Origin of the sequence: Actinocrispum wychmicini, assembly GCF_004345645.1 — a bacterium.
Classification (GTDB): Bacteria; Actinomycetota; Actinomycetes; order Mycobacteriales; family Pseudonocardiaceae; genus Kibdelosporangium; species Kibdelosporangium wychmicini.
Map to the genome: position 1 here is coordinate 57,672 of NZ_SLWS01000013.1, position 57,671 is coordinate 115,342.

Sequence of the window (57,671 nt, forward strand, 5' to 3'; positions counted from 1 at the left end):
GCCCTCCTGTGGATCCTGGTCGCCGGGAGCAGCCTTGGTCTCCAGTCCCTCACCGGCACAATGTGACGTGTGGAAGCACGGGTATCGGTCAGCGGCGGCGCCGACGAACTGACCTCATTGCGGCAATGGCTCACGGCCGAGGACGAGTTCCGCGGCCGGGTACGGGTCCAGCGGGCACCGATCGAGCCCGACCAGATGGGCGTGGTCGCCGACGCCCTGCAGGTCGCGCTGTCCGACAAGGGAGCGTTGACGGTCCTCGCCGGCTCGGTCGCGGTGTGGCTGCGCCAGCGCCGGTCGAAGCTGAAGGTGAAGATCGTCAACCCGGACGGCAGCACCCAGGAGATCACCGCCAGCGGCCCGGCCGCCGACGCGATCGCCCCCAAGATCGGCCCGGACAACGTGGTGGCGCCGAAGCCCGGCGCCGAGCCACCACAGCTCGACCCGGGCCCACCCAGTGCTTCCTGACCCGGCGAAGTCCCGGGTGGTGCTGGTCGGGGCCAGCCGGTTCGCCGATCCCGAACTGCCGGACCTGCCCGCGGTGGCCAACAACCTCCGCGGCCTCGCCGAGTGCTTGCGCGACGTCGGCCGATGCACGATCGTGGCGGATCCACAGTCGCCCGTCGCGCTGGTCGACCCCATTCACGACGCCGCCCAGGAAGCCGAGGACACCCTCGTCGTCTACTACGCCGGTCACGGCCTGGTGCATCCCCGCACGCTCGGCCTGTTGCTGGCCGTGGTCGAGTCCACATCAACGCGCACCCACACAACGGTTCCCTACGATCTAGTGCGGGAGAACGTGCTCGACTCGCCAGCGGCCCGCAAGGTCGTGATTCTCGACTGCTGTTTCAGCGGCCGGGCGCTGGGCGGTCAGGCCGACCCGACGACGACCGTCGCCAACGAGGCCATCATCGAAGGCACCTACCTGCTGGCCGCCACCCCCGCCAACAAACAGGCACTGTCCCCACCTGGCGAGACGTACACGGCGTTCACCGGCGCCCTGCTCAGGCTGCTCACCGAAGGCGTGCCTGACGGCCCGCAACACCTCCGACTCGATCTGATCTACCGGCACGTCCGCGACGCGTTACGCCGCAACGCCCGCCCCGAACCCCAACTCCGTGTCGACAACACCGCGAGCGAACTCGCCCTCATCCGCAACGCCTCATACAGCCAGTCGACACCGGAAGTACGCCCATCCATCGAGACGGCACCGCCCAGCACCGGACCGGTCCTGCTTGCCAAGCGCTACCTGCTGGGTACGCGGCTCACCGAGAAGGTACACCTGGCCACCGACACACAGACCCAGGAAACCGTTGTGGTCAAGCGGCTTCCGGCGAACTACACGCTTGGTGTCCATCATCGCGCCATCTTGCTCATGCGGGCCCTCCTCGGCTCGCACGTGGTCCTGCCCTATTTCAGCGGCCGGACCTTGGCCGAGGTACTCCAGGCGGACGGCCCGATGCCTGAGGACCGAGCCGTCGAGATCGTGATCGAGATCTGTGACGCGTTGGGATTGGCACACGCGCAAGGTGTCAGACACGGCGATCTCACATCCGACCATGTGATGCTCATGCGGAATGACGCCGTTGTGATCCTCAATCTCGGCCGAAGAGACGGCCAGGACACTCGGTCCGATGTGTACGCCGCCGGCCTGCTCCTGGTCGAACTGGTCACCGGGCGCCGACCTGCCGCCGACCGTCCGATACCGCCGGGATTCCCCGCCGGTCTGGCTACCGTCGTGTCCAAGGCGCTGTACCCGAACATCAACGGGGGCTACCGGACCGCGGGTGAGCTCTGGCAGGCGCTCCGGCAGCGTTGAGTCTCAGCCTTTGCCGAGGACTGTGGTGAGCGCGGCCATGAACTCGGCGGGTTTCTCCAGGTGTGGGCTGTGGCCGCAGTCGGCGATCGCGACCTCCTCGTACGTACCGCCGGCTGAGGCGTACTGATCGAGCACGGCCCGGGTTTGGGTGACCATGGGCTGTGGGGGATGGGTTTCCGCGCCTGGCCAGTCCGGGACGGCGCCGAGTTGGCCGAGGTGGGCCAGGTCGAACATGGAGGTGTCGGAGACGATCTGGTCGTCCGTGCCGCGGATCCACAGGATCGGCGGCTTGGGGTCGACGGTGTGCAGGTCGTCGATGCGGAAGTGGTTGGGGGACATGGCGTTCAGCACACCGCGCGGGCCGGGGGCGACGCCGGGCCACGCGTCGGTAGGCACCGTGTCGCCCGGGTAGTTGTCCTCGCCGACGCGGGTGCTGAGGATGGAGTCCACGAACAAGTCGGCGTCCGTGGGCTGGAAAGGAGGTTTGACGTAGAACGTGAGCATGATCTGACGCGGCGACAAAGGTGAATCGGCCGACCGGTCGCCCGAACGCAACAGCCGCACGAAGTCGGGATTCGCCGCGCCAGCGCCAGTACCCGCTCCTTCGGCGTCGGTCAGTTCGCCTGACGCGCCACGGGTTCCGCCGTAGCCGTACGGCGACACGGGGTTGATCAGGGTGAGAGTGCGGACCAGCGCGGGGTTGTCCCGCAGGACCTGCATCACCACGCCGCCACCCAGGCTCCAGCCAACCAGGTGCGCGGATTCCAGGCCCAGCGCCCCGATCGTGGCGGCGACGTCGTCGGCGAAGTCCCGCAGGCCACGGGTCGCGTCCACCGGTTTCGGCTCTGTGTCACCGAAACCACGCAGGTCGACGGCGAACGGACGGTAGGTGTCCGGCAGGTCGACCATGGTGTGCCGGAAGAACACGCTGGAGGACAGGTTCCCGTGCACGAAGATCACGGGTGCGCCGGTCCGTTCCGGGATCTCCAGGACGTGCACGGCGAGCCGCTCGGTGGACACGACACGTTCGGTGATCATGCTCGACTTCCCTTCTACGACAACCAGCCGGTGACGGTCGACATCGCCGCCGACGCCCACCCGAGCTGCAGATGGTTCACCGAACCCACCAGGGTGGTGGCGCCGACCGTGGTCACCCCGGTGGTGTCCAGCGCGCTGGTGACGAACACCACGCCGTCGCTCGGGCCGCGGGTCTCGTTCCAGATCCCGACGATCGTCGGCGAACCGCCGGCGAGCAGGTACACCGGGACGGACGACGGGGTGGGGGCGCCCTGGATGGTGGCGATCAGCGAGCCGGCGTTGACGGCCGCCTGGATGCCGGGTCCGTTGGTGTAGAAGCCCTGGCCGCCGTAGTACGTGGTGTACCAGTCCTGAGTGGACGTGTTTACACCGTACACACCGTCCCATCGGGCGAGCATCTGGCGCTGGCCGGGATACGCGTCCCAGCCGCCGGTCGGCGTGATGGACAGTTCCGGATGCGAGGTGTACTGGCCGTAGCAGGTCATGTTGGTGTGCGGGCTCGGGGCGTTGACCTTGCCGCCGCACTCCGGCCAGATCGAGAAGTCGTGCGCCCAGCCGTGCGCGAACGGGTAGTCGTAGCCGCCGTTGGGGCCGCCGAGGAGCGCCAGCCGACGGACGTCGCCGGCATACGCCCGCCCCCAGGCCGGCCGCACCGACGCCACGTACATCCGGGCGGACATCATGCCCTTGCTCCACCCGACGACGTCGACCGAACCGACCCCGAGCCGGGCCTTGATCACCGCGATCGCGTCACCGACCTGTTGCGCCTGCTGGTAGTTGTCGCCCTGCTTGTGCGCGAACCCGATGGCGAACACCCGGAACCCGCGCGAGCTCAGGTACTGCATCAGCCCGGTGGACGGGCAGCTCGCCGACCCACAGCCGAAGCCGCCGGACTCGTTCGGGTTCGCCCAGGCGCGGTCGGGATTGTCGTTGGCGCCGTGCACCAACAGGACCGGTGTCGCCTGGCTGCCTGTGTTCCACCCCGGCGCCGAGTAGAGCAGGAAACGGGACGACGACGGCCGTGCGACGCCACCGAAGAACGTGCGCCGCTGGCCGTCCTGGTCGCCGCGGCCGTCCGGCGGGTACTGCTCGTCGTGGAACCCGGCCGTGGTGTCGCGGTACCGGTCGACCTTCGCCCAGCCGTTGCTCACTGTCGGGTACGTGGCCTCCAGGCTCAGATACGACGGATCGGCCGACGCCGGGACCACAGCGGTGGTGAAGAAAGCGACGACCGTGAGGATCACGGCGATGAGCGTGCGCGGCATTGAGCACCTCCGAGGGGAAACTCGACGTCCGCCATCCTCACGTCCACCCGGTCGGTCCTCAACGGCTCCAGGCACCACCCGAGCTTGGTCCCAGGTGTGGGCGACCCACATATCCGCGCGCTACTCGGCCGAATGGACGACTCGACCATCCACAATGGTCATCCGCACCGGCACGTCAGGTAGCTCGACCGCCGCGATCCGTAGTGGATTCGCGGCCAGCACAGTCAGATCGGCACGACCACCCACGGTGATCCCGCCCTGTTCCCCCGCGGCGATCGCGGCGTGCGTGGTGTAGCCCTCGATCGCCTGCAGCGCGGTCAACGCCTGCTCGGGGTGGTGCGGAGGCACCGAGCCGTCCCGGGCCGGCCGGCGCAGCTGCGCCGCGGTCAGCACCTCGCGGGGATCGAAGGGGGCGATCGGCCAGTCCGACCCGAGCACCAGGGTGGCGCCGGTGGCCCGGAGGTCCGCGCACGGCCAGCCCCGGGACGCCCGCTCGTCGGACAGCCGGACGGACCAGTTGTCGGTGTGATCGGCCCTGGTGAAGTCGGTGCAGTGGGTGGGCTGCATGGACGCGATCACGCCGAGCCGCGCGAACCGCGGAATCTCGCGCGCCGGAAGGGTTTCGATGTGTTCCACCCGGTGCCGCACACCCGATGTCAGCCCCTGCATCGTGTCCAGGACGTGCCGTACTGCGGCGTCGCCGATCGCGTGCGTCGCGGTGGTCACGCCGTTGTCGGCGAAGAATCGGATCGCCTCGCTGTACGCCCCCGGGTCAGGCCAGAACGGCCCGGTGGACTCGCCGTAGCAGTCCGGCGAGTCCAGCCACGCGGTGCCGCCGTCGATCGTGCCGTCCAGGAAGAACTTCACCCCGCCCATCGACCACCGCCGGCCATGCCTGGCCTGGCGGTCCAGGATGTCGCGCAGCCCGTCCGGATCGGTCTCCGGTTGGCACCACGGCGCGAGCCGCAGCCGCAGCGGCAGGTCCCCGGCCTGCTCCACGGCGTCCATCAGCGCGAGCGTGTCCGGCTCGCCGTCCATGACGTGCCCGCCGGTCAGCCCGGTGGCCGCCATCCTGGCCAGCAGGTCACGCAACCGCGCCGCACGTTCCCGCTCGGGCTCGGCCGGCAACACGGCCTCAACCAGTCCGATCGCCGCGAACTCCAGCAGGTGCCCGGTAGGCCGACCGTCCTCGTCGCAGACAATCTGAGCCCGCTGGATGAACTCACGCGGCCCGTCGATCCCAGCCGCCCGCAGCGCCGCCGGGCTCGCGAGGGCGGCGTGCCCGTCGAACAACCGCAGCAGCATGGGCCGGTCGCCCAGCACGTCCACCAGCAGGTCGGATCGCGGCCTGCCGTGCTCGAAAACGTTGGGATTCAAGCTGTGCCCGAGAATCCAACCGCGCACCGGCGCCGCGGACGCCAAAGCGGCACGTAACGATTCCAACGTGGTGCAGCCACTGAGGTCGACTCCAGCGGTGAGCTCCAGGCCGAACACCGGGTGCGTGTGCCCGTCGGTGAAACCAGGCAGGACACACGCCCCGCGCAGGTCCACCACCTCGGTGTGGCTGTCGCAGACCGGCCGGACGTCGTCGCCGACCGCGATGACCCGTCCGTCAGCCATGGCGACGGCGGACACGGCCGGTCCATCGGCCAGGGTGACGACATCGGCGTTCACCAGGACGAGATCAGCGGTACGCATCAGGCGGGCTCCTCGGGTGGACAGCGTTGACGGGTTCATCCTGCCCGCATCCAGCGTCCGGTCCGTCGGTCGCGCCTAAAGGCTGTAGCGGACGACGGCGTGCTCAAGGGACAGCCGACCGGTTTCGGAGATGAGTGGCTGGGGGGTGAACCCGACGTCGACAGGGACGCCTGCGGCGTGGACACCGGCCAGCCAGCGCCGCACGGTCCGGCGGGACCGGGCCACCAGGTTCGATCCGATCCGCCGGAGGATGTCGGCTCCGTCACTGAGTTCGGTGCGGTCGCCGGCATGCCGGCCGACGACGAGCAGGGTGACGGCGAGGTGAAGGAGTTCGGTGACCGGAGCCCGTTCCTGCGGATCGACCTGCCGGAACACCAGCCGCTCACCAGCGGCTTGGTCGGTCAGGTGAGCGAGGCCCTGGACACCTATCGATTCCCGGCCAACCTGCTCCAACTGGGCATGGAGGAGACCACCATGCTCGACCGCAACGGCAGCCCGCGCCCCGAGCTGATCGCCATCACCGGCACCGGGACTCGGGTGGTGCTCAACGGCTTCGGCGACCGCGTCCGCAGAATCCGGCTCCTGGGCGACCTGCCGATCGTCGGGGTGGTGACCGCACCCCAACTCACTCCCGAACTGACCGACCATCCGGCCCACGCGACCACCAAACCCATGATCCAGACCCTGATCGAACTCGCCTCCACCTTGAAGCTGCAGGTCACCATCCCTGGCGTCGACACCCGCGAACAGCGGGAGAAAGCCAGGAAGTTCGGCGGCACACACCATCACGGGGTCCTGACCGGCCGGCCGGGCCCGGAGTCCGTCGTGGCGGACCGTGTTCGCGCCACACCCCACGAAGTGCGGGCCGTCTAGTGCCACGTCGAGACCTGGACCCTCCGGCGGTCCACCGGACCGTCGTGGTGACGGACATCGTCGGCTTCAGCGAGCCGTACCGGACACACCGCGACCAGCTCGTCATCCGAACCGGCCTTTACCAGGCGTTGGAGCACGCGTTCCACCAGGCCGGGGTGTTGTGGAACGAGTGCTACCACGAAGACCGCGGCGACGGCGTCCTTGTCCTGGCTCCACCGCACATTCCCAAGGAGTACTTCGCCACCCGGCTACCCCGCGCTCTGGCCGCCGAGATCGCACACCACAACGCCGAGCATCCGGAGACCGCACGAATCAGAGTGCGGCTGGCGCTGCACGCCGGCGAGATCACCTTCGACGCGCACGGCGTCAGCGCACCCGCCCTTGTCCATGCGTTTCGGCTCATCGACGCCCCGGCGTTCAAGAAGGAACTGGTCACCTCCTCGGTGCTCGTCGGGATCGTGGTGTCCTCCTGGTACTTCGACGAAGTCATCCAGCAACTGCGCACCCATGTCCCGTCGGACTACCGCCGCATCCGCGTCCACGGCAAGTCGACGATCGCCATCGCGTGGGTGACGTGCGTTCACCGCACGACCCGGGAGCTGATCACGGCCAGTCCTTCGGTCGTTCACCTCGAGTCCCATCGAGTTGGCCGGCACCGCTTGTACCCCTGAATCATTGAGGTCCATCAACCAATGACTGGCTTCGATTACCGACACGCGTTAACGTTGGTTGGCCGACGCGGGCCGGATGAGCCAGCTGGATCTCGCCCGCGTTCTCGGCGTCGACCCGAGTGTGCTGGTGTCGATCCTCAACGAGCTGGAGGACCGGGATCTGGCCACTCGGCGGCGGGAGCCGGCCGACCGGCGCCGGCACGTGGTCGAGCTGACTGAGGGTGGACGTGCCGAGATCGACCAGGTCGTGGGCGGGTTCGAGCGGGACCTGTTCGCCGCGCTCGACGAAGCTGACCAGGCTCAGCTGGAGGATTTGTTGCGGAAGGTCGCCGCGACGCACGACTCAGGGGACTGCACAGAGGACTGATCCGGACAACTGGAGGGAATCGTCGTGGAACTTGGGGTAGGGCTGCCGACGGCCGGTGCGATCGCCTCGCCGGACGCCATCGTGCGCGTCGCGCAGGAGGCGGAACGGCTGGGGTACGCGGCGGTGTGGACGTTCGAGCGGCTGCTGCGGCCGGTCGGCAAGGTGGCCATGATCGGTGTCGAAGAGCCGCAGGAGCTGCCGGAGATCTACCGGAGTGTGTACGAGCCGCTGGTCACGCTCAGCGTGGTGGCCGCGTCGACCAGTCGGGTCAAGCTGGGGACGAGCGTGATCGACGTGCTGATGCATCCGCCGGTCGTGCTGGCGCGCCGGTTCGCCACGCTGGACCAGTTCAGTGGTGGCCGGGTGATCGCCGGCCTCGGCCAGGGGTGGATGCGCGAGGAGTTCGAGACCGTCGGCGTGCCGACCAGCCGCAAGGGCGCCGGTTTCGAGGAGTCCATCGCGGCGTTGCGCGCGGCGTGGGGGCCGGATCCGGTGTCGTTCGACGGGCGTTTCTACAAGATCGCGCCGTCGGAGATCAATCCCAAACCGGTGCAGAGCAGGGTGCCGGTCCTGGTCGGCGCGGTGACGCCGAAGGGAATCGAGCGGGCGGCCCGGATCGCCGACGGCCTCAACCCCATCGCGTTCGCGCGCGACCAGTTGGTCGGCGCCACCACCGCGTTCCTGAACGCCGCCAAGGAGGCCGGCCGTGATCCGGCTGAACTGACCGTCGTCGCCCGCGCCAACGTGCCGATCACCGACAAGCCGATCGACACCGACCGCCCGTTCCTGGCCGGCTCGCCCGAGCAGATCGCCGACGATCTGGCCACTTTGGACGGTACCGGTGTGGACCAGGTGCTGTTCGCCAACGACGCGTCGGTGGACCTGGACACCGAGGTGGACCTGCTGCGCCGGCTGGCCGAAGCGACCGGGACGGCTGCCTGAATTCACCTGTCGGGGGTGACGTGCCGCCCGGTCAGCGTGGCACAGGCTGGCCGGTGTGGGCGATGCGGAGCGTAAGCGACTGACCGAGGCGGACACGAACGGTGTCCCCTGGCGTCGTTGGGGACCGTACCTCAGCGAACGGCAGTGGGGCACCGTGCGGGAGGACTACGGCGCGGGGGACGCGTGGGCGTCGTTCCCGCACGACCAGGCCCGTTCCCGGGCGTACCGGTGGGGCGAGGACGGGTTGGCCGGTGTCAGCGACGACCGCCAGCTGCTGTGCCTGTCGCTGGCGCTGTGGAACGGCGCCGATCCGATGCTCAAGGAGCGGCTGTTCGGGTTGACGAACCCCGAGGGCAACCATGGCGAGGACGTCAAGGAGTGCTACTTCTACCTTGACGCCACGCCGACCGCGTCCTACCTGAAGATGCTCTACAAGTATCCGCAGGCCGAGTTCCCGTACGCCGATCTGGTCGCCACCAACGCACAGCGAGGACGGACCGAACCCGAGTACGAGTTGCTGGACACCGGGGTCTTCGACGGCGACCGGTACTTCGACGTCACAGTCGAGTACGCCAAGTCCACACCGGACGACCTGCTCATGGTGGTCACAGTGGACAATCGCGGCCCGGCGGACGCGGTCCTGCATGTCCTGCCCACACTGTGGTTCCGGCACACGTGGTCGTGGGCAGGCGACGCGCCGCGACCCTCCCTGCACACGGTCGCGGGTGCCGTGCGCGCCGAGCATCCCGAACTCGGTGTGCGGTGGTGCGACGCCGATCAGCCGGTCCCGATTCTCGTCACCGAGAACGAGACGAACAACGAGCGCGTGTTCGGTTCGCCGAACGATCATCCCTATGTCAAGGACGGTATCGACCGCGCGGTCGTGGGCGGCGACACGACCGCGGTCAACCCAGACGGCATGGGCACCAAGGCAGCCATGCACTACACGCTCTCGGTCCGATCGGGTGGGACGGCGACCGTGCGGATACGGCTGTCCGACACCGAGTACAGCGACCCGTTCGGCGATTTCGACGAGGTGATGCGCACCCGTCGTGACGAGGCGGACGAGTTCCATACCCGTCTGCTCGCGGTCAACCTCTCCGACGACGAGCGTCTGGTGTGTCGCCAGGCGTTGGCCGGGCTGATCTGGTCGAAGCAGTACTACGCGCTGGACGTGGAGCGCTGGCTGGCCGAGCGCGGCGCCGACCCACTCGCGGCCGACGCGGGCCTGCGCAACCACGACTGGCGACACCTGGTCGCCGAGGACGTCATCGCGATGCCGGACAAGTGGGAGTACCCCTGGTTCGCCGCGTGGGACCTGGCTTTCCATGCGGTTGCCCACGCGGCGGTGGACCCGGTCTTCGCCAAGCGGCAGGTCGACCTGTTGCTCAACCGCCGTTATCTGCATCCGAACGGCCAGTTGCCGGCGTACGAGTGGAACTTCGGCGACGTCAACCCGCCTGTGCACGCGTGGGCCGCGTGGTTCGTCTACGAGCTCGACCGGACCGCGACCGGCACCGGTGACCGGGCGTTCCTGGAGAACGTGTTCCAGAAGCTGATGCGGAACTTCGGCTGGTGGCTCAACCGGAAGGACCCGGACGGCCGGAACGTCTTCCAGGGCGGGTTTCTCGGCCTGGACAACATCGGTGTGTTCGACCGGAGTGCGCCGCTACCGGGCGGCGGGCGGCTCGACCAGGCCGACGGCACCGCCTGGATGGCGTTGTACTGCCAGAATCTCATCCAGATGGCGGTCGAACTCGCCCACGACAACCCGACGTACCTGGAGCACGCGCAGGCGTTGCTGGAGAACCTCGCGTGGATCGCCGCGGCCACGAACCACGTCGGCCCGGACGGGACGAGTTTGTGGGACGAGCAGGACGGGTTCTTCTACGACGTGCTCCGGCGACCGGACGGCTGTGCCACGCCGCTGAAGGTCCGGTCGATCGTCGGACTCATCCCGTTGGCCGCGGCGACCGTGATCGGCGGCGCGGTCCGCGACAAGTATCCCCAGCTGGTCGGGGACGCGACCGCGTTCCTCGATCGTCATCCAGCGGTCACCGCGGCGCTTTCGGGCCAGGGCAGGCAGGTGGCGGGTGCTGGGCCGGTGCTGTTCGCGTTGTTCGACGAACATCGGCTGCGCCGGATCCTGACGCGGATGCTGGACGAGCAGGAATTCCTTGGGCCGTACGGGATTCGCTCGGTTTCCCGATGGCACAAGGAGAATCCTTACGTGCTCGCCGTCGACGGTCAGGAGTACAGCGTCCGTTACACCGCGGCGGAGTCGGACAGCGGGATGTTCGGCGGCAACTCGAACTGGCGCGGCCCGGTGTGGTTCCCGATCAACGTGATGATCATCCGCGCGCTGCTGCACCTGTACGAGTTCCACGGCGACGACTTCACCGTCGAATGCCCGACCGGATCCGGTCGGCGGATGAACCTCTACCAGGTCGCCCGCGAGGTCGCCGACCGGTTGACAGGCACCTTCCTGGCGGACACCGAAGGCCGGCGGCCGGTGCACGGCGGCCAACCGACCCTGCGCGACTGGCGTGACCTCGTGCTGTTCTACGAGTACTTCAACGGAGACGACGGCGCCGGGATCGGGGCGAGCCACCAGACCGGGTGGACCGGGCTGGTGGCACTGTTCCCGTTGTTGTTCAAGGGAGTGGGGCAGTGAACGGATGGCCGGGACAGCCGGTTGTGTACGAGGTCAACACGGCGGTCTGGCTGAACGCGGTCGCGCGGGCCGTCGGACGACGGGTGACGTTGGCCGACGTGCCCGCGTCGGAGTGGGACGCGATCACCCCGGTCGGGATCGACGCGGTCTGGCTGATGGGCGTGTGGGAACGCAGCCCCGCCGGCCTGGCCATCGCGAACGCGAACGCCGAACTGCGGGCGTCGTTCGAGCAGGTGCTGCCGGACCTGCGCGCCGAGGATGTCATCGGGTCGCCGTACTGCGTTCGCCGTTATGTCGCGGACGCGGCCTTCGGCGGTCCCGAGGGGCTGGCGGTGGCACGGGCGGAGCTGGCCGGTCGCGGCGTGCGGCTGATCCTGGACTACGTGCCCAACCATGTCGCCCCTGACCATCCGTGGGTGACCGGTCGCCCGGAACTGTTCGTGCAGGGGGACGGCGAAGACGTGAGAGCGCTCCCAGAAGGCTGGATCGCGGTGGACGGGAACGTACTCGCCCGCGGTCGCGACCCGTATTTCCCGCCGTGGCCCGACGTCGTCCAACTCGACGCGTACTCGCCGGCCCTGCGCGCGGCGACCATCCGGACGCTGGCCGGCATCGCCGACCAGTGCGACGGGATCCGTTGCGACATGGCGATGCTGATGACCAACGAGATCTTCGGCGAGACCTGGGGCGAGTGGGTCGGGTCCACGCCGGACGACGAGTTCTGGCCGACGGTCGTCAGCGGCCTGCGCGCCTCGCATCCGGAGACTGTCCTGTTCGCGGAAGCGTACTGGGATCAGGAGTACACGCTGCAGCAACAAGGATTCGCCTTCTGCTACGACAAACGGCTCTACGACCGGGTCGTCGACGTGAACGTGCCGACGATCCGTGACCATCTGGCCGCCGCTCCCGGCTACCAGTCCCGACTGGTGCGTTTCCTGGAGAACCACGACGAGCCGAGGATCGCGGAGCGCCTCCCCAAGGACGCCGAACGGGCCGCCGCGGTCGCCATGGCCACATTGCCCGGCGCGACCCTCTGGCATGAGGGACAGTTCGAGGGCCGCCGGGTCCGGCCGCCGGTGTTCCTGGCCCGGCGGCCGGACGAACCACTTGACGAGGAACTCGCCGGGTGGTACCGCGGACTGCTGGCCGTCGTGGCGGAGGAAGGAATGCGCCGGGGCTCATGGCGGCAGCTGCGACCCGAGGGCTGGCCGGACAACCCGTCGTACCGCACGCTGCTCGCCTGGTCGTGGTCGGCTGCGGACGGCGCCCGGCACGTGATCGTGGTCAACTTCGCCGGGCAGCCCGCGCAGGCCCGGATCCCGCTCCCCTGGACGGACCTGCGCGGCCGGATGTGGTGTCTCACGGACCTGCTCACGGGCACCGACTTCGACCGGGACGGCGACGAACTCGTCCACCCCGGACTGTTCGTCGCCCTCGGACCGTGGCAGTTCCACGTGCTCAGCCCAACGTCGCGACAAGGATCGCCTTGATCGTGTGCAGGCGGTTCTCGGCCTGGTCGAACACGATGCTGGCGGGGGAGTCGAAGACCTCGCCGGTCACCTCAAGGCCGGCGGTCATCCCGGTGTGGGTCATGATCTCCGCCCCGACAGTGGTGTTGGTGTCGTGGAACGCGGGCAGGCAGTGCATGAACCTGGCCGACGGGTTGCCGGTCTTCACCATCAGCTCGGTGTTGACCTGATACGGCTCGAGCAGCCGCACGCGTTCGGCCCAGGCCTCTTTGGTCTCGCCCATGGAGACCCACACGTCGGTGTGGACGAAGTCGACACCGAGCACGGCCGCTGTGGGATTGTCGGTGATGGTGATGCGCGCGCCGGTGCTGGCGGCGATGTCCGTGGCGAGTTCGGTGACGTCCTTCGGCGGCAGCAGCGGGGTCGGCCCGGCCATCCGGACGTCGCTGCCCATCAACGCGCCCATGACCAGCAACGAGCGGCCCATGTTGAACCGGCAGTCCCCGACGAACACATAGGAGATGTCCGCGTAGGGTTTCTGACAGGCCTCCTGCATGGTGAGGAAGTCGGCGAGCATCTGGGTCGGGTGCCAGTCGTCGGTCAGTCCGTTGTAGACAGGGATGCCGGCGTGCGCGGCGAGAGTCTCGATGTCGGCCTGCTGGCTGCCGCGGAACTCGATCGCGTCGAACATCCGGCCGAGGACCGCGGCCGTGTCCGCGACGGACTCCTTGTGTCCCAGCTGGGACCCGGACGGGTCCAAATAGGTCACGTGGGCGCCCTGGTCGTGCGCGGCGACCTCGAACGCCGACCGGGTCCGGGTCGACGTCTTCTCGAACAGCAGGGCGATGTCCTTGCCCGCCAGCAGTTCGGTCTCGATGCCGGCGTACTTGGCGACCTTCAGCGCCTTGGAAAGGCGTAGCAGGTAACGCAGTTCGTCCGGCGTGAAGTCGACCTCCTTGAGAAAGTGCCGGTTCCTCAGGTTGAAAGCCATGGCTGCTCCCCGGGTCAGAACGCTTGGTCGCGCTGGAGTGGACAGGTCATGCAGTGCGAGCCGCCCCGGCCCCGGCCCAGCTCGAACCCCTCGATGGTGATGACCTCGACGCCGGCCTTGCGCAGTGCGGTGTTGGTGGCGGTGTTGCGCTCGTAGGCGATCACCACACCGGGTTCGAGCGCGACGACGTTGTTGCCGTCGTCCCATTGTTCGCGCTCGGCGCCGAACGCGTCCCCGCCGGTCTCGATGGTCCGCATCTTGGGCACGCCAAGGGCTTTGGCCATCAGGTCGGGCAACGATCCGCGCTGCTGTTCGACCACGAGGTCCTCGGCGGACTCACCGGGAGTGATCGCCCAGGTCCGGGCGCCGTCGATCACCTGCGGGAACAGGGTGACGAGATCCCGGTCGCACATGGTGATGACGGTGTCAAGATGCATGTACGTGCGTGACTTCGGTAGAAGCACGGCGAGTACGCGCCGCGCGGAGCCGGCCCGGAACAGCGAACGGGCGATCCACAGCACGGCTTGCGGGGTGGTGCGTTCACCCATGCCGATCATGACGGTGCCGTTGCCGATCGGTTGCACGTCACCGCCTTCCACGTGCGCCCGGCCCCAGTTCTCGTCGCTGCCGCCCAGCCAGATCGGGAAGCGCTCGGTGGCGAACGCCGGGTGGAAGCGGTAGATCGCCTCCACGATCATGGTCTCCGGCTTGCGGGCGGGTTTGGTCATCGGGTTGATCGTGACACCTTCGTGGATCCAGCAGGACGGGTCGCGCTGGAACAGGAAGTTCGGCAACGGCGGCAGCAGCATGCCGGTCGGGTCCGCGGACTCCCAGCCGAGCCCGATGTCACGGGCCACGTCGGATTTGGTGATGCCGCCGATCAGGAACTCCGCGACCTGGTCCGGACGCGCGGTCTGGAGCCATTCACGGGCCCGTGCCGCGGCGGTGACGCCGACTTCCCGTTCGTTCAGGACGCGGTCGCTGACCCAGTCCTTCACCTCGGGCTTGACCAGTGCCTCGGCGAGCAGTTGCTCGGTGTACAGGACATCCACGCCGTGTTCGCGCATCACCTCACAGAAACTGTCGTGCTCGACCTTGGCCCGGTGGACCCACAGGACGTCGTCGAAGAGCAGCTCCTCCGCGTTGGACGGGGTGAGCCGGGTGTGTTCCAGGCCGGGCCGGTGGACCATGACCCGGCGCAGCCGGCCGACCTCCGAGTGCACTCCCAGCTCCATAGTGGACTCCTTACGGACGATGGGTGAACCGGTTCCATGCAACACGCGGAACGTGGCCAGGCGATTCGCCCACGGTGGGTGATGTGGCCCGCCACCCCACGACCGGACGCTTGAACGGTGAAGAACGCAGTCGAAGGCGAAGCCAAGCAACGGCAGTTCGGGCTCACCGCGGCGATGGCGCTGATCGTGGGCAGCATCATCGGTGTCGGCATCTTCAACCTCCCGACCGCGTTGGCGGCGTACGGCCCGATCAGCCTGGTCTCGATGGCGCTCACCACAGTGGGTGCGCTCGCGCTCGCCATGCTGTTCGCCGCGTTGTCCCGCCGTATGCCGGCAGACGGCGGGCCGTACGCGTACGCGCGGGCCGCCTTCGGAGACCGGATCGGGTTCCTCAACGCCTGGTCGTACTGGATCACGGCGTGGGCCGGGAACGCCGCGATCGCAGTTGGCTGGGTGCTCTACGTCGAGCACTTCGTCAACACCGGCCACAACAAGCTGTTCTCGGTCATCCTGGTCCTGATTGGACTGTGGCTGCCGGCGGCGGTCAACCTCTCCGGTGTCCGGAACATGCGATGGGTCCAGGTGACGTCCACTGTGCTGAAGTTCGCCGCCCTCGCGTTCATGGCCACGGTCGGGCTGTTCTTCCTCAAGAGCGCCAACTTCACCCCCTGGAACGCCAGCGGGCAGAACGCGATCACCGCGATCGGCGGCGGCATGGCCATCGCCCTGTTCAGCTACCTCGGGGTGGAGACCGCCGCGGTGGCCGCCGGCAAGGTGCGTGATCCAGATCGCAACATCCCCCGTGCCACGGTTCTGGGCACGATCGCGACCTCCGTCGTCTACCTGATGTCGCTCACCGCGGTGTTCGGCATCCTGCCCAGCTCGCAACTCGGTTCGGCGAGCGCTCCGTTTTCCGACGCGGTCAACGCCATCTTCGGCGGCACGGTGGCGGGTGACGTGATGGCCGTGGCGGTGATCGTCTCCGGGCTGGGCGCGCTCAACGGCTGGACCATGATCTGCGCCGAGATGCCGTTGGCCGCCGCGAACGACGCCCTGTTTCCCGAGCGTTTCCAACGGCTTTCGGCCCGAGGTGTGCCCGTGTTCGGGATCGTCGCGTCGACCGTCCTGGGGTCGGTGGCGGTGATCGTCAACTATCTGGGCTCGGCGGGCGCGACCGTCTTCACCACGCTGATCCTGATGACGGGCATCACCGCCGCGATTCCGTACGGGTTCTCGGCATTGGCCCAGCTGACCTGGCGTTGGGCCGACCGCCGGACCCTCGACCGGCCGACGTTCGTCCGGGATCTGACTGTGGCCGTGGTGTCGCTGGTGTTCTCGGTTCTGTTCATCTGGTACTCGCGCAACGGCGGCCACAGCTTCTGGCTGTACTGGGCGCCGTTCTTCCTGGCCGGGGGTGCGCTGCTGCTCGGCATTCCGGTCTACGTCACGCGCACTCGGCGAGGGGAGTGAGGATGCGGATCGTGCTGGCGTTGGGCGGCAACGCGCTGCTGCGTCGTTCGGATCCGTTGACCACCGAGGTCCAGCGGCGGAACATCCGGGTGGCGGCCGAGGCGATCGCTCCGCTGGCCGAGGAGCACAGTGTCGTTGTCGCCCATGGGAACGGGCCACAGGTCGGGCTGTTGTCCCTGCAGGCGTCGGCGTACCCGGATGCCGAACCGTATCCGCTGGACGTCCTGGACGCCGGCACCCAGGGCATGATCGGCTATCTGATCCAGCAGGAGCTCAGGAGCCTGCTGCCGCCGGGGCACCAGGTGGCCACCCTGCTCACCATGATCACGGTGGACCCGGACGATCCGGCGTTCGCCGAGCCGGCGAAGTTCGTCGGCCCGATCTACGACAAGCAGACCGCCACTGAACTGGCGGCGGAACACGGCTGGGTGTTCCGGCAGGACGGCCTTGCCTGGCGCCGGGTGGTGCCGTCGCCGAAGCCACAGCAGATCGTGGAGATCGTGCCCGTGAAGTGGCTGCTCGCGCATGGCGCCGTGGTCATCTGTGCCGGTGGCGGCGGTATCCCCACGGCCATGGGTGTCGGCAGCCTGACGGGTGTGGAGGCGGTGATCGACAAGGACTTCGCGGCCGGCCTGCTCGCCGAGCAGGTGCACGCGGACCTGTTCCTGATGGCGACCGATGTGGACGGTGTCTATGTCCACCGGGGAACGCCCGAGCAGAGGCGGTTGGACTGGGTGACACCGGAGGAGCTGACCGGCTACGAGTTCGCGGCCGGCTCGATGGGCCCGAAGGTGGCGGCCGCCGCCCGGTTCACGGCGGGAACGGGCCGTCGGGCCGCGATCGGCGCGTTGACCGACATCGCGCGGGTCGTGGCGGGGAACGCGGGCACCAATGTGGTCGCCGGGAAGGAGAACAGGTGACCCCGGTATGGCACACCCTCAGCGCTGACCAAGTGCTCCAGACCGAGCAGGTCGGACGGACCGGCCTGAGCTCGTCGGACGTGGCGTCGCGGGCCGAACGGTTCGGCCCGAACACGGTGTCCGCGGCCAAGGTCGAGCCGCGCTGGCGCGCGTTCCTCCGCCAGTACGCCGATCCGATGCAGATCGTGCTGGTAGTGGCCGGCGCCGCCAGCTTCTACCCGCTCCAGCAACTCGGCACGGGGTTGTTGCTGATCGTGTTAACACTGGTTAACGCCGTGCTGGGGCTACGGCAGGAGGGCAAGGCGGCCGCGGCTGTCGCGGCACTGCGGAAGATGATGGTCGTCAAGGCCAAGGTGCGCCGGGACGGACAGCTGATCGAGGTCCCGGCGGCGGAACTCGTCCCTGGCGACCTCGTCTCCGTCGAGGCGGGCGACGTCGTCCCCGCGGACGGACGGCTGCTGAGAGCGGCGACCCTGGAGATCGCGGAGTCCGCGCTCACCGGCGAAAGCGTGCCGGTGTCGAAGACCACCGAAGCGGTGGCGGCCGTTGACACGCCACTCGGCGACCGGACCGGCATGGTCTACATGAACACCAACGTCACCCGGGGGACCGGCGAGTTCGTGGTGACCGCGACCGGGATGGCGACCGAGGTCGGCCACATCTCCGGCATGCTGCAGGCGGACAAGGCCGCGACCACCCCGCTGACCCGTCAGCTGGACAAGCTGACCCGGCAGATCCTCTGGATCGCCGGGGTGGCCCTGGTCGTCTCGATGGTGATCAACCTGGCCCGCGGCAACACGTTCACGGCCGTGTTCAACGCCGCGGTGGCGTTCTCGATCTCGGCCATCCCCACCGGCCTGCCCGCGGTGGTCACCACGATCCTGGCCTGGGGCACCGAACGGCTGGCCCAGGCCGGCGCCATCATGAAGCAGCTCCGCTCGACCGAGACGCTCGGCTCGACGTCGGCGATCAACTCGGACAAAACCGGCACGCTCACCCTCAATCAGATGACCGCGGTGCGGATGGCGGTCGTGGGCCGCCGGTACACGATCGAGGGGACGGGTTACGCCACCGACGGCCGCATCACCCGGGTGGCAGGGGATTCCGAGATCCCGCTCGACCAGTTCCTGATGCCGATGGTGCTCGCGTCGGACGCGGTGGTCAGCGATGGCGAGCTGATCGGCGACCCCACAGAGGGCGCGCTGGTGTGCCTGGCGGCCAAGGGCGGCGTGGACGCCACGTCGACGAGACAGGCCTACCCGCGCGTCGCCGAGCTGCCGTTCGACGCGGCCTACAAGCTGATGGCGACGTTCCATCGGATGACCGACGAATCGGGCACCGAGGTGATCCGGTGCTTCGTCAAAGGCGCCCCCGACCAGCTGCTCGCGCGGGCCGGCCCGGTCGACGGCGAGCGCTACCTGGCCGAGAACCGGGCACTGGCCGAACAGGGCCTCCGGGTGCTCGCCACCGCCCGTAAGGACTTCGCGATGGACTCCTTCGACCCGGACGCTGATCTGCTGTCCCTGGTCAACGACCTGGAACTGCTCGCCCTGGTCGGGATCGTCGACCCGCCGCGGCCCACCGCCAAACAGGCCATCGCGACCGCGAAGACCGCGGGCATCCGGGTCCGGATGATCACCGGCGATCACGTGGTCACCGCGACGGCGATCGCGCGGCAACTCGGCATCGAGGGCCAGGCGATCACCGGCGCGGAGTTCGAGTCCATGGACGACGACGAGGCCGTACGCAGGCTCTCGGACATCGGCGTGATCGCCCGCGTGACACCGCAGCACAAGGTCCGTCTGGTCGAGCTGCTCCGCAGACAAGGCCACATCGTCGCGATGACCGGCGACGGCGTGAACGACGCGCCGGCCCTGAAGAAGGCCGACATCGGGATCGCGATGGGCATCACCGGCACCGAGGTCACCAAAGAGGCCGCGGTGATGATCCTGACCGACGACGACTTCGCCACGATCGTCAAGGCGGTCCGGCTCGGCCGCGGACTCTACGACAACCTGGTCAAGTACGTCCGCTACCAGATGGGAACCCTGTTCGGGTTCATCTTCGCCTTCCTCGGCGCCAGCGTGTTCAACATCCTCGGCGGCGTCCCGTTCCTGCCGCTGCAGACACTGTGGGTCAACTTCACCACCGGCGTGATCCAGTCCGTCGGCCTCGGCTACGGCAAACCCGCGGCCGGCCTGATGGAACGCGAACCCCGCCGGCCCGACCAACCGATCCTGCCCCGAGGACTGTTCGTCTGGCTGGTCACCGTCGGCCTGGTCATGGCGGCCGGCACACTCGGCGTGATCACCTGGGCGGACCAAGGGATGGCCCACACCATGGGCCTGGTCACGTTCTCGCTGTTCAACCTCTTCTTCTCGATCACCACCAAGGACGAGCTGAGAACGGTCTTCACCCTGGACACGTTCGCCGACAAGCCCTTCACCATCGCCACCGCGATATCCATTGTGGCCATTGTGCTGGCCACCACCTTCGGCCCGCTCCAGGCCCTGCTCAAGACGACCTCGCTCACAGTCCCGCAGTGGCTTGGCTGCGTCGGCGTCGCGCTGTCCATTGTGGTGGTGTCGGAGATCCGGAAGGCGTTCCTGCGGCGGCGGTAGTGCGACGTCATCGAGCTCCGGCAGCGCTCGATCGGGTCTCGTGACGCGCTTCCCGGCGCCCGGCCCGGCGCGCCGCCAAGGCGAGCGGCGCCATGGCGCATGCGATCACCGCGACCACGGCCAGCGCGACCGGCAGGCCAACCGCGGACGCGATGCCGCCGACCATCGGTGGCCCGATCAGGAAGCCGCTGTAGGCGATCGTGCTCACGAAACCGAGTTCCCGTTCACCACCGCCACCGTCGGCCCGCCGCCCGGACGCGCCCGCCAGTTCGAGCGCGACCGGGAAGCCGAACGCAAGGCCCAGTCCAGCGAGCGCGAAGCCTATGTACGTGAACACGGGCAACGGTACGAGCACGGCGACGAACAGTCCTAGCGCGCCTGTCACCGCGCCGACGACGAGCATCCGTGTCGAGCCCCAACGTCCTTCGATCCGTTCGCCGAGGAGCCGCATGACCGCCATGGCGACGGAGAAGCCCGCGTAGACCAGCGCCGCCGCGGACTCGTCGAGCCCGCGTTGGTGAACGCCGAAGAAGGCAGACCAGTCGACGCTTGCGCCTTCGGCGATCGAGGAGCACAACGCGATGAGCCCGAGCAGCCACAGCACCGGGCGACGGACCACCGAGCGGTTCGGCTCGGACCGTTCCGCCGACCTTGTCTCGACGGGGATCCACCGTACGAACGCGAGCGCGATCAAGGCGCCAACGACCGCCGTGATGCTCAGGTGCCGTAGCGGGCTCAGGTCGTTTGCGGCGGCGATGGCGGCACCTGCGGCGCCGAGCATGCCGCCGATGCTGAAGGCCGCGTGAAAGATCGGCATGATCGCCCGACCACTCTGCCTGATGGCCGTCACGGCCGCGATGTTCATCGCGACATCGAGCCCGCCGACAGCCGCGCCCAACACAACGAGGACGAGCCCGAGTTGCAGCGGTGACGCCGTCAGTCCGAGCGCGGGCAGGATCGCGCACCCGGCGAGCGCGGTGACGCCGACCGTTACTCGCGCGCCGAACCGCGCACACAGGCGTCCCGTGGCGGACGCGGACGCGATCATCCCGATGCTGCCGCCGAGCAGGGACAGGCCCAGCGATCCTTCAGCCGCGCCGACCTGGGCGGCGAGCGCGGGCACCCGCGGCGCCCACGAGCCGAAGACCACGCCGTTCAGGGCGAACACGCCGAGTACGGCGACGACCGCAGACCGCACGTGACCTCCTCGGGATCGGTCACCCACGCTATCTGAAGCGCTTCAGCAAATCCAGTGGGCCGGCTTCCGGACCGCGCTGCGTACGCTCAGTGCGTGAGCAGCCGGCGACCGACTCTGGACACGGTGGCACGCGAGGTCGGCGTGTCCCGCGCCACCGTGTCGAACGCCTACAACCGGCCCGACCAGCTGTCCGAGCGGCTGCGCGCCAAGATCATGAGCACCGCGGCGCGCCTGGGGTACGCGGGCCCCGACCCGGTGGCTCGCAGCCTGGCGACACAGCGTGCCGGCGCGGTCGCGGTGATGCTCGACAAGCGACTCTCGGCGGCGTTCTCCGACCCGGCCCTGTCGATCACGCTGGACACCTTGGCGTCCACTGTCGACACCGGCGACCGGTCGCTCGTCCTGATGCCCGGTGGGCCGAATGGCGGCGGGCCGCGTCCGTCCGCGGTGGCCGCGGTTCATGCCGACGTAGTTGTTGCCTATTCGTTGCAGAACAACGCTCCGGCCATCACCGCGGTCCAACACCGTGGCCTGCCCCTCGTCGTGGTCGATCAGCCGACCGTCGAAACCGTCGCGACGGTGCGAGTGGACGACCGGGAAGGCGCCCGAACGGCCGCACAACACGTAGTCGATCTGGGTCACCGGCACATCGGAGTGATCAGCCTCGAGTTCGCCACCGGCGGGCACACCGGACCGGCGGGTCCACAAAGGATGAAATCGGCGGACTTCCAGGTGACGGCCGAAAGAATGGCTGGCTACCTGGCGGTCCTGCCGGTCGAGCCGGCAGTCTGGGAGGCGCCGGACAGCCGAAGGGAATACGGCCGTTCGGCCGCGGAATGGCTGCTCTGCCAAGAACCCCGCCCGACCGCGCTGCTGTGCATGTCCGACGAACTGGCCCTCGGGGCGATCCGCGCGGCGAGAGACTTTGGTCTCACCGTCCCCGCCGACCTCACCATCGTCGGATTCGATGACACCCCGGCGGCCGCCTGGGCCGACCTCACCACCGTCCGCCAGGACCTCCTTGAGAAGGGCAGAAGAACCGGTGACCTGGTCCTTCGCCTGCTCAGCGGCCACCAACCGGGTCCCCCGGTGACCATCGGTGTCACTCTCGTGACAAGATCGTCGAGCGGCCCGGTCCCCTCCCGGTGATCTTGTTCACCCGGACTGGTGCGATTCAGAAACACCAGAGCCCTGTCGAACGATCAAATCCGGTGAGACGGCTAACCTGCCCATCCGGCAGGTACCACCGCCTTAACCCCCCGTAGCTCAGCGGATAGAGCGAGAGACTTCTAATCTCTTGGTCGCAGGTTCAAGTCCTGCCGGGGGGACTTCGGCCCGTCATGCCTTCGCGCGTACCGCGGCCGTAGAGTCCCGGTCCTATGGCTGACATGGAATTCGGTCAGGCGCCCGTCCGGGAACGGGCGGACGCCGCCCGCAACCGGGTCAAGATCCTGCAGGCCGCGGCCCGGCTGTTCGCCGAACACGGCGTCGCCGACGTGTCGATGGACCAGATCGCGAGCGCCGCGCAGGTCGGCAAGGGCACGTTGTTCCGCCGGTTCGGGGACAAGTCCGGGCTGGCCGCGGCCTTGCTCGACGTGCGGGAGCAGGATCTGCAGCAGGCCATCCTCCGCGGCACGCCGCCGCTGGGGCCGGGAGCGCCCGCGAATGACCGGCTGGTGGCGTTCTTCGCCGCGTACGCCCTGTTCCTCGAAGAGAACCTCGACCTGGTGCACCTGTCGGAGACGGCGAGTCCGGGCGCGCGGTACCGGGTGGGCGCGTACCGGTTCTGGCACCAGCACGTACGGATCATGCTGAACGAGGCACGGCCGGACCTGGATGCCGAGTACCTCGCGCACGCCCTGCTCGCCGCGGTCGCCGCGGACCTGCGTAAAGCGACCAGGGCGTCCTTCTCCGCGGAACGCGTCGTGGCTGGTGTCGTGCAACTTGTGGCGGCGGTCACTGGCTGAAACGGACCGCGGTCCGATACAGTGATGTGGACCGTAGTCCGATTCTCTGGGTGGTTCCATGATCGAGCATGCCGAAGGACTGCGCCTGGTCGCCGAACTCGGTGGAGCCGACAACTGGCTCGCCGTCCTGGTGACCCAGCGCCCCGACGGAAGACCTGCCACGTCCGTCGTGAACGCGGGCATCCTGCCGCATCCTGACACCGGTGAGTCCGTCGTCGCGTTCGTCGCGCGTGGCGCCACGGCCAAGCTCACGAACCTGCGGCACCATCCCGAGGCGACGCTGGTCTTCCGGGCCGGCTGGGAGTGGGTGGCGGTCTCCGGCCCGGTCACGCTGGCCGGACCGGACGAACCCGTCGACGACCTTCCCCGGCTGCTGCGCGACATCTACCACGCGGCCGGCGGCCGGCACGACGACCTCGACGAGTACGACCGGGTCATGGCCACCGAGCGACGGACGGCCGTCCTGCTGGCACCGGTCCGTTTCGCCACCAACCCACCAGGCACGGAGCACGAGGAATGATCACTGTCACCCCAGGCACGATCCAGGTCTGGTCGGACCTGTTGTGCCCGTTCGCCCATGTCGCGATCCACCGGCTCACCGCCGCCCGCGACCGACTCGGCCTCGACGTCCGGTTGGACCACCACACGTTCGCGCTCGAACTGTTCAACGGCCCGCATCCCCGGCCCGGCACGGACAGCGAAGCCGTCGGTCTCGGCCAGATCGCGCCCGAAGCCGGGTTCCGGCTGTGGAGCGCGGCCGACTGGCTGTACCCGTCGACCGTCCTGCTGGCGGCGGAGGCCGTGCACGCCGCCAAAGCCCAGGGTCTGGGGCCGGCCGAGGACCTGGATCGCGCGCTGCGCAAGGCGTTCTGGCTGGAGTCGAAGTCCATCGGCCACCGCCAGGTGATCCTCGACGTGGCGGCCGAAACATCCACAGTGGACGTCATAGCCCTGGCCACGGCGCTCGACGAGGGAAAGTATCGGTCGCACGTGATGGCCGACCACAAGGTCGCGCAGACCGACGACGTCACCGGCAGCCCACACTTGTTCCTGCCGGACGGATCCAGCGTCCACAACCCGGGCATCGACGTCCGCTGGGAAGGCCCATGGGCGGCGGGCTATCCGATCGCCCGCGACACCGACCCCGGCTGGGCCGAGAACCTGCTCAAGTCCGTCGGATGATCGAGTTCCGCCGGATCGTGGTCGGCCCGCTGGCCACCAACTGCTGGGTTCTCCACAGCTCCGGCGCCGCGCTCCTGGTCGACCCGGGCGACGACCCCGATCGCGTGCTGGCAGCCGTCGCGGACCTCGATGTCACGGCGATCCTGCTCACCCACGCCCACTTCGACCACGTCATGGGGGTCGACGCGGTGGCCACGGCACTGGACGTCCCAGTGCTGGGCCACCGCGCCGAGGAGGACGTGTGGCGACACGAACTGACGTTCTTGAAAGAGAACGGCCACTTCGACGCCGGCCTGGACACCGCGAAGCTCCTCGCCGAAGGCGTCCCGCTCACCCCGAACACCAGCCTCTGGCACGGAACCTTCGACCGGTACGTGACCGACACAGTGCGCGTCGGCCCGGTGGACGTTCGGGTATTGCACACCCCTGGGCACACGCCCGGCGGCGTAACGCTTGCCTTACCAGGGCATCTGTTCACCGGAGACACGTTGTTCCCAGGTGGTCCGGGCCTGACCGGCTGGCCGTTGTCCGACTTTCGCACGATCATCGAGTCGGTCCGCGGCCTGCTCGACTTCCCCGAGGACACGGTCATTCATCCCGGCCACGGCCCGGACACCACCGTCGGCACCGAGAAACCGGCACTTCCGGACTGGATCGCCCGCGGCTGGTGACGCCTTACTTCGACAAAGCCTTGTTCACCGCGCCGTAGTCAGAGCCGCCTGCGGTCGTGTCGTACGTGCCCTGGGTGAGCATCTCGACCGTCGCACGCGTGGCGACGGCGTACGCGGCCTGTGCGATCGCTGACCCGAGGCTGATCCGCACCGTGCCGGCCTTGGCGAAGTCGGCGACGGAAGGCGCGCCTGCCCACGCCATTACGGCGATCGGCAACGGCCCCTCGGCCAGTTCAGCGATCGCGTCCAGGTCGATCAGTCCAGGCACGAACAGGCTGTCCGCGACGCTGTACGCCGCCGCGCGTTCCTGCGCCTCCGCGAGCCCGCCGACACCCGCGAGGTACACGTCTGTCCTAGCGTTTATCCACAGTGGCGCCCCGAGCCGGTCCGCCGCGGCGCGTGCCTCGACGAGCCGATCGGCCTGCTCGGCCGGGGTGAACATCACGCCGTCGGCGCGGTCCTCGATGTTCACCCCGACCGCACCAGCCTGGACGACCGCGGTCACGGTCGCGGCCACATCGTCATAGCCTGCCTCGATGTCCACCGAGACCGGGACGTCGACCGCGGCGGTGATCCGTGCGACGACCGCCGCGAGCCGGTCCGCGCCCAGGTCGGCGGCGTCCGGCACACCCAGCGACCAGGCGACTCCCGCGCTGGTCGTGGCGACCGCCTTGGCGCCGGCGTTGGCGATCAGCACCGCGGAGGCGACGTCCCACGCGTTCGGCAGCAACAGCGGGTCACCGGGCTTGTGCAGGCTGGCGAAGTCGTTCATGACCATGAACGTAGCGAGTGGGCCGGGTCCGGTCTGGCCATTTTCGGACACGACCCACCCCGGTCACAGCGCGACGAGCAGCTCGTGGTTGATCTCGACGAAGTCCACGACGAGGTCGGAGAACCGCCCGGCGATCAGCTCCTTGTACACGGCGGAGCCGGTGTGCGCGTCGTACGCGTCCTGTGAGGCGAAGTGCTCGACGAACAGCAGGTAGTCCGGCTTGGTGAGGTCGCGGTAGACGCGGAACGACAGTGTCCCTGCCTCGGCGCCCGGCCCCTTCGGCGCGTACTCCTCGATGACCGCCTCGGCCTCGGCCTGCTTGCCGTCCTTGAGCTTGATGGGGAACACCTTGATGAGCACGAGATCTCCTGTAGTCGTGCGGGAGTGGACGACGAGAAGGATTCCGGTGGCGGGGGCCGGGAGTCCGGCCATATCTGGACAAGATGTCCCTGTCCGAATGCCGCCGGGAAATGTCGGTGCGATGGCGTACAACTACGGACATGACCACGTACTCCGCAGTCGTCACGACCGGCATCTACTGCCGACCTGGCTGTGGCGCGAAACCGTTGGCGAAGAACACACGCACGTTCGAGCTCGCCGCGGCGGCCGAGGCCGCCGGGTTCCGGGCGTGCTTGCGGTGCCGTCCGTACCGGGTGGCCGGTCCGGTCGGGTCGGACGCGCCGGAGCTGGTGTGCGAGGCCGTCCAGCTGATCATCGAAGGCGCCCTGGACGAGGGAACCGAGGACGGGCTCGCGGCCCGGGTGGGCGTGTCGGCGCGGCATCTGCGCCGGATGTTCCGCCAGCACCTTGGCGCGAGCCCGGATCAGCTCGCGCGGTCCCGTCGGGCGCACTTCGCCCGTCGCCTGCTGGACGACACGGACCTCACAGCGGCCGACATCGCGTTCGCCTCCGGTTTCGGCAGCCTGCGCCAGTTCAACCGGACCATGCAGGAGGTGTTCCGCGCCTCCCCGATGGACCTGCGGGGCCGCCGTCGGCGCGCGGACCGTCTTGTCGCCGACGGCGGCCTCTTGTTACGTCATCCGGTCGTGTCCGCGTTCGACTGGGATTCGGTCCGTGCTTCGCTTGCGGGGCGGGCGATTCCGGGTGTCGAGTCGGTCGACGGGGACACGTACCGGCGCACGATCAGGGTCGGGGACTCGCCCGGCCTGGTCGAGATCTTCCCCGGTGACCAGGAGAACCTGTTGGTGCGGCTGCATCTGCCGTACTGGGAGGGGCTGATCCACATCGTCGGCCGGATCGGCCGGCTGCTGGACACGGGGGAGTGGAACGAAGTGGAGGACGGCGTCAGGTCCACGGTCGGCGCCGGCCGGTTGGCCGAGGTGGTGACCACGTTGGGCACACCGGTGCCGGGCCTGCCGGGCGGCCTCACCCACACGTTCCCTGACGCCGCCACCCTCATGGCGCGCAACGAGTTCCGTCAGCTGGTGCCCGCAATGTCGTGAGATATGTGTCCACGGCGGATCGGGTGCACGAGTTGCGTGTGTACACCTGGTGTCCCCATCCCGCATAGGTCAAGAGAACGGAGTTGCCTATCTGTTGACGGACGTTAACCGCCCACGGGTAAGCGCTGACGGGATCGTGCCGCGAGTGCGCGATCAGGATCGTCGGCGCGTGGGTGACGTGCAGCCGGTGCTGCGGGTTGTTCGCGGGCGGCAGCCCGATGCAGCCCACGGCCGCGAAGTGTTCAGGTGCGCCTCGCATATGGGGTGCCGCCTGCGTTTCAGCTGCGGTCAGCCGTGCTAGGTCCACATAGGACTGCGGCCGGACCTGCCAGTCCTGGCAGAGGATCGCGACGAACTGCGGCGGCACGGGCATCTTCATGGGTGAGATCGTCGGGATCCACTTGGCCAGCTCAGGCCATTGTGGGCCTTTGAGCATGCCCGTCGCCCGGAACGCCACGGCAGCCTGGGAGTCGGGGTCCAGCTTGGCGAGCGCGTTGTCCCACACCGAAGCCACATCGGGCGGACATACCGGATTGCCCGCACACCACTTCACGAACTCGTCGAACGAGTCCTCCGCGGCACCCGCCACGTCGGTGAAGAAGCTCGTGGTGTCCGCGCTGTGGTCGACGGTGCCGGTCAACGTCATCGCCCTGACCCGGTCGCCGAACAGTTCGGCGTACTGCTCGCCCATGACCGTGCCGTAGGAGTGGCCGAAGTAGCTGATCCGCCGTTCACCCAGAGCCCGTCGGATCGCGTCCATGTCCTGCACGGTGGACAGCGTGTCGAGATGGTCGTACACCGGGCCGGTGCGGGCCTGGCAGTCCTTTCGTAGCGTCCGGTTGTACGCCGCGATCCGGTCGAACTCGGCCTGGTCGCGGGGGTATGCCGACGGCTGCCGGGCCAGCACGTCCGGCGAGCAGGTGATCGGGTGGGTGCGTTTGATCCCGCGCGGGTCGAATCCAACAATGTCGAACCGCGCCTGGACGTCCGGGCTGAAATACGTGGGGGCGCGCAGGACGAAGTCCACGCCCGAGTCGCCGGGGCCGCCCGGATTGGTCAGCAGCACGCCGATCCGCTCTCCTGTTGCCTTTCGGCGGGCCACGGCCAGATCAAACGTGTCCCCCCAGGGGTTCGACCAGTCGACCGGGAGGCGGAGCGTTCCGCATTCGGCCGTGCCGTCCTCAGGGCACGGATGCCATCTGACATGCGGTGTCGCATCGGCCGCCTGAGCGCCTGACAACAGTAAGGCGGCCACGAGCGCGGCCGTCATCGATTTGCCTTTGTGCGGCATGAAGTGTTGTCCTTTACGGGAAGGAGTGGTCGCGAACTTCTTCATCTGGGTCGTCGAGTGGCCGCTCGACGACCCAGTCCCTATTCGACCTCCTTGAGAATCCGTTCGATCTCCGCCAGCCGTCGCTCGGTGCTCTCCTGACTGGTCACTGCCCGTTCGGCGAGCGTGCGGAATTCCTGGTCGCGGATGACGGCTGCCTTCGCCCGCCGGGTCGACGCCACCTGCCAGACCGTCACCGTGAGCACCGCGGTGAGCAGTACGAACACGCCGATGGTCGCGATGACCTCCTGCCACTGGTGCCAGTTCACGCTCAAGTTCCCTTCTGCTCGTCCGACGTGCTGAGGGTGCGCACCGCGGCCGCGATGGCGGCCGGCGTGAGGTCGTACGCGAACCCGTTGACCTCGTAGTACTTCAGCGCCTTGCCGTCGTCGGACAGTTCGAGGTGCCCCGACACCAACCCGGCGGCTTCGAGCTTCCGCAGGTGTACCTGCAACAGCGCGCGGCTGATGCCCAGCTCGCGCGCGAGCCGGCTGACGTAGTTGCGTTCCTCCGTCAACGCCGCGACCACCCGCAGCCGGTGCGGGTTGGCGAGGGTCGCCAGCACCTTCAGTAACTCGTCCCCAGTCGGCAGGCTCATGTCAGCCATAGTGGAACCCAGCACATGCAAATAAATGTTAGCACATGCCAGCTGATCCCCACCGGAGATCAGTCGACAGGATGCGTTCTACGCTCAGTACGTGTCCTCCACAGACGCTCCGCCGAAGCCCGAGATGAAACGAGTTCGCGCTCGGATCGGCCCGCTGATAGTGGTGGGCGGCGTCCTCGCCGTGGTCGTGGCGGCCGGGCTGCTGGCCCTGGTGAGCGACCGGTACGTGGCCGGCGTGCCCAACCCGGGCGCGTTCACCGCATACGGCCAGATCATCGTGCGTGTACTCGCCGAGATCGCCAGCGTGATCTGCGTCGGCTCACTACTGTTCGCCGCGTTCATGGTGCCGCCACGCGAATCCGGCATGCTCGCGCCGGACGGCTACGCGTCGGTGCGGATGGCCAGCTGGGCGGGCTGGGTGTGGTTCGCGTGCGCGCTGCTGTCGATTCCGTTCGCCACCGCGGACACGTTCGGCCGGCCGGTCACGCAACTGCTGGACATCCGGACGCTCCTGGACCTGTCGTCGGAGGTCGACACCACCAACGCCTGGCTGATCACCGCCGCGCTGGCGTTCCTCGCCGCACTGGGCAGCCGCATGGTGCTCACCTGGGGCTGGACCGCGGTGCTGTTCTTGATCGCACTCACCGGGCTGCTCCCCTTGGGGGTCAGCGGGCACTCGTCCAGCGGCGGCCAGCACGACCTGGCGACCAACAGCCTGATGCTGCACCTGCTCGCCGCCGCGCTGTGGGTCGGCGGGCTGGTCGCGTTGCTCGCGCACGGCCGTCGCAAGGGCGCGTACCTGGGGCTGGCGGCCAGCAGGTTCTCCAGGCTGGCGCTGTGCTGCTGGATCACGATGGCCGCGTCCGGCCTGGTGAACGCGTGGGTCCGGCTGCCGCTCGGCGCCCTGTTCACCACCAACTACGGCCTGCTCGTGCTCGCCAAGGCCACGGCACTGGTCGGCCTCGGCGTCTTCGGCTACTTCCAACGGCGACGCGGTGTCAGGCACGTGGTCGAAACCGGGTCCGGCCGGGCCCTGGTGAAGCTGGCCGCGTTCGAGGTGCTGGTCATGATGGTGACCTTCGGGATCGCCGCCGGGCTGGCCAGAACCCCGCCGCCGCAACAGGAAGTCCTGCGGCCGACACCCATCGAGATCCGCATCGGGTACTCGCTCGACGGGCCGCCGACGTTCGTCCGACTGATGCTGGACTGGCGGTTCGACCTGATCTACGGCACCGCCGCGATCGCGCTCGCCGTGCTCTACCTGCTCGGTGTGCGAAGGCTGAAGGCCCGGGGCGACAAGTGGCCGGTCGGCCGGACCGTGGCCTGGCTGAGCGGCTGCGCGGTGATCCTGCTCGGGACGTCGTCCGGGATCGGCCGCTACTCCCCGGCGATGTTCAGCGTCCACATGATCAGCCACATGATGCTGTCGATGCTCGCGCCGATCCTGCTGGTGCTGGGCGGCGCGGTCACGTTGGCGCTGCGGGCGTTGCCGGCCGCGGGCAAGGAGGCCCCGCCCGGACCACGCGAATGGCTGCTCGCGTTCGTGCAGTCGCCGGTCGCCCGTGTGTTGACCCATCCCGTTGTGGCGCTTGTGTTGTTCGTCGGGTCGTTCTATGTGCTCTATTTCTCCGGGCTGTTCGACTACGCGCTCGACCTGCACTGGGCGCACCTGGCCATGAACGCCCACTTCCTGCTGACCGGCTACGTCTTCTACTGGCCGGTGATCGGGATCGACCCGACGCCGCGGCGGCTGCCCCCGGTCGGCCGGCTCGCCATGGTGTTCGCGTCCATGCCGTTCCACGCGTTCTTCGGCGTGGTGCTGATGAGCATGCAGCAGATCATCGGCGACCGGTTCTACCGGTCACTGGGGCTGCCGTGGGTCACCGACGCACTGTCCGACCAGCGGCTCGGCGGCGGCATCGCGTGGGCCGCCGGTGAGGTCCCGCTGCTGGTCGTGGTGGTCGCACTGCTCGTCCAGTGGGCCCGCCAGGACGAGCGCGAGGCCCGCCGCCGAGATCGTCGCGCGGACGCCGACGGAGAGGCCGAACTGACCGCCTACAACGCGATGCTGGCCCAGATGGGCGGTGCTGGTAGGACTGCCAAAACAGCCTCCGACCAGGCAGAACAGCAGAACGAAACGAAGTAGGTACGAGCTAGCACACCCCACCGACACTTTCGGCGCCCCACCCCGCGCCGAGCACCGAGTTATCCACATGGTCCGAGTTGTCCACACCCGGCCGCCACCCCCTGGCCATGATCACCCCCGGTCGGCACGCTGGAAGCACAGGCAAGACCGCCGAACCAAGGAGTGATCCCCATGGCATGGAACGAGACCAAACTGACCGCGACCGGTCGGATCATCACCGACGTCAAGACCCGCACCCTCCCCGACGGGACCCTGTACGCCGACTTCACCCTGGCCGCCAACGAACGCCGGTACGACCCGGACACCAAGGAGTGGGTCGCCGGCAAGAGCCTCTACCTCCGGGTGAAGTGCTACCGGAAGCTCGCCGAGAAAGTGGCGGCCACTCTCACCGTGCGGGACCCGGTGATGGTGACCGGCCGCGTCTACACCGACAAGTACGAAACGGACAGCGGGCCGCGCTCGGATCTGACGCTGGACGCCAAGTGCATCGGCCCCGACCTGAGCCTTTGCGACGTCGTCATCGAGCGCAAGCCGTCGCTGCTGGAGCCCGCGGCATGATCCACATACCGGGGTTCACGGCCGTCAGGCGTGCGTTCGCGGCAGTCGCGGTGAATCGCGCGTGCCGACCGCTCTACGATCGCGGGCATGGCGGAGTTCATCTACACCATGAAGAAGGTGCGCAAGGCGCACGGGGACAAGGTCATCCTGGACGACGCGACGATCGCGTTCTACCCGGGGGCCAAGATCGGCGTGGTCGGGCCGAACGGGGCCGGCAAGTCGTCCGTCCTCAAGATCATGGCGGGGCTGGACCAGCCGAACAACGGCGAGGCCTTCCTGACCCCCGGCTACTCGGTCGGCATCCTGATGCAGGAACCGGCGCTGAACGAGGACAAGACCGTCCTCGGCAACGTCGAGGAGGGCCTTGGCGAGGTCAAGCTGCAGCTGGACCGGTTCACCCAGATCGCCGAGCAGCTCGCCACGGACTACTCCGACGAGCTGATGGAGGAGATGGGCAAGCTCCAGGAGGCGCTGGAACACGCCGACGCGTGGGACGTGGACTCCCAGCTGGAGCAGGCCATGGACGCGCTGCGGTGCCCGCCGCCGGACGCGGACGTCAAGGTGCTCTCCGGTGGCGAGCGGCGTCGGGTGGCGTTGTGCAAGCTGCTGCTGTCCAAGCCCGACCTGCTGCTGCTCGACGAGCCCACCAACCACCTGGACGCGGAGAGCGTGCTCTGGCTCGAGCAGCACCTCTCGCAGTACGCGGGCGCGGTCCTGGCCGTCACGCACGACCGGTACTTCCTCGACAACGTGGCCCAGTGGATCCTCGAGCTCGACCGCGGCCGGACGCACCCCTACGAGGGCAACTACTCCACGTATCTGGAGAAGAAGGCCGAGCGCCTTGAGGTCCAGGGCAAGAAGGACCAGAAGCTGCAGAAGCGGCTGAAGGAGGAGCTGGCCTGGGTGCGGTCGAACGCCAAGGCCCGGCAGACCAAGTCCAAGTCCCGGCTCGATCGCTACGAGCAGATGGCCGCGGAAGCGGAGAAGACCCGCAGGCTCGACTTCGAGGAGATCCAGATCCCGCCCGGCCCGCGGTTGGGCCACGTGGTCGTCCAGGTCGCCGACCTGAAGAAGGGCTTCGACGACCGGGTGCTGATCGACGGGCTGTCGTTCGACCTGCCGCGCAACGGCATCGTCGGCGTGATCGGTCCGAACGGCGTGGGTAAGACAACACTGTTCAAAACCATCGTCGGCCTGGAAGAACCGGACGGCGGTACCGTCAAGATCGGCGAGACGGTCAAGCTGTCCTACGTGGACCAGAACCGCGCCGGCATCGATCCGCAGAAGAACGTCTGGGAGGTCGTGTCGGAGGGACTGGACTACATCCACGTCGGCCAGGTCGAGATGCCGTCGCGGGCGTACGTCAGCGCGTTCGGGTTCAAGGGGGCCGACCAGCAGAAGCCGGCCGGGGTGCTGTCCGGCGGCGAGCGCAACCGGCTCAACCTGGCGATGACCCTCAAGCAGGGCGGCAACCTGATCCTGCTCGACGAGCCCACCAACGACCTGGACGTGGAGACCCTCGGCTCGCTGGAGAACGCGCTGGAGCAGTTCCCCGGCTGCGCCGTGGTCATCTCCCACGACCGGTGGTTCCTTGACCGGGTGGCCACGCACATCCTGGCCTGGGAGGGCACGGACCAGAACCCGGGCCGCTGGTTCTGGTTCGAGGGCAACTTCGAGGGTTACGAGCGCAACAAGGTCGACCGGCTCGGTGCCGAGGCCGCGCGGCCGCATCGGGTCACCTACCGCAAGCTGACCCGGGACTAGGCGGCAGCACCAGTGGCGGCGGGCCGGAAGGGATCTCGGTCGGGCGGCGGTGAATCAGACGGCGAACTGCTCGTCGACACCGCCGACCGGTTGAGATGGCGTGCTCCTGAGCTCGCCCTGGAGTTCGCGCGGCAGGCCGCGACCCGGGCCGACTCGAGGGACGGGTCGTTGCGGCTGCGCGCCAGTGCCCTTGTGGTCGCCGCGCTCGTCCGGCTGGGCAAACACGCGGAAGCCGTCCAGCCGGCCGTGCTGGCCCTTCGGGAGGCCGAGTCGGCCGGTGCTCGGGAGGTCGTCGGACCGATCCGGGTCGACCTGGCCGCGAGCACCCGCACGGTCGGTTTGGCGGGCAGTGCTTTGGTACTGGTTCGTCCACTGTTGGAAGGTGGTGATGCGCGGCCCGCGGTGCGGGCCGGTGCGTTGGCGGAGATCGTGGGTGGTCTGGCGCAGGCCGGGCGGCGCGCGGTCGTCGACGAGGTGCTCTCGGAGGCCGACCGTCTCTACGCGGCTGACGACTCGCTGAGCGGCGACGTGCGGCGGGTGCTACGTGCCCTGTTGTGCGCGCGGGTCGCGTCGTTCCGGCGCCGTTGGGGCAACGCTACGGGTGCGGTCGCGTCCGCGACCGAAGGTATGGCCTTGCTCGACGGCTTGGCCGACCCGGGCGCGGAGTCCGGCCAGGCACGCGCCGAGCTGGGTCTGGAGATGGTCACCGCGTTGCTCGACGCGGGCGAGGTGGGTGCCGCGCTCGGGCAGGCCGACCAAACCCTGGACCAACCGGTGCGGGCACCGACGGCGGCCCCGATCGGCCGGTTGATGTTCGTGTTGGCGACCCGGGTGCACATCCCGGACGGCCGGGTGGACGAAGCACATGCCTTGTTCGCGGAGATCGTGCGGATCGCCCGCCGGCACGGCCAGGACGCGTTGCTGGCCGACGTGTTGACGTCGTTGGCGCACGAACAGGAGGCGGCCGGGGACCTCACTGGCGCGCTGGAGTCGTTGCGCTCGGCACGGGCGGCCGACCACCGGCGGCTGCGCGAGGACACCATGGCGCGCCTGATCGTGCTGGAGGAGCTCGGCGCGGGAACTCGGCTGCCTGACGACACGGAGTCGTTGCTGCGCCGCGTGGTCCGGTCGCCGGCTCGGGCGATGACGGACCCGGTGGAGGCGCCTGGGATGGCCGTGGGCGAGCCGCGGTGGCCGGACGGCGACGACCGCGACGCCGAGACGGGCCTGCTGAACCGGCAGGGCCTGCGTCGGCGGCTGGCCGCAGCGCGCCGGCAGTCCCGGCCGACCGCGTTGACGTTGGTCCGCCTTGAGCCGACCAGCGATGCGGAGCCCGAGCCACAACCGAACAACGACGACCCGGACAGCACCGACAGGTTCAGTGCGAGCCTGATCGACAGCTTGGACAAGGCGGGCCGCCGGGCCAGTCCGGAGGTCGACGCGGACGTGCTCAGTTCGCTCGTCGACCATGTCCGCGACATGGCGCCGGAGCAGGCCGAGCTGGTCCGCCCGGAGGAGGACGAGCTGGCCGTGCTGTTGCCGGACACCACCAGGGACGAGGCGGAGGAGTTCGCCGCGTCCCTGCGGGCCACAATGTCCACATCGGACTGGGACCCGGCGGACCCGGCCTGGGGCATGCACCTGAGCACCGGCGTCGCCCAGTACCAGGAGGGCACATCGGAGGACGCGTTGCTGAGCGCCGCCCGCGAAGCCCTGACCGGCCAAGAGTACGACGGCACCCAACAGGACACGGACATGGAACGCCCAGCCTGGCAGTCGGTGGAGCCGGTCTTCGACGTGCCCACGGGTGAGGACAACGAAGCGTCGTTCGCGGACGTCCAGTCCCGCACCGACGGCTACACCTACATCGAGGAGTACGCCTCCACCACCGACGACCACCAGCAGGACCGTGATCCCGAACTGGAGGCGTACCTGGCGGGCTTCTCGTTACCGGAATACGGCCAGTGGTCGTCCACCCAGGAACCCCAGGAACCTGTCGCCACCCCCGACCCGGAACCGTTTCCAGCCGACCCGCCCGCCCGCCATGACGCCGCCAAGGGCAGTGATCAGGGCAGGTCTGTGCTCGACCGGCTGGGAATCACCCCATCCGGCGGCGGCGGCCGTCGCCGCGCCCCCGACTCACTGGACACCACCCGACCCCCCCAAGACCAACCCCCCACCACCCCCTCCCACCAACAAACCGGCCGTCGCCGCCGCGCCAAACCCGACCCAGACGACGACCACCCCGCCGCTGACAACCCCGCCTCCGGCCATCCCGCCTCCAGCTACCCCGCGTCCGGCCATCCCGCCTCCAGCTACCCCGCGTCCGGCCATCCCGCCTCGAACTACTCCACCGCCGACCACCCTGCCTTCAAACACCCCACCTCCAACTACACCGCCTCCAGCCACTCCACCTCCGACCACCCTGCCTCCAACTACACCGCCTCCAACTACACCGCCTCCAACTACACCGCCTCCAACCATCCCGCCTCCGACCACCCCATCTCCGACCACCCTGCCTCCGACTACTCCGCCTCCAGCTACTCCGCCTCTGACCACCCCGGCTCTGACTACTCCGACCACCTCAACCCCCCGGACCAACCCGGCCGCCCCGACCATCCCCGCGGCTTCGACTCCCTCGACCGCCCTGACTATCTCGGCAGCTCGGACCGCCCTGACCGCTCTGATCACCCTGATCGTTCCGGCTCCCTCGACCGTCACTCCGACAACTTCGACAATTTCGACAACCCCGACCACGCCGGCCACCCGGAGACTCGAACCGCGTTCACCCTGAGCGACCTCGCCCGCGGCGCCGACACCCTGCCGGAACCAGGCGGCCGTCGTCGGGCCCCGGACCCGCCCGACCTCGATCTGTCGGACGCGGGTGGCTCCCGCGTGCCCGAACTAGGCGGGCATGGCGCTGCCCTGGATCCGTTTCACCTTGACCCACCGGCCACCCACAGCTCACCTCTGCCCGAACCCAGCCAACCCAAACAACCCGGCCGTAACCCAACGGACCGGACCACACCGGCAGACTTGCTCGGCGCCGCGGAGTCCCCCGACCACTCCGAGGTAGGACGGGCACTCGACCAAGCCCTGTTCAGCGACGACTCGCACCTGCCCACCCGCACCGACCCCAACCGCTCGGCTGCCCTTGAAGCCCGCACTCTCTTCGACTTCACCACCTTCGACCTGTCCCACCCCGACCGCCCCCCAACGGGCCGAAGGCGAGCCCCCGAGCAAGATCCATCTGACCCGACGTCGGCACCGAACGCCCTGGGCCAAAGCGGCGCGGACCAAGACCAGGCCAGGCCGAACCGATCCAGCAGCCGACAAGCCACGGACAACCAGGCCGGACCGGACCAGGTGAGCGGGCAAGGGACTGCGGAAAACCCACCTGCCTGGGATTGGGCTGGACTCCGGCGGCCAGCGGACGACGAAGCCGGGCCGGATCGGGCCGCTGGGCAACGGGTCACGCGGGACCAAGCCGGGCCGGATCGGACTGGTGGGCAACAGGTCACGCGGGACCAAGCCGGGTCGGACCGGGCCGGTGGGAGGCGTGCGGCCGAGGAGCGACCCTCGTCGAACCGGCTCGACGGGCGGCGTGCTGCCGAGGGCCAGGGCGGGAACCGGATCGCCCTCGATCTGAGCCACCTGGACCGAGACCAGGCCGTGTCCGAGACCGACCGGTACCAGCCCGATGCCGAGCCGCTGGCGTCCCGGTCCGACGTTGAGCCTCAGGCGTCCCGTTCCCGGCTCGATGCCGACTCTCCGGTGTCTCGTTCGCGGTCTGATGCCGAGTCTCTGGCCTCCCAGCCCGACGCTGAGCCTCTGGTGTCCCGGTCCTCGACCGATGCCGGGCTTCTGGCGTCCCGTTCGCGGTCTGATGTCGAGCCGCCCGTTTCTCGTTCCCGGTCCGATGCTGGGCCGTCCGGGTCGCGCTCCGGGTTCGATCTGTCAGCCGAGCGGCGGCCGTTGGATTCCAGGAGGCCTTCGGCGATGTACTTGTCCGGTCCCGCCACCGGGATCGGTGAGGAGGTGCTCGCCGCCGCTGCCAGGGCTTCCGTTCCGCAGTTCCCTGAGCCTGATGATGTTCCCCGCGTGCCCGATCCTCCTGATGTTCCGCCGGTTCCCGAGCCCGATGATGTGCCGCGGGTCCCGGATCCTCCTGATGTGCCCGGTTCTCCTGACCCGGATGTGGGGCCTGGTCCGCATCGGCGGCCGGTGCCGGCCAGGCCGAATCCGGACGTTGAGCCGGTTGGTGCGAGGTCGGCGAGGCGGCGGAGTGTGCGGCAGCGGGCTGAATCGGTTCCGTCCGAAGGGGACGAAGACCGGTCCGCTTGGCGTCGTCGGCTGGCCGCGCGGCGGGAGGCCGACCGGGAATCAGTTGGGCGTGGTGGTGCGGTGCCGCCGGAGCAGGCCGATCCAGTTGACCCGTTGGGGCCGGATGAGTCACCCGAAAGTGCTGACCGGCCGAGTCGGCTGCGCCGCAAGGACAACACCGCTGTGGGATTGGGCGATTTGCTCGCTGAGGCGCTTGCCGCTTACCAGTCGTCGCACTCGGACACGTCCGGCGAAGACGTTCCGTCGTCCTATGATGATCTGCCGGACAGTGGGCGGCACCACCCACCGACTACCACGCCTTAAATGATTCTCAAGTGGCGCCAGTGGTTGCATGTCCGGTAGCGCCGCCCAACTAGGGTTAGGCCGCAGCTGGCACGACAACACTGGCACAACGACGTGCCGCACACGGTGCCGACGAGCGTGGAGCCGCCGAACATGACCTCGACTGGAGTCCAGTCCCACCCGGGCGTAGCCGCAGCACAGCCCACCACCTCGGCCAGTCCCGAACAGCGCCGGGACGAGCTGGTGGACAAGGCAGCCGGGTTAGCGACGGACATCGCCGACCTGATCCGCCTGTACTACCGCTACGTGCCGCCGGAGGAGGTCGTCGACTTCAGCCCGACCGACCTGGTCGGCGCCGTCCGCTCGCACCTCGACCTGGCCGGTCAGCGGGTGCCGGGCCGGCCTGAGGTGCGCGCGGTGAACCCGACCGCGGAGGCGGACGGCTGGAGCACCCGGGCGACGGTGATCCAGGTGGTCACGGACGACATGCCGTACCTGGTCGAGAGTGTGTCCGCTGAGCTGGTGCGCAGCGGTGTGCAGGTCCAGCGGGTGGTGCACCCCATCGTCGTGGTGCGCAGGGACGTGGCCGGCACGTTGCGGGAGGTCCTGCCGAACGAGGATCCCGGCAACCCGCCGGCGGACACGCTGGTCGAGTCGTGGATGTACATCGAGATCGACCTGATCACGGACCCGGACCGCGGCCGCGAGATCGCCACCGGCCTGTACTCGGTGCTGAACGACGTCCGTGAGGTCGTCGAGGACGCGGACCGGATGCGCGGCCAGGCGTTGGCCATCGCCGACTCGCTGGACTCCGGTCAGTTGCCGCTGACTCCCGAGGAGGTGGGCGAGGGTGCCGCGCTGTTGCGCTGGTTGGCGAACGGCAATTTCACCTTCTTGGGTTACCGCCAGTACGAACTGATGAAGGGTGACGGCGATCCGGCGTTGCGGGCGGTGCTCGCCACCGGCCTGGGGGTTCTGCGCCAGGACAGTCTCGCCGCGCGCAGCCTCACCGCCGGCCCGGACTCGGTGACGCACGCGTTGGCACCGAAGCTGTTGGTACTCACCGAGGCGAGTGCGCCGTCCACTGTGCACCGATCGGTGTACCCCTACTACGTCGGGGTGAAGACGTTCGACGAGCACGGCCAGGTCACCGGTGAACACCGGTTCCTCGGCGTGTTCACCACGCGGGCCGTGCACGACAACGTGTTGGACATCCCCGTTGTGGCGCGCCGGGTCCGTGACGTCATCCACCGCGCCGGCTTCCCGCTAGACTCGTACTCCGGGCAGCGCATGCTGGAGGTCATCCAGAACTGGCCGCGGGCCGAGCTGTTCTCGTCGACCACGGACACGTTGTACGGCACCGCGACCGGCGTGATCGCGTTGGCCGACCGTCGCAGGCTGCGGTTCTTCCTGCGCCGCGACCCGTTCGGCCGGTTCTTCTCGTGCTTCGTGTTCCTGCCCCGCGACCGCTACACCACGACCACGCGCCTGGCCATGCAGGAGGTGCTGCTGGCCGAGTTGGGCGGCTCGAACCTGGAGTACAGCGCCCGGATCGGCGAGTTCGCGCTGGCGCAGGTGTACTTCACCGTGCACACCGATCCGGCCGTTCAGGTCGAACCGGACATCCAGCGCATCCAGGAACGCCTCACGCTGGCGATCCGCAGCTGGGAGGACCGGATGGCCGAGGCCATCATGGCCGAGCACCAGGAGACCGGCGGGCCCGCCATGATCGGCGCGGAGTCCGCGAGCGAGCAGGGCCAGCGGCTGGCGAACGTGTTCCCGGAGGCCTACAAGGAGGACTTCACCGCGGTCGAGGCCCTGAAGGACCTGCGGCGGCTGCAGGGCCTGGCGAACAAGGGCGACATGGACATGCAGTTCTACGTCCCCGACGACGCCGGGCCGGGGGAGCGCCGGTTCAAGCTGTACCTGGCCGGTGACGGCGTCACGTTGTCGCAGGTGCTGCCGGTGCTCAGTCGGATGGACGTCGAGGTGATCGACGAGCGTCCATACGAGTTGCGCAACGACGGCGGCGAGGACTGGTGGATCTACGACTTCGGCCTGCGCCTGGACGCGAAGGCCTTGGCGCACCGCACCGACGAGGAGATCGCGGTCGCACGCACCCAGTTCCAGGACGCGTTCGGCGCGGCCTGGCGCGGTGAGGCGGAGGTCGACCGGTACAACGCGCTGGTTCTGCGGGCCGGCATCAACTGGCGGCAGTCCACGGTCCTGCGGGCGTACGCGCGCTACCTGCGTCAGGCAGGCACGCCGTACAGCCAGGAGTACATCGTCAACACGGTGATCCAGCACACCGACGTGGCCACGGCGTTGGTCAAGCTGTTCGAGACGCGGTTCGACCTGGAGCTGGACGAGGACACGCGGCTCGTCGAGGCCGAAGCGCAGGTCACGCAGATCACGGCCATGATCGACGAGGTCAAGAGCCTGGACGAGGACCGCATCCTGCGCAGCCTGCTGCGGCTGATCAACGCCACGTTGCGGACGAACTACTCGGTCCGGGACGCGGACGGCATGCCGCGGCCGTATCTGGCGTTCAAGCTCGACCCGCAGGCGATTCCCGAGTTGCCGCAGCCCCGGCCGCGGTTCGAGATCTTCGTGTACTCACCTCGCTTCGAGGGCGTGCACCTGCGGTTCGGGCCGGTCGCCCGAGGTGGGCTGCGGTGGTCCGACCGCCGGGAGGACTTCCGCACCGAGATCCTCGGCCTGGTCAAGGCGCAGGCGGTGAAGAACGCGGTGATCGTGCCGGTGGGCGCCAAGGGCGGGTTCGTGCTCAAGCGGCCGCCGGTGCCGACCGGTGACCCCGGCCTGGACCGTCAGGCGCTGCAGAACGAGGGCGTGACCTGCTACCGGATGTTCATCGCGGGCCTGCTGGACCTGACCGACAACCTGGCGGCCGGCAGCACGATCCCGGCCCCCCAGGTGGTGCGGTACGACGGCGACGACTCGTACCTCGTGGTCGCGGCCGACAAGGGCACGGCGACGTTCTCCGACATCGCCAACGAGGTGGCGATGAGCCGCGGGTTCTGGCTGGGCGACGCGTTCGCGTCCGGCGGCTCGGTCGGCTACGACCACAAGGCCATGGGCATCACGGCCCGTGGCGCGTGGGAGAGCGTCAAGCGCTACTTCCGCGAGCTGGACGTGGACACCCAGACCCAGGACTTCACGGTCGTCGGGGTCGGCGACATGTCGGGTGACGTGTTCGGCAACGGCATGCTGCTGTCCGAGCACATCCGGCTGGTCGCCGCGTTCGACCACAGGCACATCTTCATCGACCCGGACCCGGACGCGGCCCCTTCGTTCGCGGAGCGCCGTCGCCTGTTCGACCTGCCGCGCTCGTCGTGGGACGACTACGACAAGTCGTTGATCAGCGAGGGCGGCGGGGTCTGGCCGCGGACGCTCAAGGCGGTGCCGCTGAGTCCGCAGGCGGTCAAGGCACTCGGCCTGCCGGAGGGCACCGGGAAGTTGTCGCCGGCCGAGTTGATGCGGGCGATCCTGCTGGCTCCGGTGGACCTGCTGTGGAACGGCGGCATCGGCACGTACGTGAAGGCGTCCACCGAGTCCAACGCGGACGTGGGGGACAAGGCGAACGACGCGCTGCGGGTGAACGGCGCCGAGCTGAACGTGAAGGTGGTCGGCGAGGGCGGCAACCTGGGCCTGACCCAGCGCGGCCGGGTCGAGTTCGCGCACGCGGGCGGCAAGGTGAACACCGACGCGCTGGACAACTCGGCCGGGGTGGACTGCTCCGACCACGAGGTGAACATCAAGATCCTGCTGGACCACCTGGTCACCGAGGGCCGGCTGACCCAGGAGCGGCGGGTCGAGCTGCTGGCCGAGATGACCGACGAGGTCGGCGACCTGGTGCTGGCGGACAACTACCGGCAGAACGCGGTGATGGGTGTCAGCCGGGCGCACGCCGGTCCGATGGTGTCGGTGCACGCGCGGCTGGTGACGTGGCTGGAGGAGCACGGCGGGCTCAAGCGCACCCTGGAGGCGCTGCCGACGCCGGCGAAGTTCACCGAGATGGAGAAGACCTGCGAGGGCCTGACGTCGCCGGAGCTGGCGGTTCTGCTGGCGCACGTCAAGCTGGGCCTGAAGGAGGAGCTGCTCACCAGTGACCTGCCGGCCAACAACGTGTTCGCCGGCCGGCTGCCGGAGTACTTCCCCAGCCAGTTGCGGGAACGGTTCGGCGACGCGATCCCGCGGCACCCGCTGAGCCGGGAGATCACCACGACGTTGCTGATCAACGAGATGGTCGACGGTGGTGGCATCACGTACGCGTTCCGGCTGGCCGAGGAGATCAACGCCACCGGGACCGACGCCGTGCGCGCGTTCGCCGTGGTGGCACGGGTGTACGACCTGCCCGACGTGTGGCGGCAGATCGACGAGCTGGACAACCACGTGCCCACGGCCATCGCCGACCAGATGGTCCTGGAGACCCGGCGGCTGCTGGACCGGGCGTCCCGCTGGCTGCTGTCCAACCGGCCGCAGCCGCTCGCGGTCGGCGCCGAGATCAACCGGTTCTCCCAGGTGGTGCACGACATCGCGCCGATGGTCGGCGACCTGATCTCCGGCCCGGACGCCCAGCTGATCGCCGAGCAGATCGAGCGCTACATCGAGGCGGGCGTGCCGCCTGTCCTGGCTCGTCGGGTCGGCACCCTGGTCAGCGCGTACAGCCTGCTGGACATCACCGAGGTCGCCGAGCTCGCCGAGCGTGAGGTCGGCCTGGATACTGAGCGCAGCCCGCTGGAGACCGCGGAGCTGTACTACTCGCTGGCCGACTACCTGGACGTCGACCAGCTGCTCACGTCCATCAGCGGCCTGGAACGGGGCAACCGCTGGCACGCGTTGGCGCGGTTGGCGTTGCGGGACGACGTGTACTCGTCGCTGCGCTCGATCACGCTGGACGCGTTGCAGCACAGCGACCCCGGTCAGACCGCGGCGCAGAAGATCGACAACTGGGAGAAGGCGAACAGTTCCCGGCTGGGTCGCGCCCGGTTGGCGCTGGACGAGTTGAAGCAGATGGCCGGCCGGCTCGACCTAGCCACGCTGTCCGTGGCCGCGCGCCAGATTCGCAGCATGATCCGCTGAGTACGGAGGTTCGAGCGTTGGGTGTGTACTACGCCGAGGTCTGGCCTCGATGGTCCGATATGGACGCCTACCGGCATGTCAACCATGCCCAGACGGTGACGTTGCTGGAGGAGGCCAGGCTGCAGCTGCTGTACGGCGAGGGCGCGCGGCACGGGGGCGCCCTGGTCGACGGCGGTCTGGTCGTCGCCCGGCTGGAGGTGGAGTACAAGGCGCCGCTGTTCGTGAACGGCAACCCGTTCCGGGTCGGGGTGTCCGTGACCAAGCTGCGGGTCGCGGACTTCACCCTGCACCAGGAGGTCCATTGTGGACCGTCCGAGGCGGACAAGGTCGGTGTGGTGGCGAACGTGACGCTGGCGCCCTACGACCTGGACGGCGAGCGGCCACGCAGGCTGACCGAGCAGGAGCGGGACTTCCTCGCCGGCTGGCGTTCGGAGAGCGAGAACGGTGCCTGAGCTGACTTTCGGCGATCCGCAGGAGCGGGACGATCTGGGCGCGTTCGTCGCCCGGGCCGTCCGGCTCGACGGTGACGCGGTGGTGCGGTTGCGTGCCCGCGGCGCCGGCGAGTTCATCGACGCCTGGGTCGCCACCCCGTTCGACGTGTTGGCGACCCGCACGGTCCGTGGCTCGCTGCAGCCGGGGGACGTGACGGTGTCCGCCAACGAGTTGCTCGCCGCGCTCGCGATCGTCCGCGGCGACACTGTCGACCCAGGCCGGCCACAGGACATGATGTGGCGGTCCGCGTTGCCCCCCGGCCAGGGGTGGCAGGTGATCGACCAGTTGCCCGCCGAGGTCGTGTCGTCCCTGGCGGACAGGGGGTTGACGGTGGCCAGGGAGAACCCGGGTCCGCACGGCACGCCACCCGCGTCCCTGCTGGATCAGACCGTGTTGACGGTCAGCGCTGACGGGATGGAGATCAAGGTGCCGCTGCGGTGCCTGTTCGCCATGTCCGGCATGGGTTTCCTGGGCAACGAGAGCCCGGACGAGCGGGTCCGGGTGACGGCGACCGACGCCTGGCTGCGGATCGACGCCCGGTTCGGGGCGGTGGTCCGCAGGCGGCACGCGCTGCTGCCGCTGCTCGTCTGATTTCCGTAAGGGACAACCGGGCGTTGGGCGGGGCATGCTGTACGGCATGACCGAGCCTGAAGAAGACCCAGCCAAGGAGTTCCTCGCCGAGGCTGTCCCGCAGCCCGAGCCGTGGCCGGAGCCGCGTCAGGCGGACCGGACCGTGCCTGAGGTGTACGTGGTCCAACCCAAGCACTCGCGGCTGGCCGACGGCCTGAAAGGCGCCGCGGCCCTGGCCGCCGGCCTGTACGTCTACGACGCGCTGACCGACGACTCCGGCAGCGATCAGGGCGATTCTTAACGGCTTCTTACGCGCCGCGCCCGCGCGAAACCGCCTGGAACCAGGCCCCGTCAGACGGGCATGCAGCAGGCATTGGACGAACCTTTCACCCACAGCCGAAAGGTTGTTCCCCTCTCCGGGATTGTGCGTGACCATCTGGCCCACGGTGTAACCACACCGTTGTTCATCACGCCCACTGAGAGGGAACTTCCCATGGACGGCTACGGCCTGTCGATCGACGAGGTGAGAACGACCTGCCGGAAAGTCGCCGGCGAGGTCGACGACATCAGTCGCCAGGCCGACGTGGTCCGGCGCAGCGAAGTCGTCTCGTCCGATTTCGGCGTCGGCACGGATATCGGCGCCTCGTACGTGGAAGTGACCCATGGTGTGCTGGCGGACTCGCTCAGCGCGTTCGGAACGGCCAGCGAAGGGGTCATTCGCAAACTGCTCGACACGTTCGCCGAATACCAGCGCGTGGACGAGGACAACAGCGGGTTGTTCCGGTCCGATCTGTGAGGGGGATACGTGGACTTTCAGTCGTTCGTCGAGTCGCAGTTCGCCGACGACCCGATGCCGTCCGGACAGCCGATCCGCGAGCCCGGTGACCACCTGGACGAACTCGGAGCGAAGGTCCAGCTGACCGGGGTCACCGGCGAGCGGACGTCGACACCGATCCTGGACGGCGGCCGGCCGGGCCTGGACTTCTTCGCCGCGTTCGGCCCGGCGTACGCGAAATTCACCGGTGTCCCGCACGACTACCAGCAGCACGTCGTTCGGCGCTATCAGGAACAAGGCGAGCTGAACTTCGCCCGGCTGCGCGCGGACGCCGAACGCTACGCCGAAATCCAGACCCGTGTGGCCGACGCGTTGACCGGTGTGCGAAACAGCGGAAGCGCGGTTTTCGAAGCCTGGCGCGGCGACGCGGCCGGTTCGGCGAACGCCCACTTCGACGATTTCCTCCAGCGCGGCAAGCAAACCCTAGACCAGTTCGTGCGTCTGGCGGCAACAATCACCGTCGCGGTGGACACGGCCGACAGAATCTGCTTCGAACAGGCGTCGGCGGTGAAAAGCCTGTGCGCGGACCGAATCGGCCCGTGTGCCAAGGCGGACGTGGATTTCCTGGTCGACTTCGGCCGGCGATGCGCTTCGGGAAACTTCACCGACGAGGAGTTGAAGCGGGTCGCCGACCTGTGCGACGTGGACATCCTGCCGGCGTTGTGCCGGGCGACCCCGCAGATCTTCGAGAAGGTCGCCGAGGACGTCAACGGCTGGCTCGCCGAAGTGTTCGTCCCGTTCTACGAAGCCCGCCTGGCCAAGTTCGACGCCGCCTGCTCGGCGGCCAAGGACACCATCACCACAGCCTGGAACGGCCTCGGCAACGCCTTGTCCCAAGTCCGCGCCGATCACTTCACGGCGCCCGCCCAAACCACCACGGCGCCTGCCCAGGCGGCCACGGTCATCGCGGCGGACGCCACCGCGGTGACCACTGGGAAGCCCGACCGCCCGGACGACGACTCGACCGGGCAGGCCGAGTTGATGTCCCCGGCGTCCACGGGCGTCGCGATCCCGATGCCGCCACCCGCGCCCATTGTCGCGGCACCAACCGCGGCGACGGGCGCGGCCGGGTACGGCGGCTACGGCTTCTTCGGCGGCGTTCCCTTCGCCGGGGCACAAGGCGGCGGCGACAAGGAACGGACCCGAAGCCTTCCGTTGGCTGGCGAGGAGGTCTTCGCCGAAGGTGAGTCGCGCGCCGACGACAACTCGTTGGTGATCGGCGGCGAGCACGACACGTCGGTCTACAACGAGGAGGACGACGCCGTGGCCGAGAGGGACGTTGACCCCATTGCCTTCGGCGACGAGGAGGACATCTGGTGACCGACGAAGCCGACCCCCTCAAGGCCACTTTGGACAGTGCGGTCGCCGACACCGCGGCACGCCTGGCTGAGATGACCGAAGGCTGCCGGGAGACCGAGGACCGCGCGAACGACATCACGGCGAAGCTGCGCACCCGCTGGCAGCGCCGGGTCGAGATCATGCGCAGCCGCGCCAACACGGACGGCGCCGCCAAGAACCTCGGCATCCAGTAGCGGTCTGACGAAAGGAAAGCAATGTCTTTCGACGTGGATACGAACGCGCTCGCGACATTCGCCACGGTGCTCGAAAAGGATCGCGCGGCCGCGGCCGCCGCGCTCAGTTACCTGGACGCGCATTCGAAGATCGAAGCAGTGGGCGCCCTCTGGGCCGACTTCTACGCGGCGACTGAGCAGTTCGTCGGCACCTTGCGCGGCGCGCTCGCGCATCTCGAGTCGATCTTCAAGGTCTCCCAGGGCGAGATCGCCAAGGTGATCAGCCTGTACCAGCACCAGGACAACACGGCGGCCGCGAAGATGGACGCCATTTACCCGAACAAGTGATCCCGGGAAAGGATGATGTCTCATGGCGGGCTCGCCTGAGGACCCGGCCGGCGCACTCGTCGAGCCTGAGCTCACCGAAAGTGTCGAAGGCATCGGCGAGGTGAACGAGATCGTCGAGTACTCGTCGCCGACGTACGACCTGACCGAGGTGATCGGTGCGATCTGCACCCTGTTGCTGGGTACTGAGGACCCGGTCAAGTGGGTGAAGGACCAGATCGGCGGTGACACCGAGGGGCTGTTCAAGTTGGGCGTGGCGCTCGGGCACATCGGCCAGTGTGACCGCTTTGTCGCCCAGAACCTGACTGCCGCGGAGACCGCGATGTTCGAGCATTGGCACGGAAACGCGGCGAACGCGGCCAAAGGGTACTTCGACAAGGTGCAGTCCGCGGTCAGCATGAACGCTGGGGAGCTCTCCAAGGTGGCGAACAGTCTCGCCGCCAGCAGCGTTGCCATATCGGCGTTGACGACCGGCATCGTCACCGCTCTGGAATCCCTCGGCGATCTGGTCATCGCCGCCGCCGTGGCGGCCTGGGTCGCCGGCGCGACCGCGGAGACCGGTGTCGGACCGGTGCTCGCCGGTGGAGCGTTCGCCGTGGTGTGCGGCGCGATCATCGGCCGGTGGCTGGAAGTCGCCGACAAGATCGCGAAGATCGTCGGCGTGCTCAGCTCGATCACCGCGTTCATCCTCGGGGCGGACGCGGCTGTCGGCCGGGTGACGCTGACCCCGCTGCCCCCGGCCGCTTACGACAACCCCCAGGTGTGAGGATCCCCGTGGACGAACAACAGCCGAACAAGACCCTGCTCGACTACGCGGCCGGCGACCCACGCCTCGCGACCGCGCTCGCCACGTCGCTGCGGTCGATGGCGGCCCAGGCCAAGAATCCGGACAACAAGAAACTGATCGACGACGTCCTCGCCGGCAAGGCGGACCTGCGGGACGTTCTGCGGACCAAAGGCGTCGCCAGCCGGTTCGGCGAGACCGCCTTGCCGCGAGTGCGGAGCTTCATGGCGTTGTCCGAGGAGCAACGCGCCGAGGCGATCGCCAAGGCCGAGGCGACGCTGACGGCCCACTATGACCGCCTCGTCGAGGAACGGAAGAAGCGGTCAGGCGAGCCAGGCGGCGGCGTCCGGGGGCAGTAGGCCGTCTTCGAGGGGGATGCTGGCGAGGAGCACCTCACCCGGCGGTACGGGCACCGGGGCCGGTGAGGTGTTCAACGCACAGATGAGCCCGCCGCCCTTGCGGCGGAAGGCGAAACAGCCGGCCGGAGCGCCGTACCATTCGAGCTCGGTGCCGGCGAACGAACTGTGTGACTTGCGGATCTCCACGGCGTGCCGGTACAGCGACAGCATGGAGTTCTCGTCCTCCAGCTGGGCCTCCACGGTCAGCGGAGCCCATTCGAGCGGCATCGGCAGCCAGCTCTGCGTTTCCGGGGAGAAACCGTACGGCGGCTCAGCTCCTTCCCAGGGCACCGGGATCCGGCTGCCGTCCCGGCCGCGTTCGGTGTGCCCGGACCGGGCCCAGATCGGGTCCTGCAGAGCCCATTCGGGCAGCTCCACCGTGGGCAGGCCGAGTTCCTCGCCGTTGTACAGGTACACCGCGCCGGGCAGGGCCAGCTCGACGACGGCCATGGCGCGGGCGCGGCGCAGACCTAACTCGCCGTCCCCGTAGCGGGTCACGTGCCGGACCACGTCGTGGTTGGACAGGGTCCAGGTGGGGGTTCCGCCCGGGGCCGCGCGCAGGGTCGCCTCGATGGCCGCGCGGACCGCGTCGGCGTCGAAGTCGGCGTTCAGCAGCCGGAAGTTGAACCCCAGGTGCAGTTCGTCGGGCCGGACGTAACGGGCGAAACGTTCGTCCTCCTTCACCCAGATCTCGCCGACCACCATGGTGTTCGGGTAGCCGTCCATAACCTTGCGGATCATCCGGTGGATCTCGTGCACGCCGTCGTTGTCGAACCGCGGGTCGATGCTGTTGTCGTGCAGTTTCGACGAGCCCTGTTCGACCGAGGGGTCCATGTCCGGCAGTGCCTCCGGCTTGGCCATGCCGTGCGCCACGTCGACGCGGAAGCCGTCCACCCCGCGGTCCAGCCAGAAGTGCAGGGTCCGTTCCAGGTCCGCGGCGACGTCCGGATTCGCCCAGTTCAGGTCCGGCTGCTCGGGCGCGAACAGGTGCAGGTACCAGTCGCCGTCCGGCAACTGGCTCCAGGCCGAGCCGCCGAAGACGCTGGTCCAGTTGTTCGGCGGGTACGCGCCCGACCGGAACCAGTAGCGGTCCCGTTCCGGCGAGCCCGGCCCGGCCTCCACCGCCGCGGTGAACCAGGGATGCTGGTCGCTGGTGTGGTTGGGCACCAGGTCGATCGTCACGCGGATGCCCCGTTCGTGCGCGTCCGCGAGCAGCCGGTCGAAGGCGGCCAGGTCGCCGAACAGCGGATCGACGTTGCGCGGGTCGGCCACGTCGTAGCCGTGGTCGGCCATCGGCGACGGGTAGAACGGCGTCAGCCACAGCGCGTCGATGCCCAGCAGCTCCAGGTACCCCAGCCGGGACCGGATGCCTTCCAGGTCACCGACCCCGTCGCCGTCCGCGTCGGCGAACGACCGGACGTACACCTGGTAGAACACCGCGTCCTGCCACCACTGCCTGTCGGCATCGCTTTGCACGAATGGATATCCTGCCATCCATGTGGCGTAGCGAGGACGAGTTATCGCTATCTCTTCGGCAAGATCGTCACACCCAGCTGTTGACCAGACTGTTGGCCGCCATCTCCAGGTAGTCCCACAGTTGCGCTCGGTGTTCCTCGGCCAGTCCGGCCTCGTCGACGGCGATCCGCATGCACCGCAGCCATGCGTCCCGCTGCAGCGGACCCACCTGGAACGGCGCGTGCCGCATCCGCAACCGTGGGTGCCCGCGGTTGTCGGAGTACGTGTGCGGCCCGCCCCAGTACTGCATCAGGAACAGCCGCAGGCGTTCCTCGGCTGGGCCGAGATCCTGCTCCGGATACAGCGGCCGGAGCACCTCGTCGGCCGCCACCTCGGCGTAGAACCGTCCGACTATCCGGCGGAACGTCTCCTCGCCGCCGACGGCCTGATAGAAACTCTGTGCCTCGGTCACGATGTCCATTCTGCTACTGGGGGCCGCCGAAGCGGCTGAGGGGCGGTTCGATCCCGGCTTCCTCCAGCGCGGGGATGATCCGCGCCCGCAGCGCCCGTTGCACCGCCCACTGGCGGCCGGCGCGGACTTTCACGGTCAGCCGCACAGTGATGTTCTCCGGTGTGACTTTGTCCACACCCAGCACGTCCGGCGGCTCCAGCACGTCCTCGCTCAACGGCTCGGCGCCGGCCGCTTCGGTGGCGGTCCGGCCGATCACCTCGGTCGCGGTCTCGATGTCCGCGCCGTACCCCAACGGCACGTCCACGACCGCGACCGCGAAGCCCTGGCTGGAGTTGCCGACCCGGTTGATCTCGCCGTTGCGCACGTACCAGACCGTGCCGTTGACGTCGCGCAACGTGGTGACCCGCAGGCCGACCGACTCGATCGTGCCGGTCGCCGGGCCGAGGTCGACGATGTCGCCGACGCCGTACTGGTCCTCCAGCATCATGAACACCCCGGACAGGAAGTCCTTGACCAGGTTCTGCGCGCCGAAACCCAGGGCGACGCCGACGATCCCGGCGGACGCGATGATCGGACCGAGCTCGATCCCGATCTCGCCGAGGATGAGCATGAACGCCAGTCCCCACACCACGAACGACACGACCGACTTCATCACCGACGCGATCGTCTGGGCCCGCTGCTGGCGGCGTTCCGAGATGAGCGCGCCGACCGCCTGCGGGGCACGTTCCTTCAGTGGCCGCAGCAGCTTCGGGGTCTTGCCGTTGGTGGCGCCGCGGGCGAGTCCGTCGATGGTCCGGCGGGCGACCAGCCGCACCAGGAACGCCACCAGCAGGATGACCAGGATCCGCAGCGGCGCGTTCGCCAGCCACCCGACGGCGGCCGACAACCACGCGTTCCCGGTCATGTCGAGCACCGCCTTACACATGTCGTTGGTGCAGTTGGGCGCCTCGTTGAGCAGGGGGTTCATCGATCCGATCTTCGTGTGAAGGAATCAGGTCTCGGCCAGGTTACGGCGTTCTGTTCACCGGGCTTTCAGCAACTCGAGACGTGACACGTGCGTCAACACACGTGCGTTACCGGTGCCATGTGTGGTCGACTATGCCCTGCACCCCGGTGGAGGTGGTCGCGTGCCCGACCGAAAACCGACTCCGACCAGCGAGGCGAGATTCGGCGCATCCGGCGCCGAGACCGCGTCGCTGGTAGTGCTGTCCTCGCTGCATCCAGCGGCGGAACAGTACGCGGCGTCGACAGGCCTGCCCGTGCCCTGGGGTCGTCGCAGGGTTCTGTTGCTGAACGCCACGTTCGAGCCACTCACCGCGCTGCCCATGCGGCGCGCGGTCGTGCTCGTGGTGTGTGGCAAGGCTGAAGTCGTGCACGGAGACCCGACCGGGATCGTCATGCACTCGGCCACGTCGAGTGTCGCCATCCCGTCGGTGATCAGGCTGAGCAACTACGTGCGCGTTCCGTATCGCGGCCGGGTGCCGTTGACGCGGGCCGGCCTGATGCACCGTGACAGATACCGATGCGCCTACTGCGGCGGCCGGGCCGAGACGATCGACCATGTGGTTCCGCGGAGCCGTGGCGGCCCGCACACCTGGCAGAACTGCGTTGCCAGTTGCGCGAAGTGCAACCACCGCAAAGCGGACAAGCTGCTGTCCGAGCTGGGGTGGCGGCTGCGAGTGGTGCCGGCGGCACCACGAGGGCCACACTGGCGACTGCTCGCCGGTGTGGCTGACGCGGACCCGCTGTGGCTGCCCTACCTGGGCGAGCCGGCGGCTTAGTGCGAACGGTTGTCAGAGCCAGGATTCAGATCAGATTCAGGCAGTGACGCGAGTACCCGCGGTGACACGAGTCCCGCGGGTAACTCGGGTGCCGTTGGTGACGCGGGTTCCTTCACGCGTAACGCGGGTGCCGCTGGTGACGCGAGTTCCCTCACGGGTGACGCGAGTGCCGCTGGTGACCCGGGTGCCCTCGCGCGTGACACGAGTACCGTTTGTCACGCGGGTTCCGCGGGTAACACGAGTACCGCGGGTGACGCGCGTTCCACAGGTCACGCGGGTGCCTTCCTTGATGGCGGTGACCCGGGTGCCGCGGGTGACGCGGGTTCCACGAGTGACCCGAGTGCCGGCGGTGACACGGGTGCCCTCGGCCAGGCCATCACACAGAGCAGTGAACATACTGTCGATGGTCGCCTGATCGGGGGTCGGCATCGTCGTCATGTCGGGGCCTCCTCGTGACTCAAACGTGAGCAGTAGTGCTTTGCGCGGGTTCCGCAAGGTCCGTACAGGTGAAAGCTAAGAGCGTTCCGGGAAACTGACAAGCCGTCAAGTCGGTCCAACCGTTGAATTTCGGCCCCTAGCCACCGAACGCCGGGTTAAATTCGCCCGCACGCCGGACAAACATGGCCAGCGCACGGCGCAACAGGGTTACCGAGCACGCCGGAACGGTCACAATTGGGATGCATAACGGCCCATAGGGGTCTCTCCCGGTCGGACACCCACCTCCCGATGCCCCCTTCTACCTAGGTGTCGGCTACCGTTGACGGTGTGAGCCTGGTCCAGACTGTTCTCGTCTTCGTGGCCATCCCCGGTGGGATCTACGGGATCGTGGCCCTACTGACGCTGCGCGTGCGCGCGTCCAAGACGCCCAGGTACCGACCTGGGCAGAGCTGGGAGTACCCGCCGGTCTGGTGGACGGCGAACCCAGACGGCGCCGCGCGGTCCGCGCTGGCGGAGGAGTCCGCGCCGATGGGGCTGCGGACGGCTTGGGGAGGTGCCCGTGGCAGCTGGTGATCTTGTCAGGGCCGGGTCGGTCATCGACCGGTCGGACCTGCCGATGGGCACGGTGGTGACCGCGACCGGCCGGGTGTCGGTGGCGCGGCCGTACGAGCTGGCCACCCCGGAGTTGCCGTTCACGGCCGTTCAACTGTCTCGCCTGGACGAGGCGTTGACGCTGGCGAGCCGGTCGACCGGTCTTCAGTTCAGCATCTTCCTCGGCGCCCTCGGGCAGGACACCCGGGTCGAAGCCGAGCGGCTGCACGCCTCGATCGGTGCGAACGCGACCCACGCCGTGCTGATCGCTCTCTGCCCCGGACTGCGGAAGGTGGAGCTGGTGACGGGCCAGGAGGCCAGCCTGCGGCTGCCCGACCGGGGCTGCAAGCTGGCCGTGATGAGCATGGTCGCCTCGTTCAAGGAGGGCGACCTGATCGGCGGTCTGGTGAGTGGCCTGCGCATGCTGTGCGACCAGGCGGGCTCTCTCAACTAAGAGACGTTGACCGAACAGGGGCGGCCCGCTGGGCCGCCCCTTTCGCGTCAGGAGTGCTGGTCGAACTCGCGGGCGGCGAGTGCGCGGACGATGCCGGCGCGGCCTTCGGAGACCAGGCGCCGCAGTGCGGGCGGGCGTTCCTCGGCGAGCCACGTGTCCGCGGTCGTCACCGTGCTCTTGTCCACCCGCCAAGCCGGGAACAGGCCGAGCACGACCGCCTGGGCGCGTTCACTGGACCGCCGGTCCCACACGTCGGCGACGTCCTCGAAGTACTTCGTCGCGTAGGACGCGATGAGCTCCTTCTGACCCGGGTGCGAGAAGCCGGTGATGATCGCCTCGTTGATCGCGTTCGGCAGCTCGTCGTTGTGCACGGCGCGTCGCCAGGCCTCCGCTTTCGCGTCTTCGGTGGGACGCAACGCCAGCGCGCGTTCGGCGTGCCGCTTGCCGGTCGCGGTCGAGTCGCGGTCCAGTTCGGCCTCGATCTCGTCAGTGCCAGCGGCGCCGTGCGCCACCAACGACAGCAGCAGCCGCCAGCGCTGGTCGGTGTCCACGACCAGGCCCGGCAGCGGCGCCGACCCGCTGAACCAGCCCCGGATCAGCGCCAGCTTGTCCGCGTCCAACACGGACGACGCCAACGAGCTGACGAACGCCAACTGGTGGTCGGATCCCGGCTCGGCGGCCTGGACCAGCGCCACGAGCCGGTCGGTGAGCAGCTTCCAGCCGGCCGGCGCCCAGGCCGGGTCGGCGTACGACGACAACGCGGTCTGCGCCTGCAGCAACAGCCGCTGCACGACGCCGACCTCGGTCTCCGCGTGCACACCGCTGATCACCAACGCGACGAAGTCCCGTGCCTTCAGCTCGGCCTCACGGGTCATCTCCCACGCGGCCGACCAGCACAGCGTGCGCGGCAACGGTTCCGCGATGTCCGCGATCCGGTCGATCAACGTCTCCAACGACGTGGGGTCCAGGCGCATCGTGCAGTAGCTCAGGTCGTCCTCGTTGACCAGGACCAGCTTGCCGCGCGGCACCCCGACCAGCTCGGGCACGGCGGTCCGGGCGCCGTCGACGTCGACCTCCACCCGGTGGGTGCGGACGATCTTGCCGGCCACGTCGTCGTACACACCGATGGCCACGCGGTGGGTGCGCAGCTCGCCCGCGCCCGGCTTGGCGCCGCCCTGCGCGACCGCGAACTCGGCGAACTTCCCGGCACTGTCGACCTTGAACGACGGGCTGAGCGAGTTCAGGCCGGTCGTCTCCAGCCACTGCGCGGCCCACCACGACAGGTCCCGGCCGGACGCTTCCTCAAGCGCGCCAAGCAGGTCCGCGAGGGTCGCGTTGCCCCACGCGTGCTTGCCGAAGTACACCCGCAGTCCGGACAGGAAGTTCTCCTCGCCGACGTACGCCACGAGCTGCTTGAGCACGCTTGCGCCCTTGGCGTACGTGATGCCGTCGAAGTTCACCTCCACTGCCTGCAGGTCGGGGATGTCCGCGGCGACCGGGTGTGTCGACGGCAGCTGGTCCTGCCGGTACGCCCAGGACTTCTCGATGTTCGCGAAGCTCGTCCAGGCGTGCTTGTACTCGGTCGCCTCGGCCTGCGCGAGCACGCTGGCGAACGTGGCGAACGACTCGTTCAGCCACAGGTCGTCCCACCAGCGCATGGTCACCAGGTCGCCGAACCACATGTGCGCCATCTCGTGCAGCACGGTCTCGTTGCGGCGCTCGTACATGTAGCGCGTGACGCGGCTGCGGAAGACGTAGTCCTCAAGGAACGTCACGGCGCCCGCGTTCTCCATCGCGCCTGCGTTGAACTCCGGCACGAACGCCTGGTCGTACTTGCCGAACGGGTAACGCACGCCGAAAGACTTGTGGTAGAAGGCGAAACCCTGTTTCGTCTCGGTGAACAGGCGCTCGGCGTCCATGTGCTCGCCCAGCGACGCGCGGCAGTAGATGCCGAGCGGGATGTCCAGCTGACCGGGCTCGGTGTACACGTCCCGCCACTCCGCGTACGGGCCGGCGATGAACGCCACCAGGTACGTGGACATCCGCTTGGTGGTCTGGAAGCGGTGCTTCTTCGCGCCGCCCTGCGTGTCCTCGGTCGCTTCGACCGGCGAGTTGGAGATGACCTTCCAGTCCTCCGGCACGGTCGCCGTGAGCGTGTACACGGCCTTCAGGTCCGGCTGGTCGAAGCAGGTGAACATCCGCTTCGCGTCCGCCGTCTCGAACTGCGTGTAAAGGTAGACGCTGTCGTCCACCGGGTCGACGAACCGGTGCAGGCCCTCGCCGGTGTTCATGAACCGGCACTGCGCCTCGACCACGAGCTCGTTGTTCTCGGCCAGGTCGGGCAGGGCGATGCCGTCGTCCTCGCGGTAGCCGGAGACGTCCAGCTCGACGCCGTTCAGCGTGGCCGACCGCACCTCGGCGGCGACCAGGTCGACGAAGGTGCTGGCACCGGCCTGTCGGCTGGAGAACCTGACCGTGGTGCGGGACGCGAACGTCACGTCGCCCGGCTTGCCGCCGCCGTCGGTCAGATCCAGCGCTATCTCGTAGGACTGGATCTCGAGCAGTGCGGCGCGCTGCTGGGCTTGGTCACGGGTCAGGTTGGGGGCGGCCACTGATCACCTCTGGTCGAACGGGAAGTTGACAACCGTATCCAATCACGCCGGGCGGGAAGATGTTGACGACTGAGCGGGTTGTGCTGGCTATGAGCGCTGCTGACGCAACCACCAGGGTCGACTTCTATTTCGACCCGGCGTGCCCGTTCGCCTGGATCTCGTCCAGATGGATTCTTGAGGTCGAGCAACACCGCGACCTGGACCTGCGGTTCCGGGTGATGAGCCTGGCCGTCCTCAACGAGGGCCGCGACCTGCCCGAGGACTACCGCAAGCTGTTGGACAACGCGTGGGGTCCGGTGCGGGTGGCGATCGCCGCGGCGCAGGCCAAGGGCGAGGACGTCCTTCGTGACCTGTACACAGCGTTCGGCACCCGGCTGCACAACGGCGGCCGCCAGGACTACGACAAGGTGATCGAGGAGGCGCTCGCCGAGGTCGGGCTGCCGGCCGAACTCGCCGCGGCGGCCACGAGCACCGACTACGACGAAGCCCTGCGCAAGAGCCACCACGAGGGCATGGACCCGGTCGGGATGGACGTGGGCACGCCGACCATCCACATCGACGGCGTGGCGTTCTTCGGCCCGGTGCTCAACAAGATCCCGCGCGGCCAGGACGCCCTGGACATCTTCGACGGGTCCCGGTTGCTGGCCCGCTACCCAGGCTTCTTCGAGCTCAAGCGCACCCGTACGGGCGGCCTCGACTTCTCCTGACGGCCTATGCTCGGTGGTGATCCGCGACGATCACCACCGACCACGTTGGGAGAGCACGTCATGGCAGCGCCTGTCACCACCCTCACCGGTCATGTCATCGACGGCCAGGAGGTCCATGGTGGGAGTCAGCGCATCGAGGTGGTGAACCCGGCCACGGCCGAGATCATCACTTCGGTCCCGGCGGGCACGGTCGCCGACGTCGACGCGGCTGTCCGGGCCGCAGGGGCGGCGTTCCGCGACTGGTCGCGGACGACGGTCGACGAACGGCTGGCGGTGATCCGGCGGATCGTCGCCGAGTTGACCGCGCGCCGGGAGGATCTGGCCGCGACCATCACCGCCGAGATGGGCTCGCCGATCAGCTTCTCGCTGGCCGTGCAGGCGGGTACGCCGATCGCGACCGCCACCGGCGTGGCCGAGCTGCTCGCCGGTGACTTCAGCTTCACCGAGGAGATCGGCAACTCGCTCGTGCTGCGCGAGCCGATCGGTGTGGTCGGCGCGATCACCCCGTGGAACTACCCGCTGCACCAGATCGTGGCCAAGGTCGTGCCCGCGTTGGCCGCCGGCAACACGGTCGTGCTCAAGCCGAGCGAGATCAGCCCGTTGTCCGCCGGCCTGTTCATGGCCGTGCTCCAGGCGGCCGGGGTGCCCTCGGGTGTGGTGAACCTGGTGCACGGCACCGGACCGGTCGTCGGCGAGGCGTTGAGCGCGCACCCCGGGGTGGACATGATCTCGTTCACCGGCTCGACCCGGGCCGGGAAGCTGGTCAGCCAGGCCGCCGCCGGGACCGTC

At 68.6% G+C, this 57,671-nt stretch carries 52 protein-coding genes and 1 tRNA gene (2 of these 53 cut by a window edge); 38 read left to right on the top strand and 15 right to left on the bottom strand.

From position 1 onward, the window contains the following. The 3 genes in view from EV192_RS43640 to EV192_RS43650 are tightly spaced (at most 3 nt apart) and all read left to right on the top strand, a layout consistent with a single transcriptional unit that may run on beyond the window. Positions 1-66, top strand: the 3' portion of a protein-coding gene (locus EV192_RS43640; RefSeq protein WP_132124643.1) for a YeiH family protein. Its footprint begins 987 nt before the window's first position; only the last 66 of its 1,053 coding nucleotides appear in the window; its start codon lies off the left edge, out of view; its stop codon occupies positions 64-66. A 3-nt stretch (positions 67-69) separates the two neighbouring features. Continuing rightward, positions 70-465: an effector-associated constant component EACC1 gene (locus EV192_RS43645; RefSeq protein WP_132124644.1), complete on the top strand. Its 396-nt coding sequence runs from the start codon at positions 70-72 to the stop codon at positions 463-465. Further along, complete coding sequence (locus EV192_RS43650; RefSeq protein ID WP_132124645.1) at positions 455-1,816, top strand: caspase, EACC1-associated type; 1,362 nt, start codon at positions 455-457, stop codon at positions 1,814-1,816. The genes EV192_RS43645 and EV192_RS43650 overlap by 11 nt, the downstream gene beginning before the upstream one ends. Before the next feature lie 3 nt (positions 1,817-1,819). Here the strand turns inward: EV192_RS43650 and EV192_RS43655 are convergent, their stop codons facing one another. The 3 genes from EV192_RS43655 to EV192_RS43665 form a co-directional block, all read right to left on the bottom strand. Beyond that, positions 1,820-2,854: an alpha/beta hydrolase gene (locus tag EV192_RS43655; protein ID WP_132124646.1), complete on the bottom strand. Its 1,035-nt coding sequence runs from the start codon at positions 2,852-2,854 to the stop codon at positions 1,820-1,822. Between the two features lie 14 nt (positions 2,855-2,868). Then, a complete protein-coding gene (locus EV192_RS43660; protein ID WP_207926692.1) occupies positions 2,869-4,119 on the bottom strand; it encodes an esterase/lipase family protein in 1,251 nt (416 codons plus the stop codon). Positions 4,120-4,239: 120 nt separating this feature from the next. Further along, positions 4,240-5,817, bottom strand: coding sequence for an amidohydrolase (locus EV192_RS43665; RefSeq protein ID WP_207926694.1), 1,578 nt, complete (start codon positions 5,815-5,817; stop codon positions 4,240-4,242). Positions 5,818-5,916: 99 nt separating this feature from the next. Between EV192_RS43665 and EV192_RS43670 the strand changes: the two genes are divergently transcribed. The 6 genes from EV192_RS43670 to EV192_RS43695 are packed head-to-tail and all read left to right on the top strand — an operon-like array spanning position 5,917 to position 12,834. Beyond that, positions 5,917-6,690, top strand: coding sequence for an EAL domain-containing protein (locus EV192_RS43670; protein WP_132124647.1), 774 nt, complete (start codon positions 5,917-5,919; stop codon positions 6,688-6,690). 47 nt (positions 6,691-6,737) lie between these two features. Next, complete coding sequence (locus EV192_RS43675) at positions 6,738-7,361, top strand: nucleotidyl cyclase domain-containing protein (RefSeq protein ID WP_132124648.1); 624 nt, start codon at positions 6,738-6,740, stop codon at positions 7,359-7,361. Between the two features lie 58 nt (positions 7,362-7,419). Next, positions 7,420-7,728, top strand: coding sequence for a MarR family winged helix-turn-helix transcriptional regulator (locus EV192_RS43680; RefSeq protein ID WP_279495596.1), 309 nt, complete (start codon positions 7,420-7,422; stop codon positions 7,726-7,728). A gap of 24 nt (positions 7,729-7,752) precedes the next feature. Then, entirely contained in the window at positions 7,753-8,670 is a 918-nt protein-coding gene (locus EV192_RS43685; protein WP_165960921.1) for a TIGR03619 family F420-dependent LLM class oxidoreductase, read from the top strand. Between the two features lie 55 nt (positions 8,671-8,725). Continuing rightward, positions 8,726-11,344 (top strand): MGH1-like glycoside hydrolase domain-containing protein, encoded by a 2,619-nt coding sequence (locus EV192_RS43690; RefSeq protein WP_243727448.1) that lies wholly within the window; start codon positions 8,726-8,728, stop codon positions 11,342-11,344. Next, positions 11,341-12,834 carry an alpha-amylase family glycosyl hydrolase gene (locus EV192_RS43695; RefSeq protein ID WP_132124652.1) on the top strand — a complete coding sequence of 498 codons (1,494 nt, stop codon included), beginning with the start codon at positions 11,341-11,343 and terminating at the stop codon, positions 12,832-12,834. Before EV192_RS43690 ends, EV192_RS43695 begins: the two co-directional genes overlap by 4 nt. Here the strand turns inward: EV192_RS43695 and argF are convergent. Further along, positions 12,803-13,804 (bottom strand): ornithine carbamoyltransferase, encoded by a 1,002-nt coding sequence (argF, locus tag EV192_RS43700; protein ID WP_132124653.1) that lies wholly within the window; start codon positions 13,802-13,804, stop codon positions 12,803-12,805. The genes EV192_RS43695 and argF overlap by 32 nt on opposite strands. A 14-nt stretch (positions 13,805-13,818) precedes the next feature. Further along, positions 13,819-15,039, bottom strand: coding sequence for an arginine deiminase (locus tag EV192_RS43705; protein ID WP_132124654.1), 1,221 nt, complete (start codon positions 15,037-15,039; stop codon positions 13,819-13,821). Between the two features lie 117 nt (positions 15,040-15,156). Between EV192_RS43705 and EV192_RS43710 the strand changes: the two genes are divergently transcribed. Genes EV192_RS43710 through EV192_RS43720 form a run of 3 tightly spaced genes read left to right on the top strand, consistent with a single transcriptional unit; the run spans position 15,157 to position 20,050 of the window. Beyond that, complete coding sequence (locus tag EV192_RS43710; protein ID WP_207926696.1) at positions 15,157-16,509, top strand: APC family permease; 1,353 nt, start codon at positions 15,157-15,159, stop codon at positions 16,507-16,509. A 2-nt stretch (positions 16,510-16,511) separates the two neighbouring features. Next, on the top strand, positions 16,512-17,429 hold the full coding sequence (gene arcC / locus EV192_RS43715; RefSeq protein ID WP_132124655.1) for a carbamate kinase: 918 nt from the start codon (positions 16,512-16,514) through the stop codon (positions 17,427-17,429). After that, on the top strand, positions 17,426-20,050 hold the full coding sequence (locus EV192_RS43720) for a cation-translocating P-type ATPase (protein ID WP_132124656.1): 2,625 nt from the start codon (positions 17,426-17,428) through the stop codon (positions 20,048-20,050). The genes arcC and EV192_RS43720 overlap by 4 nt, the downstream gene beginning before the upstream one ends. A 7-nt stretch (positions 20,051-20,057) precedes the next feature. Here the strand turns inward: EV192_RS43720 and EV192_RS43725 are convergent, their stop codons facing one another. After that, complete coding sequence (locus tag EV192_RS43725) at positions 20,058-21,248, bottom strand: MFS transporter (RefSeq protein ID WP_132124657.1); 1,191 nt, start codon at positions 21,246-21,248, stop codon at positions 20,058-20,060. A gap of 93 nt (positions 21,249-21,341) precedes the next feature. Between EV192_RS43725 and EV192_RS43730 the strand changes: the two genes are divergently transcribed. From EV192_RS43730 to EV192_RS43755, 6 genes are all read left to right on the top strand, one after another. After that, positions 21,342-22,397, top strand: a complete 1,056-nt coding sequence (locus tag EV192_RS43730; RefSeq protein WP_243727449.1) for a LacI family DNA-binding transcriptional regulator — start codon at positions 21,342-21,344, stop codon at positions 22,395-22,397. Between the two features lie 106 nt (positions 22,398-22,503). Next, a tRNA-Arg gene (locus tag EV192_RS43735) sits at positions 22,504-22,576 on the top strand. A 60-nt stretch (positions 22,577-22,636) separates the two neighbouring features. Next, positions 22,637-23,215: a TetR/AcrR family transcriptional regulator gene (locus tag EV192_RS43740; RefSeq protein WP_132124658.1), complete on the top strand. Its 579-nt coding sequence runs from the start codon at positions 22,637-22,639 to the stop codon at positions 23,213-23,215. 58 nt (positions 23,216-23,273) lie between these two features. Continuing rightward, on the top strand, positions 23,274-23,735 hold the full coding sequence (locus EV192_RS43745; protein WP_132124659.1) for a pyridoxamine 5'-phosphate oxidase family protein: 462 nt from the start codon (positions 23,274-23,276) through the stop codon (positions 23,733-23,735). Then, a complete protein-coding gene (locus EV192_RS43750; protein WP_132124660.1) occupies positions 23,732-24,397 on the top strand; it encodes a DsbA family oxidoreductase in 666 nt (221 codons plus the stop codon). Before EV192_RS43745 ends, EV192_RS43750 begins: the two co-directional genes overlap by 4 nt. After that, positions 24,394-25,068: an MBL fold metallo-hydrolase gene (locus EV192_RS43755; protein WP_165960922.1), complete on the top strand. Its 675-nt coding sequence runs from the start codon at positions 24,394-24,396 to the stop codon at positions 25,066-25,068. Before EV192_RS43750 ends, EV192_RS43755 begins: the two co-directional genes overlap by 4 nt. 4 nt (positions 25,069-25,072) lie before the next feature. On the opposite strand, the gene EV192_RS43760 is transcribed toward EV192_RS43755, so the two are convergent. Both EV192_RS43760 and EV192_RS43765 read right to left on the bottom strand, forming a co-directional pair. Further along, the gene (locus EV192_RS43760; protein ID WP_243727450.1) at positions 25,073-25,840 is read right to left on the bottom strand and encodes an isocitrate lyase/PEP mutase family protein; all 768 of its coding nucleotides are present in this window, start codon (positions 25,838-25,840) and stop codon (positions 25,073-25,075) included. Between the two features lie 63 nt (positions 25,841-25,903). After that, positions 25,904-26,200, bottom strand: a complete 297-nt coding sequence (locus EV192_RS43765) for a putative quinol monooxygenase (protein WP_165960923.1) — start codon at positions 26,198-26,200, stop codon at positions 25,904-25,906. 140 nt (positions 26,201-26,340) lie between these two features. Between EV192_RS43765 and EV192_RS43770 the strand changes: the two genes are divergently transcribed. Next, complete coding sequence (locus EV192_RS43770) at positions 26,341-27,303, top strand: helix-turn-helix domain-containing protein (RefSeq protein WP_132124664.1); 963 nt, start codon at positions 26,341-26,343, stop codon at positions 27,301-27,303. On the opposite strand, the gene EV192_RS43775 is transcribed toward EV192_RS43770, so the two are convergent. From EV192_RS43775 to EV192_RS43785, 3 genes are all read right to left on the bottom strand, one after another. Next, positions 27,257-28,405: an alpha/beta fold hydrolase gene (locus tag EV192_RS43775; RefSeq protein ID WP_207926698.1), complete on the bottom strand. Its 1,149-nt coding sequence runs from the start codon at positions 28,403-28,405 to the stop codon at positions 27,257-27,259. The two genes, EV192_RS43770 and EV192_RS43775, sit on opposite strands and share 47 nt — an antisense overlap. 269 nt (positions 28,406-28,674) lie before the next feature. Next, positions 28,675-28,902 (bottom strand): hypothetical protein, encoded by a 228-nt coding sequence (locus EV192_RS43780; protein ID WP_132124665.1) that lies wholly within the window; start codon positions 28,900-28,902, stop codon positions 28,675-28,677. 2 nt (positions 28,903-28,904) lie between these two features. Then, complete coding sequence (locus EV192_RS43785; RefSeq protein WP_424923431.1) at positions 28,905-29,231, bottom strand: ArsR/SmtB family transcription factor; 327 nt, start codon at positions 29,229-29,231, stop codon at positions 28,905-28,907. 133 nt (positions 29,232-29,364) lie between these two features. Here EV192_RS43785 and EV192_RS43790 point away from each other — a divergent pair, with 133 nt between their 5' ends. From EV192_RS43790 to EV192_RS43855, 14 genes are all read left to right on the top strand, one after another. Then, complete coding sequence (locus EV192_RS43790) at positions 29,365-31,386, top strand: bifunctional copper resistance protein CopD/cytochrome c oxidase assembly protein (protein ID WP_132124873.1); 2,022 nt, start codon at positions 29,365-29,367, stop codon at positions 31,384-31,386. Between the two features lie 171 nt (positions 31,387-31,557). Beyond that, positions 31,558-31,944 carry a single-stranded DNA-binding protein gene (locus EV192_RS43795; RefSeq protein WP_132124667.1) on the top strand — a complete coding sequence of 129 codons (387 nt, stop codon included), beginning with the start codon at positions 31,558-31,560 and terminating at the stop codon, positions 31,942-31,944. 87 nt (positions 31,945-32,031) lie between these two features. Then, a complete protein-coding gene (ettA, locus tag EV192_RS43800) occupies positions 32,032-33,708 on the top strand; it encodes an energy-dependent translational throttle protein EttA (RefSeq protein ID WP_132124668.1) in 1,677 nt (558 codons plus the stop codon). A 12-nt stretch (positions 33,709-33,720) separates the two neighbouring features. After that, positions 33,721-38,355: a diguanylate cyclase domain-containing protein gene (locus EV192_RS57010; RefSeq protein ID WP_132124669.1), complete on the top strand. Its 4,635-nt coding sequence runs from the start codon at positions 33,721-33,723 to the stop codon at positions 38,353-38,355. Between the two features lie 132 nt (positions 38,356-38,487). Then, a complete protein-coding gene (locus EV192_RS43810) occupies positions 38,488-43,437 on the top strand; it encodes an NAD-glutamate dehydrogenase (RefSeq protein WP_132124670.1) in 4,950 nt (1,649 codons plus the stop codon). 23 nt (positions 43,438-43,460) lie between these two features. Then, on the top strand, positions 43,461-43,889 hold the full coding sequence (locus EV192_RS43815) for an acyl-CoA thioesterase (RefSeq protein ID WP_341770988.1): 429 nt from the start codon (positions 43,461-43,463) through the stop codon (positions 43,887-43,889). Continuing rightward, positions 43,882-44,520, top strand: coding sequence for a DUF8010 domain-containing protein (locus tag EV192_RS43820; RefSeq protein WP_132124671.1), 639 nt, complete (start codon positions 43,882-43,884; stop codon positions 44,518-44,520). Before EV192_RS43815 ends, EV192_RS43820 begins: the two co-directional genes overlap by 8 nt. Positions 44,521-44,566: 46 nt before the next feature. Next, entirely contained in the window at positions 44,567-44,800 is a 234-nt protein-coding gene (locus EV192_RS43825; RefSeq protein WP_132124672.1) for a hypothetical protein, read from the top strand. A gap of 192 nt (positions 44,801-44,992) precedes the next feature. Beyond that, positions 44,993-45,295: a hypothetical protein gene (locus tag EV192_RS43830; protein WP_132124673.1), complete on the top strand. Its 303-nt coding sequence runs from the start codon at positions 44,993-44,995 to the stop codon at positions 45,293-45,295. 9 nt (positions 45,296-45,304) lie between these two features. Next, positions 45,305-46,654 carry a WXG100 family type VII secretion target gene (locus EV192_RS43835; RefSeq protein WP_132124674.1) on the top strand — a complete coding sequence of 450 codons (1,350 nt, stop codon included), beginning with the start codon at positions 45,305-45,307 and terminating at the stop codon, positions 46,652-46,654. Then, entirely contained in the window at positions 46,651-46,866 is a 216-nt protein-coding gene (locus tag EV192_RS43840; protein WP_132124675.1) for a hypothetical protein, read from the top strand. Before EV192_RS43835 ends, EV192_RS43840 begins: the two co-directional genes overlap by 4 nt. A 21-nt stretch (positions 46,867-46,887) precedes the next feature. Then, positions 46,888-47,193, top strand: coding sequence for a hypothetical protein (locus tag EV192_RS43845; protein ID WP_132124676.1), 306 nt, complete (start codon positions 46,888-46,890; stop codon positions 47,191-47,193). Between the two features lie 22 nt (positions 47,194-47,215). After that, the gene (locus EV192_RS43850) at positions 47,216-47,956 is read left to right on the top strand and encodes a hypothetical protein (RefSeq protein WP_132124677.1); all 741 of its coding nucleotides are present in this window, start codon (positions 47,216-47,218) and stop codon (positions 47,954-47,956) included. Positions 47,957-47,964: 8 nt separating this feature from the next. Beyond that, on the top strand, positions 47,965-48,333 hold the full coding sequence (locus EV192_RS43855) for a hypothetical protein (RefSeq protein ID WP_132124678.1): 369 nt from the start codon (positions 47,965-47,967) through the stop codon (positions 48,331-48,333). Here the strand turns inward: EV192_RS43855 and EV192_RS43860 are convergent. The 3 genes from EV192_RS43860 to EV192_RS43870 form a co-directional block, all read right to left on the bottom strand. Next, positions 48,298-49,848, bottom strand: coding sequence for a glycoside hydrolase family 13 protein (locus EV192_RS43860; RefSeq protein WP_243727452.1), 1,551 nt, complete (start codon positions 49,846-49,848; stop codon positions 48,298-48,300). The two genes, EV192_RS43855 and EV192_RS43860, sit on opposite strands and share 36 nt — an antisense overlap. 67 nt (positions 49,849-49,915) lie before the next feature. Continuing rightward, the gene (locus EV192_RS43865; RefSeq protein ID WP_132124680.1) at positions 49,916-50,308 is read right to left on the bottom strand and encodes a globin; all 393 of its coding nucleotides are present in this window, start codon (positions 50,306-50,308) and stop codon (positions 49,916-49,918) included. 4 nt (positions 50,309-50,312) lie between these two features. Further along, positions 50,313-51,266 carry a mechanosensitive ion channel family protein gene (locus tag EV192_RS43870; RefSeq protein ID WP_132124681.1) on the bottom strand — a complete coding sequence of 318 codons (954 nt, stop codon included), beginning with the start codon at positions 51,264-51,266 and terminating at the stop codon, positions 50,313-50,315. 247 nt (positions 51,267-51,513) lie between these two features. Here EV192_RS43870 and EV192_RS43875 point away from each other — a divergent pair, with 247 nt between their 5' ends. The 3 genes from EV192_RS43875 (at position 51,514) to EV192_RS43890 (ending at position 53,563) form a co-directional block, all read left to right on the top strand. Next, positions 51,514-52,080, top strand: a complete 567-nt coding sequence (locus EV192_RS43875; RefSeq protein WP_243727475.1) for an HNH endonuclease — start codon at positions 51,514-51,516, stop codon at positions 52,078-52,080. Positions 52,081-52,845: 765 nt separating this feature from the next. Then, positions 52,846-53,091 carry an aa3-type cytochrome oxidase subunit CtaJ gene (gene ctaJ, locus EV192_RS43885; protein ID WP_132124683.1) on the top strand — a complete coding sequence of 82 codons (246 nt, stop codon included), beginning with the start codon at positions 52,846-52,848 and terminating at the stop codon, positions 53,089-53,091. Then, positions 53,078-53,563 (top strand): DUF5130 family protein, encoded by a 486-nt coding sequence (locus tag EV192_RS43890; RefSeq protein WP_243727454.1) that lies wholly within the window; start codon positions 53,078-53,080, stop codon positions 53,561-53,563. Before ctaJ ends, EV192_RS43890 begins: the two co-directional genes overlap by 14 nt. A gap of 47 nt (positions 53,564-53,610) precedes the next feature. Here the strand turns inward: EV192_RS43890 and pepN are convergent, their stop codons facing one another. Then, complete coding sequence (gene pepN, locus EV192_RS43895; protein ID WP_132124684.1) at positions 53,611-56,175, bottom strand: aminopeptidase N; 2,565 nt, start codon at positions 56,173-56,175, stop codon at positions 53,611-53,613. Positions 56,176-56,264: 89 nt separating this feature from the next. Here pepN and EV192_RS43900 point away from each other — a divergent pair, with 89 nt between their 5' ends. Both EV192_RS43900 and EV192_RS43905 read left to right on the top strand, forming a co-directional pair. Continuing rightward, positions 56,265-56,882: a mycothiol-dependent nitroreductase Rv2466c family protein gene (locus EV192_RS43900; protein ID WP_132124685.1), complete on the top strand. Its 618-nt coding sequence runs from the start codon at positions 56,265-56,267 to the stop codon at positions 56,880-56,882. A 60-nt stretch (positions 56,883-56,942) separates the two neighbouring features. Beyond that, positions 56,943-57,671, top strand: partial view of an aldehyde dehydrogenase family protein gene (locus EV192_RS43905; RefSeq protein WP_132124686.1) — the 5' portion only. 702 nt of this gene lie beyond the right edge of the window; only the first 729 of its 1,431 coding nucleotides appear in the window; its start codon is at positions 56,943-56,945; its stop codon lies beyond the right edge, outside the window.

Excerpts from the sequence above, each read along its gene's own strand:
- argF (WP_132124653.1), bottom strand. The coding sequence starts at position 13,804 with ATGGCTTTCAACCTGAGGAACCGGCACTTTCTCAAGGAGGTCGACTTC.
- EV192_RS43830 (WP_132124673.1), top strand. The coding sequence starts at position 44,993 with ATGGACGGCTACGGCCTGTCGATCGACGAGGTGAGAACGACCTGCCGG.
- EV192_RS43795 (WP_132124667.1), top strand. The coding sequence starts at position 31,558 with ATGGCATGGAACGAGACCAAACTGACCGCGACCGGTCGGATCATCACC.
- EV192_RS43665 (WP_207926694.1), bottom strand. The coding sequence starts at position 5,817 with ATGCGTACCGCTGATCTCGTCCTGGTGAACGCCGATGTCGTCACCCTG.
- EV192_RS43900 (WP_132124685.1), top strand. The coding sequence starts at position 56,265 with ATGAGCGCTGCTGACGCAACCACCAGGGTCGACTTCTATTTCGACCCG.
- EV192_RS43865 (WP_132124680.1), bottom strand. The coding sequence starts at position 50,308 with ATGGACATCGTGACCGAGGCACAGAGTTTCTATCAGGCCGTCGGCGGC.
- EV192_RS43655 (WP_132124646.1), bottom strand. The coding sequence starts at position 2,854 with ATGATCACCGAACGTGTCGTGTCCACCGAGCGGCTCGCCGTGCACGTC.
- EV192_RS43770 (WP_132124664.1), top strand. The coding sequence starts at position 26,341 with ATGACCACGTACTCCGCAGTCGTCACGACCGGCATCTACTGCCGACCT.
- EV192_RS43755 (WP_165960922.1), top strand. The coding sequence starts at position 24,394 with ATGATCGAGTTCCGCCGGATCGTGGTCGGCCCGCTGGCCACCAACTGC.
- EV192_RS43870 (WP_132124681.1), bottom strand. The coding sequence starts at position 51,266 with ATGAACCCCCTGCTCAACGAGGCGCCCAACTGCACCAACGACATGTGT.
- EV192_RS43785 (WP_424923431.1), bottom strand. The coding sequence starts at position 29,231 with ATGAGCCTGCCGACTGGGGACGAGTTACTGAAGGTGCTGGCGACCCTC.
- EV192_RS43850 (WP_132124677.1), top strand. The coding sequence starts at position 47,216 with ATGGCGGGCTCGCCTGAGGACCCGGCCGGCGCACTCGTCGAGCCTGAG.
- EV192_RS43845 (WP_132124676.1), top strand. The coding sequence starts at position 46,888 with ATGTCTTTCGACGTGGATACGAACGCGCTCGCGACATTCGCCACGGTG.
- EV192_RS43810 (WP_132124670.1), top strand. The coding sequence starts at position 38,488 with ATGACCTCGACTGGAGTCCAGTCCCACCCGGGCGTAGCCGCAGCACAG.
- EV192_RS43740 (WP_132124658.1), top strand. The coding sequence starts at position 22,637 with ATGGAATTCGGTCAGGCGCCCGTCCGGGAACGGGCGGACGCCGCCCGC.
- EV192_RS43790 (WP_132124873.1), top strand. The coding sequence starts at position 29,365 with ATGAAACGAGTTCGCGCTCGGATCGGCCCGCTGATAGTGGTGGGCGGC.
- EV192_RS43745 (WP_132124659.1), top strand. The coding sequence starts at position 23,274 with ATGATCGAGCATGCCGAAGGACTGCGCCTGGTCGCCGAACTCGGTGGA.
- EV192_RS43825 (WP_132124672.1), top strand. The coding sequence starts at position 44,567 with ATGACCGAGCCTGAAGAAGACCCAGCCAAGGAGTTCCTCGCCGAGGCT.
- EV192_RS43705 (WP_132124654.1), bottom strand. The coding sequence starts at position 15,039 with ATGGAGCTGGGAGTGCACTCGGAGGTCGGCCGGCTGCGCCGGGTCATG.
- EV192_RS43660 (WP_207926692.1), bottom strand. The coding sequence starts at position 4,119 with ATGCCGCGCACGCTCATCGCCGTGATCCTCACGGTCGTCGCTTTCTTC.
- EV192_RS43760 (WP_243727450.1), bottom strand. The coding sequence starts at position 25,840 with ATGAACGACTTCGCCAGCCTGCACAAGCCCGGTGACCCGCTGTTGCTG.
- ettA (WP_132124668.1), top strand. The coding sequence starts at position 32,032 with ATGGCGGAGTTCATCTACACCATGAAGAAGGTGCGCAAGGCGCACGGG.
- arcC (WP_132124655.1), top strand. The coding sequence starts at position 16,512 with ATGCGGATCGTGCTGGCGTTGGGCGGCAACGCGCTGCTGCGTCGTTCG.
- EV192_RS43750 (WP_132124660.1), top strand. The coding sequence starts at position 23,732 with ATGATCACTGTCACCCCAGGCACGATCCAGGTCTGGTCGGACCTGTTG.